The 54,639-nt window shown below is 73.9% G+C and carries 51 protein-coding genes, 3 pseudogenes and 1 riboswitch (1 of these 55 running past the window's edge); of the genes and pseudogenes, 26 read left to right on the forward strand and 28 right to left on the reverse strand.

The genetic code is table 11. The annotated features are described in order from the left end of the window. Positions 1–206: 206 nt before the first annotated feature. The 7 genes and pseudogenes from ACIPPS_RS20580 to ACIPPS_RS20610 all read right to left on the reverse strand — a co-directional run bounded on the left by ACIPPS_RS20580 (position 207) and on the right by ACIPPS_RS20610 (position 7,767). Positions 207–1,208, reverse strand: coding sequence for a hypothetical protein (locus ACIPPS_RS20580; protein WP_401433917.1), 1,002 nt, complete (start codon positions 1,206–1,208; stop codon positions 207–209). A gap of 30 nt (positions 1,209–1,238) precedes the next feature. Further along, on the reverse strand, positions 1,239–2,711 hold the full coding sequence (locus tag ACIPPS_RS20585) for an APC family permease (protein WP_401433919.1): 1,473 nt from the start codon (positions 2,709–2,711) through the stop codon (positions 1,239–1,241). Positions 2,712–2,938: 227 nt separating this feature from the next. Next, entirely contained in the window at positions 2,939–4,903 is a 1,965-nt protein-coding gene (locus ACIPPS_RS20590) for an FUSC family protein (protein ID WP_401433922.1), read from the reverse strand. 39 nt (positions 4,904–4,942) lie between these two features. Then, positions 4,943–5,191, reverse strand: a complete 249-nt coding sequence (locus ACIPPS_RS20595) for a DUF2630 family protein (protein WP_401433925.1) — start codon at positions 5,189–5,191, stop codon at positions 4,943–4,945. Positions 5,192–5,209: 18 nt separating this feature from the next. Then, complete coding sequence (locus tag ACIPPS_RS20600) at positions 5,210–6,229, reverse strand: endonuclease/exonuclease/phosphatase family protein (protein ID WP_401433928.1); 1,020 nt, start codon at positions 6,227–6,229, stop codon at positions 5,210–5,212. 285 nt (positions 6,230–6,514) lie between these two features. Continuing rightward, a pseudogene (locus tag ACIPPS_RS20605) lies at positions 6,515–6,919 on the reverse strand (hypothetical protein); the annotation flags it as partial. A 68-nt stretch (positions 6,920–6,987) separates the two neighbouring features. Beyond that, on the reverse strand, positions 6,988–7,767 hold the full coding sequence (locus tag ACIPPS_RS20610) for an alpha/beta fold hydrolase (RefSeq protein WP_401433931.1): 780 nt from the start codon (positions 7,765–7,767) through the stop codon (positions 6,988–6,990). A 158-nt stretch (positions 7,768–7,925) separates the two neighbouring features. Here ACIPPS_RS20610 and ACIPPS_RS20615 point away from each other — a divergent pair, with 158 nt between their 5' ends. The 7 genes from ACIPPS_RS20615 (at position 7,926) to ACIPPS_RS20645 (ending at position 14,298) form a co-directional block, all read left to right on the forward strand. Beyond that, positions 7,926–9,368 (forward strand): PLP-dependent aminotransferase family protein, encoded by a 1,443-nt coding sequence (locus tag ACIPPS_RS20615; protein ID WP_401433934.1) that lies wholly within the window; start codon positions 7,926–7,928, stop codon positions 9,366–9,368. Between the two features lie 30 nt (positions 9,369–9,398). Then, positions 9,399–9,872 carry an RrF2 family transcriptional regulator gene (locus ACIPPS_RS20620; protein ID WP_401434647.1) on the forward strand — a complete coding sequence of 158 codons (474 nt, stop codon included), beginning with the start codon at positions 9,399–9,401 and terminating at the stop codon, positions 9,870–9,872. Between the two features lie 94 nt (positions 9,873–9,966). Next, positions 9,967–11,175, forward strand: a complete 1,209-nt coding sequence (locus ACIPPS_RS20625) for an MFS transporter (RefSeq protein ID WP_401433936.1) — start codon at positions 9,967–9,969, stop codon at positions 11,173–11,175. Further along, positions 11,172–11,651 (forward strand): RidA family protein, encoded by a 480-nt coding sequence (locus tag ACIPPS_RS20630; RefSeq protein ID WP_401433938.1) that lies wholly within the window; start codon positions 11,172–11,174, stop codon positions 11,649–11,651. The genes ACIPPS_RS20625 and ACIPPS_RS20630 overlap by 4 nt, the downstream gene beginning before the upstream one ends. A 122-nt stretch (positions 11,652–11,773) precedes the next feature. Continuing rightward, positions 11,774–12,256 (forward strand): hypothetical protein, encoded by a 483-nt coding sequence (locus ACIPPS_RS20635; protein WP_401433941.1) that lies wholly within the window; start codon positions 11,774–11,776, stop codon positions 12,254–12,256. 210 nt (positions 12,257–12,466) lie between these two features. Then, complete coding sequence (locus tag ACIPPS_RS20640) at positions 12,467–13,435, forward strand: ATP-binding cassette domain-containing protein (protein WP_401433943.1); 969 nt, start codon at positions 12,467–12,469, stop codon at positions 13,433–13,435. After that, positions 13,432–14,298, forward strand: a complete 867-nt coding sequence (locus ACIPPS_RS20645; protein ID WP_401433946.1) for an ABC transporter permease — start codon at positions 13,432–13,434, stop codon at positions 14,296–14,298. Before ACIPPS_RS20640 ends, ACIPPS_RS20645 begins: the two co-directional genes overlap by 4 nt. An 84-nt stretch (positions 14,299–14,382) precedes the next feature. On the opposite strand, the gene ACIPPS_RS20650 is transcribed toward ACIPPS_RS20645, so the two are convergent. The 4 genes and pseudogenes from ACIPPS_RS20650 to ACIPPS_RS20665 all read right to left on the reverse strand — a co-directional run bounded on the left by ACIPPS_RS20650 (position 14,383) and on the right by ACIPPS_RS20665 (position 16,661). Further along, entirely contained in the window at positions 14,383–14,754 is a 372-nt protein-coding gene (locus tag ACIPPS_RS20650; RefSeq protein ID WP_401433948.1) for a VOC family protein, read from the reverse strand. A gap of 60 nt (positions 14,755–14,814) precedes the next feature. After that, a pseudogene (locus tag ACIPPS_RS20655) lies at positions 14,815–14,910 on the reverse strand (universal stress protein); the annotation flags it as partial. Positions 14,911–14,937: 27 nt separating this feature from the next. Next, on the reverse strand, positions 14,938–15,564 hold the full coding sequence (locus tag ACIPPS_RS20660; RefSeq protein WP_401433951.1) for an FMN reductase: 627 nt from the start codon (positions 15,562–15,564) through the stop codon (positions 14,938–14,940). 5 nt (positions 15,565–15,569) lie between these two features. Then, positions 15,570–16,661 (reverse strand): LLM class flavin-dependent oxidoreductase, encoded by a 1,092-nt coding sequence (locus ACIPPS_RS20665; RefSeq protein WP_401434649.1) that lies wholly within the window; start codon positions 16,659–16,661, stop codon positions 15,570–15,572. Between the two features lie 149 nt (positions 16,662–16,810). Here ACIPPS_RS20665 and cbiE point away from each other — a divergent pair, with 149 nt between their 5' ends. Next, a complete protein-coding gene (gene cbiE, locus ACIPPS_RS20670) occupies positions 16,811–18,076 on the forward strand; it encodes a precorrin-6y C5,15-methyltransferase (decarboxylating) subunit CbiE (protein ID WP_401433954.1) in 1,266 nt (421 codons plus the stop codon). Then, positions 18,073–18,822 carry a precorrin-4 C(11)-methyltransferase gene (gene cobM, locus ACIPPS_RS20675; protein ID WP_401433957.1) on the forward strand — a complete coding sequence of 250 codons (750 nt, stop codon included), beginning with the start codon at positions 18,073–18,075 and terminating at the stop codon, positions 18,820–18,822. Before cbiE ends, cobM begins: the two co-directional genes overlap by 4 nt. 137 nt (positions 18,823–18,959) lie before the next feature. On the opposite strand, the gene ACIPPS_RS20680 is transcribed toward cobM, so the two are convergent. Both ACIPPS_RS20680 and ACIPPS_RS20685 read right to left on the reverse strand, forming a co-directional pair. Next, positions 18,960–19,034, reverse strand: coding sequence for a 50S ribosomal protein bL37 (locus ACIPPS_RS20680; protein ID WP_099895366.1), 75 nt, complete (start codon positions 19,032–19,034; stop codon positions 18,960–18,962). A gap of 107 nt (positions 19,035–19,141) precedes the next feature. Further along, complete coding sequence (locus tag ACIPPS_RS20685) at positions 19,142–20,260, reverse strand: cobalt-precorrin-5B (C(1))-methyltransferase (RefSeq protein WP_401433960.1); 1,119 nt, start codon at positions 20,258–20,260, stop codon at positions 19,142–19,144. 21 nt (positions 20,261–20,281) lie between these two features. Here ACIPPS_RS20685 and ACIPPS_RS20690 point away from each other — a divergent pair, with 21 nt between their 5' ends. After that, positions 20,282–21,112, forward strand: coding sequence for a cobalt-precorrin-6A reductase (locus tag ACIPPS_RS20690; RefSeq protein ID WP_401433962.1), 831 nt, complete (start codon positions 20,282–20,284; stop codon positions 21,110–21,112). A gap of 109 nt (positions 21,113–21,221) precedes the next feature. Here the strand turns inward: ACIPPS_RS20690 and ACIPPS_RS20695 are convergent, their stop codons facing one another. Further along, a complete protein-coding gene (locus ACIPPS_RS20695; RefSeq protein ID WP_401433965.1) occupies positions 21,222–22,538 on the reverse strand; it encodes a helix-turn-helix domain-containing protein in 1,317 nt (438 codons plus the stop codon). Between the two features lie 205 nt (positions 22,539–22,743). On the opposite strand from ACIPPS_RS20695, the gene ACIPPS_RS20700 reads away from it, so the two are divergent. Then, on the forward strand, positions 22,744–23,784 hold the full coding sequence (locus ACIPPS_RS20700; RefSeq protein ID WP_401434651.1) for an NAD-dependent epimerase/dehydratase family protein: 1,041 nt from the start codon (positions 22,744–22,746) through the stop codon (positions 23,782–23,784). Positions 23,785–23,789: 5 nt separating this feature from the next. Here ACIPPS_RS20700 and ACIPPS_RS20705 read toward each other — a convergent pair whose 3' ends face one another. Next, on the reverse strand, positions 23,790–24,620 hold the full coding sequence (locus ACIPPS_RS20705) for a glycosyltransferase family 2 protein (protein ID WP_401434653.1): 831 nt from the start codon (positions 24,618–24,620) through the stop codon (positions 23,790–23,792). Between the two features lie 65 nt (positions 24,621–24,685). Between ACIPPS_RS20705 and ACIPPS_RS20710 the strand changes: the two genes are divergently transcribed. From ACIPPS_RS20710 to ACIPPS_RS20720, 3 genes are all read left to right on the forward strand, one after another. Beyond that, a complete protein-coding gene (locus ACIPPS_RS20710; RefSeq protein WP_401433968.1) occupies positions 24,686–25,444 on the forward strand; it encodes a hypothetical protein in 759 nt (252 codons plus the stop codon). Positions 25,445–25,454: 10 nt separating this feature from the next. Beyond that, a complete protein-coding gene (locus ACIPPS_RS20715; RefSeq protein ID WP_401433971.1) occupies positions 25,455–26,801 on the forward strand; it encodes a hypothetical protein in 1,347 nt (448 codons plus the stop codon). 266 nt (positions 26,802–27,067) lie between these two features. Further along, positions 27,068–27,508 carry an ATP-binding protein gene (locus ACIPPS_RS20720; protein WP_401433974.1) on the forward strand — a complete coding sequence of 147 codons (441 nt, stop codon included), beginning with the start codon at positions 27,068–27,070 and terminating at the stop codon, positions 27,506–27,508. A gap of 100 nt (positions 27,509–27,608) precedes the next feature. Here the strand turns inward: ACIPPS_RS20720 and ACIPPS_RS20725 are convergent, their stop codons facing one another. The 3 genes from ACIPPS_RS20725 to ACIPPS_RS20735 are packed head-to-tail and all read right to left on the reverse strand — an operon-like array spanning position 27,609 to position 31,185. After that, positions 27,609–29,114: a precorrin-2 C(20)-methyltransferase gene (locus tag ACIPPS_RS20725; protein WP_401433976.1), complete on the reverse strand. Its 1,506-nt coding sequence runs from the start codon at positions 29,112–29,114 to the stop codon at positions 27,609–27,611. Next, positions 29,111–29,764 carry a precorrin-8X methylmutase gene (locus tag ACIPPS_RS20730; protein WP_401433979.1) on the reverse strand — a complete coding sequence of 218 codons (654 nt, stop codon included), beginning with the start codon at positions 29,762–29,764 and terminating at the stop codon, positions 29,111–29,113. Before ACIPPS_RS20730 ends, ACIPPS_RS20725 begins: the two co-directional genes overlap by 4 nt. Continuing rightward, complete coding sequence (locus ACIPPS_RS20735) at positions 29,761–31,185, reverse strand: cobalamin biosynthesis protein CobG (protein WP_401433982.1); 1,425 nt, start codon at positions 31,183–31,185, stop codon at positions 29,761–29,763. Before ACIPPS_RS20735 ends, ACIPPS_RS20730 begins: the two co-directional genes overlap by 4 nt. A 43-nt stretch (positions 31,186–31,228) precedes the next feature. Next, positions 31,229–31,368: riboswitch (cobalamin riboswitch) on the forward strand. 36 nt (positions 31,369–31,404) lie between these two features. Between ACIPPS_RS20735 and cobN the strand changes: the two genes are divergently transcribed. After that, positions 31,405–35,007 (forward strand): cobaltochelatase subunit CobN, encoded by a 3,603-nt coding sequence (gene cobN, locus ACIPPS_RS20740; RefSeq protein WP_401433985.1) that lies wholly within the window; start codon positions 31,405–31,407, stop codon positions 35,005–35,007. Between the two features lie 70 nt (positions 35,008–35,077). Here cobN and abc-f read toward each other — a convergent pair whose 3' ends face one another. Then, positions 35,078–36,667: a ribosomal protection-like ABC-F family protein gene (abc-f, locus tag ACIPPS_RS20745; RefSeq protein ID WP_401433987.1), complete on the reverse strand. Its 1,590-nt coding sequence runs from the start codon at positions 36,665–36,667 to the stop codon at positions 35,078–35,080. A gap of 192 nt (positions 36,668–36,859) precedes the next feature. On the opposite strand from abc-f, the gene ACIPPS_RS20750 reads away from it, so the two are divergent. Beyond that, the gene (locus ACIPPS_RS20750; RefSeq protein WP_401433989.1) at positions 36,860–37,744 is read left to right on the forward strand and encodes an alpha/beta fold hydrolase; all 885 of its coding nucleotides are present in this window, start codon (positions 36,860–36,862) and stop codon (positions 37,742–37,744) included. Between the two features lie 155 nt (positions 37,745–37,899). On the opposite strand, the gene ACIPPS_RS20755 is transcribed toward ACIPPS_RS20750, so the two are convergent. Further along, positions 37,900–38,859: a nucleoside hydrolase gene (locus ACIPPS_RS20755; RefSeq protein WP_401433991.1), complete on the reverse strand. Its 960-nt coding sequence runs from the start codon at positions 38,857–38,859 to the stop codon at positions 37,900–37,902. A gap of 121 nt (positions 38,860–38,980) precedes the next feature. On the opposite strand from ACIPPS_RS20755, the gene ACIPPS_RS20760 reads away from it, so the two are divergent. Together ACIPPS_RS20760 and ACIPPS_RS20765 are read left to right on the forward strand one after the other, a co-directional pair. Continuing rightward, positions 38,981–39,919, forward strand: coding sequence for a DUF1648 domain-containing protein (locus ACIPPS_RS20760; RefSeq protein ID WP_401433994.1), 939 nt, complete (start codon positions 38,981–38,983; stop codon positions 39,917–39,919). A 2-nt stretch (positions 39,920–39,921) separates the two neighbouring features. Next, positions 39,922–40,278, forward strand: a complete 357-nt coding sequence (locus tag ACIPPS_RS20765; RefSeq protein WP_401433997.1) for a GntR family transcriptional regulator — start codon at positions 39,922–39,924, stop codon at positions 40,276–40,278. 141 nt (positions 40,279–40,419) lie between these two features. Here ACIPPS_RS20765 and ACIPPS_RS20770 read toward each other — a convergent pair whose 3' ends face one another. After that, positions 40,420–41,379, reverse strand: coding sequence for a D-2-hydroxyacid dehydrogenase family protein (locus ACIPPS_RS20770; RefSeq protein ID WP_401433999.1), 960 nt, complete (start codon positions 41,377–41,379; stop codon positions 40,420–40,422). A 242-nt stretch (positions 41,380–41,621) separates the two neighbouring features. Here ACIPPS_RS20770 and ACIPPS_RS20775 point away from each other — a divergent pair, with 242 nt between their 5' ends. Beyond that, the gene (locus ACIPPS_RS20775; protein ID WP_401434002.1) at positions 41,622–43,043 is read left to right on the forward strand and encodes a hypothetical protein; all 1,422 of its coding nucleotides are present in this window, start codon (positions 41,622–41,624) and stop codon (positions 43,041–43,043) included. 3 nt (positions 43,044–43,046) lie between these two features. Here ACIPPS_RS20775 and ACIPPS_RS20780 read toward each other — a convergent pair whose 3' ends face one another. Then, positions 43,047–43,763 carry a PP2C family protein-serine/threonine phosphatase gene (locus ACIPPS_RS20780; protein WP_401434655.1) on the reverse strand — a complete coding sequence of 239 codons (717 nt, stop codon included), beginning with the start codon at positions 43,761–43,763 and terminating at the stop codon, positions 43,047–43,049. A gap of 173 nt (positions 43,764–43,936) precedes the next feature. On the opposite strand from ACIPPS_RS20780, the gene ACIPPS_RS20785 reads away from it, so the two are divergent. The 3 genes and pseudogenes from ACIPPS_RS20785 to ACIPPS_RS20795 all read left to right on the forward strand — a co-directional run bounded on the left by ACIPPS_RS20785 (position 43,937) and on the right by ACIPPS_RS20795 (position 45,301). Further along, on the forward strand, positions 43,937–44,236 hold the full coding sequence (locus ACIPPS_RS20785; RefSeq protein WP_401434005.1) for a hypothetical protein: 300 nt from the start codon (positions 43,937–43,939) through the stop codon (positions 44,234–44,236). Positions 44,237–44,429: 193 nt separating this feature from the next. Further along, positions 44,430–44,672: pseudogene (locus tag ACIPPS_RS20790) on the forward strand (MBL fold metallo-hydrolase); the annotation flags it as partial. Further along, the gene (locus tag ACIPPS_RS20795) at positions 44,642–45,301 is read left to right on the forward strand and encodes an alkyl sulfatase C-terminal domain-containing protein (RefSeq protein WP_401434007.1); all 660 of its coding nucleotides are present in this window, start codon (positions 44,642–44,644) and stop codon (positions 45,299–45,301) included. The pseudogene ACIPPS_RS20790 and the gene ACIPPS_RS20795, both read left to right, overlap by 31 nt. 114 nt (positions 45,302–45,415) lie before the next feature. Here the strand turns inward: ACIPPS_RS20795 and ACIPPS_RS20800 are convergent, their stop codons facing one another. The 4 genes from ACIPPS_RS20800 to ACIPPS_RS20815 form a co-directional block, all read right to left on the reverse strand. After that, positions 45,416–46,051: an endonuclease gene (locus ACIPPS_RS20800; protein ID WP_401434009.1), complete on the reverse strand. Its 636-nt coding sequence runs from the start codon at positions 46,049–46,051 to the stop codon at positions 45,416–45,418. Between the two features lie 116 nt (positions 46,052–46,167). Continuing rightward, positions 46,168–46,812, reverse strand: a complete 645-nt coding sequence (locus tag ACIPPS_RS20805) for a DNA polymerase ligase N-terminal domain-containing protein (protein WP_401434011.1) — start codon at positions 46,810–46,812, stop codon at positions 46,168–46,170. Between the two features lie 41 nt (positions 46,813–46,853). Next, positions 46,854–47,783 (reverse strand): non-homologous end-joining DNA ligase, encoded by a 930-nt coding sequence (ligD, locus tag ACIPPS_RS20810; protein ID WP_401434014.1) that lies wholly within the window; start codon positions 47,781–47,783, stop codon positions 46,854–46,856. Between the two features lie 222 nt (positions 47,784–48,005). Continuing rightward, positions 48,006–49,190 carry a S8 family peptidase gene (locus tag ACIPPS_RS20815; protein ID WP_401434017.1) on the reverse strand — a complete coding sequence of 395 codons (1,185 nt, stop codon included), beginning with the start codon at positions 49,188–49,190 and terminating at the stop codon, positions 48,006–48,008. Positions 49,191–49,519: 329 nt separating this feature from the next. On the opposite strand from ACIPPS_RS20815, the gene ACIPPS_RS20820 reads away from it, so the two are divergent. Continuing rightward, a complete protein-coding gene (locus tag ACIPPS_RS20820) occupies positions 49,520–49,927 on the forward strand; it encodes a hypothetical protein (protein WP_401434019.1) in 408 nt (135 codons plus the stop codon). Positions 49,928–50,583: 656 nt separating this feature from the next. Continuing rightward, positions 50,584–51,252: a DUF998 domain-containing protein gene (locus ACIPPS_RS20825; RefSeq protein ID WP_401434021.1), complete on the forward strand. Its 669-nt coding sequence runs from the start codon at positions 50,584–50,586 to the stop codon at positions 51,250–51,252. Between the two features lie 155 nt (positions 51,253–51,407). Here ACIPPS_RS20825 and ACIPPS_RS20830 read toward each other — a convergent pair whose 3' ends face one another. Further along, on the reverse strand, positions 51,408–52,637 hold the full coding sequence (locus ACIPPS_RS20830) for a GDP-mannose 4,6-dehydratase (RefSeq protein ID WP_401434024.1): 1,230 nt from the start codon (positions 52,635–52,637) through the stop codon (positions 51,408–51,410). Next, positions 52,634–53,770, reverse strand: coding sequence for a UDP-N-acetylglucosamine--N-acetylmuramyl-(pentapeptide) pyrophosphoryl-undecaprenol N-acetylglucosamine transferase (locus ACIPPS_RS20835; RefSeq protein WP_401434026.1), 1,137 nt, complete (start codon positions 53,768–53,770; stop codon positions 52,634–52,636). Before ACIPPS_RS20835 ends, ACIPPS_RS20830 begins: the two co-directional genes overlap by 4 nt. A gap of 75 nt (positions 53,771–53,845) precedes the next feature. On the opposite strand from ACIPPS_RS20835, the gene ACIPPS_RS20840 reads away from it, so the two are divergent. Together ACIPPS_RS20840 and ACIPPS_RS20845 are read left to right on the forward strand one after the other, a co-directional pair. Then, complete coding sequence (locus ACIPPS_RS20840; RefSeq protein ID WP_401434028.1) at positions 53,846–54,568, forward strand: response regulator transcription factor; 723 nt, start codon at positions 53,846–53,848, stop codon at positions 54,566–54,568. Next, positions 54,565–54,639, forward strand: partial view of an ATP-binding protein gene (locus ACIPPS_RS20845; RefSeq protein ID WP_401434031.1) — the 5' end (the start) only. It continues 1,347 nt past the right edge of the window; the window shows 75 of its 1,422 coding nt (coding positions 1–75); it begins with the start codon at positions 54,565–54,567; its stop codon lies off the right edge, out of view. Before ACIPPS_RS20840 ends, ACIPPS_RS20845 begins: the two co-directional genes overlap by 4 nt.

The raw sequence follows: 54,639 nt of genomic DNA on the forward strand, positions 1-54,639 counted from the left end.
GCGGGCCCGGGATAGTTCGTCGGCCGGGGGGGGGTCTCGGTGGGGCGCCGGGCGGGGCGCCACTGGGGCGTCTCACCCGCGGGGTGCGCGGGGGGGGGGGGGGGGGGCCCCCCCCCCCCCCACCACCACCACCACGGCTCACCCGTCGCCACTGCCCCGGGGGGCCGCACGCCCCCGGCTCACCCCTTGCGCCGCCCGCGCCCGCCTCACCCGGGCGGGCCGCCCGCCCCCAAGCCCTCCCTGAACCGGGTGAACTGCTCCTCCGGGTCCCCCGTGTACGCCCACGGCACCCACGCCGCCCGCGTGCCGAGCATCCCGAGCACCTCGCGCGCCACCTCCACCTGGCCGGCGTAGCAGGCCGCGTGTGCCAGGTAGTTGAGGTCCGGCACCTCCTCCGGGGCGACCGCGGCGTCCGGCTCACGGCCGCCGATCCAGCGGTCGTGGGTACGGCGCAGCTCGTCCACCGCCAGTTCGTGCTTCCAGTGCTGGTCGAAACCGCGCACCGGGCCCCGCCCCAGCGCCCCGTCCGCGATGTAGCGGTACTCCTCCACCCGCGCCACCTGCACCAGGATCGGCAGGGGCGAGCCGGGCGGCGCCACGCCCGCCGCGTCCCGCGCGAAGTCGTACATCGCCCCGTGCGTGCCGTGCCAGCGCGCCGACAGGTACCGCATGACCTGCGCGTGGCCCTCGGTGTTGTACGGGTCGCGGTGCCGCAACTCGTCGAACCACTGCCGCAGTTGGCGGCGGGTCACGCCGCCCTCGTACAGCCGCGCCACCGAGAGCAGCGAGACCCAGGGCATCGGGTCCGTGGGCGCCGCCTCCGCCGCCCGCAGGCAGGCGTCGACCGTCGCGTCGACCCGCGCCCGGTCCACGACCGTGCCCCGGCCGGCCGCGATGGCCGTGTCGAAGATCCGTACGACCTCGGTCGCCGCCCGCAGCACCGCCGCGTCCGGACTGTGCGGCTCGGCAGCCCGCCACGCCTCCACCGCCGAACTGCCCGCCGCCGCGTGCGCGAGAAGCCGTATCCGGTGCGTCCGGCGCGCCCAGTCCCCGCCGGTCGCGCGCAGCAGATCCCGTACGCCCTGCCAGCGCCCGATGACGATGTCGTGCCGCGCCTCGGTGAGCGCGCGGTCGCCGAAGTCCGGGTCGAAGACGGGGGTGAAGCGCCCGGGACGCCCCGAGCGTGCCGATCGGCGGAAAGCGGCCATCCAGGTCCTCCCTCGGAAGTCAGCCCGGTGTCAGAAGTCCGTCGCCAGCGACTCGTCCGTCCGGCGCGCCCTCGACGTGCTCGGTGCGAAGGGTTCCGCCGCCGCCAGGGCGCGCGCCGCGTCGAGCCGCGCCGGGCGGTAGTACGCGCTGCCCCGGCGCCAGTACACGAGCATCGGGACCACGCCCACGAGCAGTCCGCCGAGACCCACGACGAGTGCGGTCGTGGAGAGTTCGCCGAGCGACTCGACGAACGCCCACAGCATGAACGCGGAGCCGAGGAGCGGCCAGGCGCCGCCGATGAGGAAGTTCCGTACGGACGTCAGCAGCATCCGCCGGTACGCGACGACGGCGGCGAGGCCCGCCAGGGCGTAGTAGAACGCGATCAGCAGGCCGATCGCGGAGACCGCGTCCCGCAGGATCCGGCTCATCGAACCGGCGGCCGCCGCCGCGCCGAACATCAGCAGCGCGGAGCCGCCGACGGTGGCGATGGCCACCCACGGGGTGTTCCAGCGCCGGTGCACGGTGCCGAGCGCCGCCGGCATCGTCCGGTCGCGACCCATCGCGAAGAGGGAGCGGGTCACCTGGATGAGGGTGGTCTCCAGGGTGGCGACCGTGGACAGCAGGACCGCCGCGACCAGCAGCTTTCCACCGACGCCTGGCCAGATCTCCTGGCCGAGCACGGCCAGTACGTTCGCGCCGCCGGAGGCGATCTGGTCCGAGGTCAGCAGCACGTTGACCGCGACCGTGAACGCCTCGAAGAGCAGGAAGACGACGCCGACGCCGACCAGCGCGGCGAGTCCGGCGGTGCGCCGGCTGTCTCGGGTCTCCTCGCTGAGGTTGCTGGTGACGTCCCAGCCCCAGTAGTAGAACGCGGCGATCAGCGCGCCGGAGGCGAAGCCGGCCGGGCCGTCGAAGTGGCCGAAGCCGAACCAGGACCAGTCGAAGGCGGTCGCGTGGCCCCGGTGCAGCAGGGCGGCCAGGATGAACGCGACGAGGATGAGCATCTCGACGCCCGACATGAGCAGTTGGGCCCGTACGGTGAGCCGCGCGCCGCCCAGGACGACGAGCAGCATCATCAGGAACCAGCCGGCTCCGACGGCGGCGGCGAGCGGGGTGTTGTCGGCGAGGCCGGGGTCGACGAGGGAGAGCGTGAGCGCGCCCGCGGGCAGCGATCCGGCGACCATGAACACGGTGGCGGAGACGACGAGTGCCCAGCCGGAGAGGAAGCCGAGGAAGGGGTGGAGGGTCCGGCCCACCCAGGAGTATCCGGCGCCCGCGTTGACGTCGATCCGGCCGAGGCGCGCGTAGGCGAGGACGATGCCGAGCATCGGTATCGCGCAGTAGAGCAGCGCCGCCGGACCCGCCAGGCCGACCGCGCCGAAGAGCACGGCCGTCGTCGCGGCCAGGGAGTAGGCGGGCGCACTGCCCGCGACTGCCATGACGACGGTGTCGAAGGTCCCGAGGACATTGGGCTGGAGCCCTCTGCCGGTGGTGGTGCGCATGGCGGATGTCCTTGGGTGGCACGGGAGCGGTGCAGGACGAATCGACCGTGCCGCCGAGTCAGTTGTTCGCCGGACCGCGCACGGATCAAGGTGAATCGAGCGCATCGTAGTCGCACCGGAGGATTCCGGTAACGGCGGCATGGAGGGTTCTGCTCGGTGACCGCCGGTAAGGGCATCCGTGCGCCCTCAGAGGGGTGTTTGGCCGGGTCGGGGGCGGGGAGAGGGGCTCACTCCACCGCCGTCGGGCGGGGTGTCGCGATCGCGCGGGCGGCGGTCACCTCCTGGCGCAGCGGGGCGAGCACCCCCTCCTCGTCGCCGGTCAGTTCGGCCCGTACCTCCACCAGCACGTCCGTGCCGCGCAGCCCGTCCGCGAGCTCGCGCAACTGGTGCTCCACGGCCGTGACTTCGGCTGGTTCGGGCGGTGGCGCGCCGTGGTTGACGCGGACCCGGGCGGCGGTCGTCGCGTCGACGATCCGTTCCACGGCGACGACCAGAGGCCACCAGGCGGAGGCGACGGTGCCGGTCGGCGGCGGTTCGGTCAGGGCGCGCTGGAACTCGGTGCGTACGGCCGACAGGTCGCGGTACAGCTTCCGTCGGGCCCGCAGTCGGGCGCCCGGGTCCTCCTCGGCGGGCGCGCAGAACGCCAGCGCCAGATAGGCGGCCGAGTCGGCGACGGAGTCCGCGAGCCGGTCGCCGATCCGGCTGTGCCAGGACTCCGGCCAGAGCAGATAGCCGGCGACCAGCGCGATCCCGCAGCCGATGAGGGAGTCGTAGAGCCGGGGCAGCACCAGGTCGAAGCCCTGCCGGTTGAGGAGGTCGGAGAGGAGCAGGATGACCGGGGTGATCGCCGCGGTCTGGAAGGCGTACCCCTTCGCGGAGAAGGCGGGGATCAGGGCGGCGAGCACGATCATCACCGGCACGTCCCACCAGCCGCGCGGCACCTCGGCGAGCACGAGCGCGGCCGTGACCAGGCCGACCGCCGTGCCGAAGGCGCGCAGTACCGCCCGGGAGAAGACGGAGCCGAAGTCGGGCTTCAGCACGAACGTGACGGTGAGGGCGACCCAGTACGAGCGGGGTACGTCGATCAGCGAGACCAGTGCCTGGGCGAGGCCGATGCAGAGGGCGAGCCGCAGCCCGTACCGCCAGGAGGCCTCGGAGAGCAGGACGCCGCGCACGACGCGCCGGGCCCGTACGCGCAGGGCGGCGGGGCGGCCGAGGCGGTCGTCGATGTTGAAGGGGTTGGGTTCCGCCTCGTGGACGACGGTCGCCGCGTGGCGCAGGGCGTGCTCGACGGCCTTCTCGGAGGGGCGCACGGCGGGCGGGAGGTCCAGGTCGGGGGTGTCGGTGCGGCCCTGCTCGATCGCGTCGGCGAGGGCGCGGACGGCGGCGGGGACCGCGGGCGCCAGGGGGCGGTGGAAGCGGAGGGCGGCGACGTGGGCGGCCGGGGCGGCCTCGACGAGCGGGATGACGGCGTTGAGCTGGGCGAGCAGGCGCACGAGGATCGGCGCCCGGCCGTGTTCGCGGGCGCGGCGGGCGAGGACGAGGTCGTACGACTGGTTGAGGGAGGTGGTGACGGCCTGGCGCCGTTCCTCGTACGCGGCGGTCGTGCCGGTGGCTTCGAGCACGTCGGCGACGGCCCGGTAGGTGCCGGCGACGGCGGTCCGCTCGGGGACGCCGCCGCGCAGCGGCCAGCCGAGCAGGGTCAGGACGAGGACGAAGGCGCCGCCGAGGGTCAGCAGCAGGGGTGGCTTCCACCAGGGGTCGGGCATCGGCAGCCCGACGCCGACGACCGCGTTGAGGAGCAGCAGCAGGCCGGACACGGAGGCGACGGCGCCGATCGAGGAGATCATCCCGGAGACCAGCGCGATCAGGGTGAGCACGACGACCGCGAGCCATCCGTCGCCGTACACGAGGCTGCCGAGGGTGACGCCGAGGGCGCCGAAGAGCTGGGGGACGGCGATGTTGTAGAACCGCATCCGGTACGCGTCGGCGGTGTCGCCGATGACCCCGGAGAGGGCGCCCATGGAGACCAGGGCTCCGTAGACGGGCTGGTCGACGGCCAGCCCGACGGCGAGCGGTGTGGACAGCGCGACGGAGGCACGGGCGACGGCGGCCCAGGGGATCGGCGCGGACGCGGGCCGTAGCCCGGCCGTGAGCCAGGCGGGCGGGGTGAGGCGGGTGGGGCGTGCCATGGGCCTACGGTACGTGGCGTGGGTGGGTTCGCCCCGGTTTCAGTTGCGGTAGCCCTCCACCTCTGCCGCCGGGCGGACGGCCGCCGTGTCCGGGTCCTCGCCGAACTCGGCCTTCGCGCGACGCTGGCGCAACAGGTCCCAGCACTGGTCCAGTTGCACCTCCAGCTCGGCGAGCCGGGTCAGCTCCTCCGGGAGGAGCCCGCCCATCCGCTGCCGGAGAGCCCGTTCCTCCTCGACGAGGCCGCCGATGTTCTCCAGGATCTGCTCGTCGTCGTGCATGTGGTCCATGTCTTCCAGCGTGGCCGATCAGCGGCCCGCGTGCAGGTCGAGGTCGGTCAGGACCGCCCGGTGGTCCGAGCCCGACAGGTCGAGGAAGCGGACCGCGCGCACCCGGAAGTCGTCGCTGACCAGCACATGGTCGATCTGGACGTACGGCGGCAGGGCTGGCTCGCGCGGCCAGGTCGGGATCCGGGCCGCGCCCGCGAGGCGGGCCGCGTCGTGCAGCCGGCCCGCGTCGAGGACGGCACGGAAGGCGGCGTGGTCCTGGGAGGCGTTGAAGTCGCCGGCCAGCAGCACCGGCCCGCCCGCGCGGTGCGCCGCGCCGGCGAACTCCGCCACCCGCCCCAGCTCGCGCCGCCACGCGTCGACCTGGCGCGGGATCGGCGGCAGCGGGTGCGCGAGGCGGACGTCGACGCTCCGGCCGCCGATCCGGGCGGCGGCGCCGGGCATCCCCATCGCGGCCGGGATCGGGGGCCGCGCGGTCAGCGGGTACGCGCTGAGGATCACCGAGCCCGTCGACCCCTCGCCGTCCACCGCCGCTCGGTGCGGGAGGCTCGTGCCCAGCGCGCCGGTGAGGGTGCGGACGCAGGCGCGGTCGCACTCGGAGACGTACACCAGCTGCGGCCGCTCCCGGCGCACCGCCCCGATCAGCGCGTCCGTCGCCTCGCCGAACTCCACGTTCGACGCGAGCACCCGGAGCCGCTCGACGACCGGGCCGCGCGCGGTCGTGGCGCCCGGCCCGTACGGCAGCGTGAACCAGGCCGTGGTCAGGGCGACGACCACCGCCCAGGCGGCCGGCAGGCGTCGCCCCGCGCGCAGGGCGAGCAGCACCGCGAGCGCGGCCGGGACCGTGAGCCAGGGGAGGAACGACAGCGCCTGCGGTACGGGGGTGAACGCGTCGGTGTCGAGGAGCCGACAGCCGGTGACCACGGTCGGGACGGCCATGAGCAGACCGGCGGCCCAGGCGGCGAGGAGCCGCCCGGGCCGGGGGGTCGTCGGGCCCGGTTCGGGCACGGACGACGGCTGAGCTGCCAGGAGTTGCTCCACTTCGTCAGTGTCGCAGCGCCCGGGCGCCCTCGGCCGTCCTCGTGCCCGACGGGGTGCGGGTGCGGGTCACACCGCGCCGGGACCGCGCGTTCCGGTACCGGGCGCGCCGGGTCCCTGGGTGCCCGTGCCGGGCGTACCCGTACCGGGCGTTCCCGTTCCCGTGCCGGGCGTTCCCGTGCCGGGCGTTCCCGTGCCGGGCGTTCCCGTACCCGTTCCGGGCGTGCCCGGCGTGCCCGGCCCGCGCGGGGCCTTGGGGTCGGGGTACGCGCCCTTGCCGAGGTCGTCGTCCGTGGCCAGGGCCCAGATCACGAAGATCGAGATGGCCATGGAGAACAGCGCCCACCACGGGTGGTACGGCAGGAAGAGGAACTGGGCGATCGTGTTCAGCGCGGCCAGCGTGATACCGGCGGCCCTGCCCCACTCGGAGCCCTTGAGGATTCCGTAGCCGGAGATGGCGACGACGATGCCGAGGATCAGGTGGATCCAGCCCCAGCTCGTCAGGTCGAACTTGAAGACATAGTCGCCGACGCGCGTGTAGACGTCGTCCTCGGCGATGGCGGCGATGCCCTGAAGGATGTCCATGATGCCGATGACCAGCATCAGCACACCGGCGAAGAGGGTGCCGCCGGACGACCAGGCTGCGCCCGAACCGGTGTTCTGCCTGCGGGGAGGTGCGGTGTTCTGGCTCATGGGCTCATCGTGCGGGGGTTGGTTCGCCACCGACCGCCCAGCTGGTCCGAACGAGTGACGCCCGCCCCTCAGAGCGCGCGCAGGAACGCGGCGAGCGCCGTGTCGAACTCCTCCGGACGCTCCAGGTTCGGCATGTGCGCGGCCCGCTCGACGACGACGAGCGTGGAGTCGGGCAGCGCCGCGTGCATCGCCTCCGCGTCCGCCACCGGCGTGTACGCGTCGTCGCGGCCGACCACGACCAGCGCCGGTACGGAGACGGTGGCGAGCAGCGCGCGGTAGTCGGGCCGCTCGGCGCGGCCGCGCAGCGCCGCCGCCGCGCCCTCCGGGTCGGTGGCGAGCATCATCCGGTGCACGTGCGGCGCGGCGTGCGTGTTGTACGGGGCGACCATCCGGTCCAGGACCTCGTCGGCGTAGCCCCGCATGCCCTCGCGCACCAGCCGCTCGGCCATCGCGTACCGCCCGGCCCTGCCCTCCTCCGTCTCGGCGGCGGGGAAGGTGTCGGCGAGCAGCAGACCGCGGATCCGGTGCGGGAAGAGGCGGTAGCACTCCATGACGATCTGGCCGCCCATGGAGAGGCCGCCGAGGACGAACTCCTCGATGCCGAGGTGGTCGAGGAGTGCGGCGAGGTCGCAGGCGAACGCGGCGAGCGGGGTGGTGCCGGGGACGACGGTGGTGGCGCCGTAGCCGCGCAGGTCGGGGGCGACGACCCGGTGCGTGGCGGCGAAGCGGTCGATCTGGTGGCGCCACATCGAACGGTCGAAGGGATGGCCGTGGACCAGGACGAGCGCGGGGCCCGCGCCCTTGTCCTCGTAGCCGATCGTGAGTCCGTCGATCTCTGCGGAAGGCATGGTCGGAGGCTAGGCAGCGGCTCCGGCTCGGTGCAATGGGATCCTATGCTCTCGGTGCAATGTCGCCGGAGTGCGTGGGGGCGTGCGGGGCGGCCGGATGGTCGTGCGGGTGGCGTGCCGGCGGGGCGCACGCCGAGGTGGCCGCGGGAGGGTGTCGCGTGGAGGAGTACCGGCGGATCGCCGATCTGATCGCGCGGCGGATCGCGGACGGGCGGCTGCGCCCCGGCGACCGGCTGCCCCCGCAGCGCGTGCTCGCGCGCCGCCACCGGATCGCCGACTCCACCGCGATCCGGGTGTACGGAGAGCTGGCGCGGCGCGGTCTCGTCGTCGGCGAGGTGGGACGCGGGACGTTCGTACGGGCGGCTCCGCCGCCACCGGGCGCCGCGCTCGCGCTCGCCGAGGCGACCGGGCAGGCGCCGGTCGACCTCCAGCTCAACTACCCGGTGTCGCGGGGCCAGTCGGAGCTGATGGGGCGGGCGCTCGCGGCGCTCGCCCGCGCCGACGTCCTGGGCGCGGAGACGAGCCGCCCCGCGGCGGCCACGGGCACCCCGCAGGCGCGGGCCGCCGCGGCGAAGGTGCTGGCACGGCCGGGCTGGGAGCCCGACGAGGACCTGGTGCTCTTCGCGGGCAACGCCCGCCAGGCCATCGCGGCGGCGCTCTCCGCGCTCGTCCCGCCGGGAGGCGCGATGGGCGTCGAGGCACTGACGTATCCGCTGGTCAAGACGGTGGCGGAGCGGCTCGGGGTGCGGCTCGTGCCGATCGGGCTCGACGGGGAGGGGATGCGCCCCGACGCGCTGGCGGCGGCCCGTCGCACGAGCCCGCTCGCGGCCGTGTACGTCCAGCCGACGCTGCACAACCCGCTCTCCCTGACGGCGAGTCCGGGGCGGCGGGCCGAACTGGCGGGCGTGCTGCGGGAGTCGGGTCTGACCGCGATCGAGGACACCACCTGGGCGTTCCTCGTCCCGGACGCCCCGGCGCCGCTCGCCGCGCACGCCCCGGAGCGGGTGGTGCTCGTGGACAGCCTCTCCAAGCGCCTCGCGCCCGGCCTCACCGTCGGCCATCTCGTCGCCCCGGACGCCCGGCTCGCGGACGACCTCGCGCGGGCGCTGCGCTCCGGCGCGTGGACGGCGGGCGGGCTCGCGCTGGCGGCGGCGACCCGGTGGGCGGCGGACGGCACGGTCGACGCGCTCGTGACGGCGAAGCGCGCGGACGCGGCGGCCCGGCAGGCGCTGGTGCTGCGCCACCTGGGCGCGTACCGGATCCGTACCGCCCCGCACGCGTACTCCTGCTGGTGGGAGCTGCCGGCGCCCTGGCGCGCGGAGACCTTCGTGGCCGCGGCGGCGGAACGCGGCATCGCGCTGACCCCGGGCCCGGCGTTCGCGGTGGACGGGCGCGGCGCGGGGGCCGGGGCGGGTCGCGGCGCCGGGCGTGGGGCGGCGGCCGGGGCGGGGCGTGGGGCGGGGCGCGGGCTCGCGCGGGGCGCGGCGGACGCGGTCCGCGTGGGGCTGGCGTCACCCCCGCTCCCGGTCCTGGCGGGCGCGCTGGCCCGGCTGGCCGAGCTGGCGGAACAGGGGCCGGACGGCGGGGGGTTGCCCCGATGATCCTGGACATCTAATATCCAGGATATGAGGATGAACGAGGGCGTCGAGTGGGCCTTGCACAGCTGCCTCAACCTGGCCTGGATCGGGTCGGAGCGGGCGGTGACGGCGGCGCGCCTCGCCGCCTACCACGAGCTGCCCGCGGCCTACCTCAACAAGCAGCTCCAGGCGCTCACCCGGGCCGGGATCCTCACCTCCGCCTCCGGCCCCAAGGGCGGCTTCCGGCTGGCGCGACCGCTGGACCGGATCACCCTGATGGACGTCGTCACGGCGATCGAGGGCCCGGAGGAGGCGTTCCGCTGCGGCGAGATCCGTCGGCAGGGGCCGGGCGCGGGCCCGGCCGACGGGTACGCGGCGGAGTGCGCGATCGCGGGCGCGATGGGCGCGGCGGAGCTGGCCTGGCGACGGGAGCTGGCGGCCCGGACGCTGGACGGCGTCCGAGAGCAGGCGGAGCGCCAGGCGCCGTCGGCCCCGGACCGTATCCGCCGCTGGTTCGCCAACGTCTGAGTCGACGACGTCCGGGCCGATGTCCGAGCCGGCGTCCGCATGCCGACCTCCGGGCCGAATTGGACACACACACGTCTTCAGGGGGTGATTCTGGATGTTAGATATCCAGGTAAGGGAGGGTGGCGGTCGCCGTACGCGTTCCGGCCGGTTGGGGGTCGGCGCGGTCACGCTCGGCATCTTCACCGTGATGACGGCGGAGCTGCTGCCCGTCGGCCTGCTCACGCCGGTCGCCGCCGACCTCGGGGTATCCACCGGTACGGCGGGCCTGACGGTCACCGTCCCCGGCCTCGTCGCCGCGGTCTCGGCCCCGCTGATCGCCACCCGGGCGGCCGGCGCCGACCGGCGGACCGTCCTGGTCCTGCTGATGGCCCTGGTCGCCGCCGCCAACCTCGGGACCGCCCTCGCGAACCACATGGCCGCCGTCCTGGGCGCCCGGGCCCTGCTCGGGGTCGCCATCGGCGGCTTCTGGGCGCTCGCGGGCGGCCTGGCGCCCCGGTTGGTCCCGGCCGCCGGTGTGGGCCGGGCCACCGCGGTGATCTTCGGCGGGGTCTCGGCCGCCGCCGTGCTCGGCGTACCGGCGGCCACGGTGGCGGCGGAACGGGCGGGCTGGAGAGGGGCGTTCGCCGCGGTGGGGGTGATGGCGGTGCTGGCGACGGGCGCCCTGGCGGCCCTGCTGCCCGCCCTGCCGGGCGCGGCGGGAGGGCCGGGACGGGGTGGCGGGGTCGCGACACTGCTGCGCCTGCCGCGTCGCGACGCACGCGTTCGCGTCGGCCTGCTCCTCACCCTCCTCCTCGTGACCGGGCACTTCCTCGCGTACTCCTTCGTGCGGCCCGTCCTCACCGAACACGCCCACGTGCCCGAGCGGTTCGTCGGCCTGCTCCTCCTCGGCCACGGGATCGCGGGCGTCGCCGGGAACTTCCTGGCGGGCCCCCGGGCCGCCCGCTCCCCGCTCCGTACCCTCGCCGCCCTCGGCGCCGGGCTCGCCGTCGCGCTCACCGCCCTCGCCCTCGCGGGCGGCGCGCCCCCGGCCGGCGCGGCCCTGCTGATCCTGTGGGGGCTCGCGTACGGCGGGGTCTCCGTCGGCCTCCAGTCCTTCTTCATGGCCGTCGCCGCGCCCGAGGACGTGGAGACCGCGACCGGCCTCTACGTCAGCGTCTTCTGCCTCTCCATCGCGCTCGGCGCTCTCCTCGGCGGGCTCGTCACCGACGCGACCACGTTCACCGTGGTGCTCGCCACGGGCGCCGCGCTCACCCTGGCCGCCTGCCTGACGGCCGCACTCTCCGGAAGGAACCCCACCTCATGACCACCGACCAGCCCACCACGGACCAGCCCACCGCCGGCCACCAGCCCACCACCGGCCACCAGCCCGCCGACCAGCGCACCCTCACCAACCCGGCCGCCCTCCACGACCCCGCGCCCTTCGGCTACAGCCACGCCGCCTCCGCGCCCGGCGAACTCGTCTTCATCGGCGGCCAGTACGCCTCCGACAGGACCGGCGCCCCCGTCCCCGGCGACTTCGCCGCCCAGGTCGAGCTGGCCTTCACGCATCTCCGGCTCGCCCTCGAAGGCGTCGGGCTCGGCTTCGAGCACGTCGTCCGCCTCGGCTCGTACATCGTCGACCACGACCTCGCCAAGCTGGAGGTGCTGGGCAAGGCGCTGCACGGCGCCTTCGGCGAGCGGCTGCCCGCGCAGACGCTCAGCGGCGTCGCCGCCCTGGCGCTGCCCGGGATGCTCTTCGAGATCGACGCGGTCGCCGTACGGCCCGCCCCGGCGAGCTGACCCGTCCGGTACGGGGGTCGGGGCCCGGCCCCCGTCCCGTCGGGTTGCGGGGGCGGGGGCTCCGGGTGTGCCCTTGAGGGTGAAGGTGGTGGTGAGGGGGCGAGAGCGAAGGAGCGCCTGCGATGGCCACACACGCAGCGACACCGACCCGACGGCACATCCACACCCACGGCTGGGGGCTGCCGGTGACCCTGGGCCTCGCCTACGGCATCTACGCGGCCGCCGTCCAGCGCTCCGGAGGCGTCATCACCTGGGGCCAGGTCGTCCTCGGCCTGGTCGCCGGCGTGGTCCTCGCCGGCGCGGTGTACGCGGTGCGGCAGTTCGGGCACGTCCTGCCGCGCGAGCTGCACGCGGCGGCCTGGGCGGCGCTCGCCGGCTGCGCGGTCGGCTTCCTGTTCAGCCTCTCCGACGCGAGCATCCTGTCCGGGGTGATCCTGGGCCTGGTGGTGGCGGCGGGCACGCTCGTCACCGCGTTCTACCTGCTGTACACGCACGAGCCGGCCCCGCCCGCGCGGGCCAGGCCCGCGGCGCCCGCCCGCCGCGCGTCCCAGCCGCCGGTGCCCCCGGCCTCACACCGCCCGTCCCCGCCCACGACCTCGCTGTAGACGCCCGCGGCGACCGTCGCCGCTGGAGACGTCTGCCCCGCCCGCACAGCCCGCCCCGCCCCGAGCGGGGTGGGCTGTGGCGTGGGCCCCCGCGCCTCCCGGTAGCTGCCGTCCCCCGCCCCTGCGTACAGGCGTTCCCCCTGGCATCCCGGCCGCCTTCGTCGGAGACTGGTGGGAAGCGCTCGCACCCGGCAGCCGGGAGGACCACGCATGACCGACCTCGCCATCGAGACCGAGGGCCTGGTCAAGGTCTTCGGCACGAACCGGGCCGTCGACGGCATCGACCTCCGGGTCCCCGCCGGGACGGTCTACGGCGTCCTCGGCCCCAACGGCGCCGGCAAGACCACGGCCGTCAAGATGCTCGCGACCCTGCTGCGCCCCGACAGCGGCCGGGCGCACGTCTTCGGCAAGGACGTCGTCAAGGACGCCGACGCCGTGCGCGGCCGGGTCAGCCTCACCGGGCAGTACGCCTCCGTGGACGAGGACCTCACCGGTACGGAGAACCTCGTCCTGCTCGCCCGCCTCCTCGGCCACAGCCGCGCCGACGCCCGCGGCCGCTCCGCGCAGCTGCTCGAGGCGTTCGGCCTCGCCGAGGCCGCCGACAAGCAGGTCAAGAACTACTCGGGCGGCATGCGGCGCCGTATCGACATCGCCGCGTCCATCCTCAACACGCCCGACCTGCTCTTCCTCGACGAACCGACGACCGGGCTCGACCCGCGCAGCCGCAACCAGGTCTGGGACATCGTCCGCGCGGTCGTCGCCCAGGGCACCACGGTCCTGCTCACCACCCAGTACCTGGACGAGGCGGACCAGCTGGCCTCCCGTATCGCCGTCATCGACCACGGCAAGGTGATCGCGGAGGGGACGAAGGGCGAGCTGAAGGCGTCCGTGGGCTCGGGCTCGGTGCACGTACGACTTCGGGAGGCCGAGCAGCGCCCGGAGGCCGAGCGGGTGCTCCGGGAGGCCCTGAAGGCCCCGGTCCAGCTCGACCCGGACCCGGTCGCGCTCACCGTCACCGTCGACGGCCACGGGTCGGACCTCGGCGCCGCCGAGCAGGCCGCCCGGGCGCTGGCGGAGCTGACGCGGGCCGGCATCACGGTCGACAACTTCGGGCTCGGCCAGCCCAGCCTCGACGAGGTGTTCCTGGCGCTGACGGACAGGAAAGGAACGGCGGCATGACCACCGTCACCACCGGCAAGGACACGCAGACCACCGACAGCCTCGACTTCGTCGCCCCGAAGGCGGACGAGCTCGCGGCGCTGCTCGTGGGGCAGTCCCGGCCGCCACGCCCGAGCGCGCTCTCCGCGTCGCTGACCTTCGGCTGGCGCGCCATGCTGAAGATCAAGCACGTGCCGGAGCAGCTGTTCGACGTGACGGCGTTCCCGATCATGCTGGTGCTGATGTACACGTACCTCTTCGGAGGCGCGCTGGCCGGGTCGATCTCGGCGTACATCCAGTTCCTGCTGCCGGGCATCCTCGTGATGAGCGTCGTGATGATCACGATGTACACGGGCGTCTCGGTCAACACCGACATCGAGAAGGGCGTCTTCGACCGCTTCCGTACGCTGCCGATCTGGCGGCCCGCGCCGATGGTCGGCTATCTCCTGGGCGACGTGGTGCGGTATGTGATCGCCTCGGTGGTCATGCTCACCGTCGGCATGCTGATCGGCTTCCGGCCGGACGGCGGGGTGGTCGGCGTCCTGCTCGGGGTCGCGCTGCTCGTGGTGTTCGCGTTCTCGTTCTCGTGGATCTGGACCATGTTCGGGCTGATGCTGCGCAGCGAGAAGTCCGTCATGGGCGTCAGCATGATGGTGATCTTCCCGCTGACGTTCCTGTCCAACGTGTTCGTCGACCCGAAGACCATGCCGGGTTGGCTGCAGGCCTTCGTGAACAACAGCCCGGTGACGCATCTGGCGACGGCGGTAAGGGAGTTGATGGCCGGGAACTGGCCGGCGGCGGACATCGCGTGGTCGCTGGCGTGGTCGGCGCTGTTCGTGGTGGTCTTCGGCGCGATCACGATGCGGCTCTACAACCGCAAGTGACGGGTGGTGCGGGCGGGGTTCTCCGACCGCACCCGCTCACTTCCCCCGTGGCTCACTTCCCCCGTGGCTCATTTCCCTTGTGGCTCACTTGCCCCGTGGCGTCGTCTGCTGGACCGCCCAGCGGTTGCCGTCCGGGTCGGCGAAGTAGACGAAGGAGCCCCACGGCTGGTCGTCGATCTCGCTGACCTCGACGCCCCGCCGGGTGAGGTCGGCGTGCGCCTCCTCGATGTCCGTGACGACGACCTGCATGTTGTCCAGGGAGCCCGGGGCCATCTCCGTGATGCCCTTGCCGAAGGCGATCGAGCAGGCCGAGCCCGGCGGGGTCATCTGGACGAAGCGGATGTCGTCGCTGACCGGGATGTCGTGGTCGGCGTGGAACCCCACCTGCTCGTAGAAGGCCTTGGCCCGGTCGATGTCGGTGACGGGCACGCCGATCAGTTCCAGCTTGATGTCCATGAGGGCATCATGCGCCCGCCGGGCTCCCCCCGCACGGCAAACGCGGGGGCGGCCCCGGCCTCACTCGCCCCGGACGACGACCACCGGACACGGCGCGTGCTGGGCCATGTTGGCGGAGACGGAGCCCAGGACCGCCGCCCTGAAACCCGCGTGCCCCACGGTCGCCGACGACCAGCGGGGACGCTAATCCAGGCGGAGGTCGGCGAGCTGCCGTTCGAAGGGCACGACCTCGTCCTCGTCCGTCGCGCCCGCGGGGCCCCTGGCCGCGACCAGGTCCGCGAACTCGTGCCCGGCCCGGGCTATGCGGGAGGGCAGTCCGTCGGTGTACTCGTCGCCGCCCGAACCCCAGTCCTCCGAGGCCGCGTAGACGGCCGTCGGGGCGACGAGCGCCCGCAGATAGGCGAAGAGCGGGCGCAGCGCGTGGTCGAGGACCAGGGAGTGCCGGGCGGTGCCGCCGGTCGCGCCGATGAGCACCGGCCTGCCGGTCAGCGCGGCCGGGTCGATCAGGTCGAAGAAGGACTTGAACAGACCGCTGTACGAGGCGGTGAAGACGGGCGTCACCGCGATCAGCCCGTCGGCGCCGGTCACCGCGTCGATCGCCTCCTGGAGCCGGCCGGAGGGGAAGCCCGTCACGAGGTTGTTCGCGATGTCGACGGCGAGGTCGCGCAGCTCGACCACCCGGACCTCGACGACGTACTCCTGCTCCGTCAGGCGCGACCGGGCCGCCGTGGCGAGGCGGTCGGCGAGCAGCCGGGTGGAGGAGGGCGCGCTGAGCCCGGCGGACACGGCGACCAGCTTCAGGGTCTGCATGACGCTCAGGCCTCCTGGTTCTCGGTGGTGGTGCGGGTGACGGCGGGGTGGAGCGGGGCGGTCTCCGGGACACCGGCGGGCCGCAGGTTGGCGAACTCCTTGCGCAGGACCGGCACGACCTCCTCGCCGAGGAGGTCGAGCTGCTCCAGGACGGTCTTCAGGGGCAGGCCGGCGTGGTCGACCAGGAAGAGCTGGCGCTGGTAGTCGCCGACGTAGTCCCGGAAGGACAGGGTGCGCTCGATGACCTCCTGCGGGGAGCCGACGGTCAGCGGGGTCTCGCGGCTGAACTCCTCCAGGGAGGGGCCGTGGCCGTAGACCGGCGCGTTGTCGAAGTACGGGCGGAACTCCCGTACGGCGTCCTGGGAGTTCTTGCGCATGAAGATCTGGCCGCCGAGACCGACGATGGCCTGCTCGGGCGTGCCGTGGCCGTAGTGCGCGTACCGCTGGCGGTAGAGGCGGACCATCTTCTCGGTGTGCTGCTTGGGCCAGAAGATGTGGTTCGCGAAGAAGCCGTCGCCGTAGTACGCGGCCTGCTCGGCGATCTCGGGGGAGCGGATGGAGCCGTGCCAGACGAACGGCGGGACGCCGTCCAGCGGGCGGGGCGTGGAGGTGAAGCCCTGGAGGGCGCTGCGGAACTTCCCCTCCCAGTCGACCACGTCCTCCCTCCACAGCCTGTGGAGGAGCGCGTAGTTCTCGATGGCGAGCGGGATGCCCTGGCGGATGTCCTGACCGAACCACGGGTAGACCGGGCCGGTGTTGCCGCGCCCCATCATCAGGTCCACGCGGCCGTCGGCGAGGTGCTGGAGGGTCGCGTAGTCCTCGGCGATCTTCACCGGGTCGTTGGTGGTGATCAGCGTCGTGGAGGTGGAGAGGGTCAGCTTCTCCGTCCGCGCGGCGATGTGCCCGAGGAGCGTGGTCGGGGAGGAGGGGACGAACGGCGGGTTGTGGTGCTCGCCGGTCGCGAAGACGTCGAGCCCGACCTCCTCCGCCTTGAGCGCGATGGCGACGGTGTTCTTGATCCGCTCGTGCTCGCTCTGGGCGCGGCCGGTCGTGGGGTCGGTCGTCACGTCACCGACGGTGAAGATCCCGAACTGCATCGTGCTCACCTCTCGCCTTCTCGCCGGGGGCGGCTGCCCCTCCTGCTGTTGGTTGAATCGTAAACTATCTTCGCCAACGGCGCGACCCCCTCTCCTATTCCACGGCCGTGCGGAAGGGGCCGGAAGGCGCTCCCGTAGAGTTCGGCGACGTGAGCTCCGTTCCCCCTGCCCCTCCCCTCGCACGGCCCGCACGCGGTGCGATATCGGTCGTCGGGATCGGCGCGGACGGCTGGGACGGCCTGCCCGCCCGCTCCCGTCGCGTCCTGCGCGCCGCCGACGTCCTGATCGGCGGCCCCCGCCAGCTCGACCTGCTGCCCGCCGCCGACTGCCCCGGTGAACGCGTCGCCTGGCCCTCGCCGCTGCGGCCCGCCGTCCCCGGCCTCCTCGCCGCCCACGAGGGCCGCGCCGTCGCCGTCCTCGCCAGCGGCGACCCGACGTTCTACGGGATCGGGCGCACGCTCGCCGAGACCGTGGGCGCGGAGCGCCTGCACGTCCTGCCGCACCCCTCCTCCGTCTCGTACGCCTGCGCCCGCCTGGGCTGGGCCCTGGAGGCCGTGGAGACGGTCTCGCTGGTGGGCCGGCCGCTCGCCTCGCTCACCGCCCGGCTACACGACGGGCGACGCCTGCTCGTCCTGAGCGCCGACGGCTCGACGCCGGCCGAGGTCGCCGGCCTGCTGCGGGCCAAGGGCTTCGCTGGGAGCCGGATGCGGGTCCTGGAGCAGCTCGGCTCGGACCGCGAGCGGATCGTGGACGGCTCGGCGGAGGCCTGGCCGACCGGGCCCGCCGACCCCCTGAACGTGATCGCCCTCGACCTCGTCCGCTCCCCCGACGCGCTGCGGCTCGGCGCCGTACCCGGCCTTCCGGACGAGGTGTACGCGCACGACGGCCAGCTCACCAAGCGGTACGTCCGCGCCGCGACGCTCGCCGCACTCGCGCCCGCGCCGGGCGAACTGCTCTGGGACATCGGCGGCGGCTCGGGCTCGATCGGCATCGAGTGGATGCGCACCGACCGCTCCTGCCGGGCCGTCGCCGTCGAGAAGGACCCCGAGCGGGCCGGGCGCATCGCGCGGAACGCCGACGCCCTCGGCGTCCCCGCGCTCCGGGTCGTCACCGCCGCCGCGCCCGCCGGCCTCGCCGGCCTCCCGACCCCCGACGCGGTCTTCATCGGCGGCGGGCTGACCGCCCCCGGCCTGCTCGACGCCTGCTGGGACGCGCTGCCGGCGGGCGGCCGTCTGGTCGCCAACACCGTGACCCTGGAGTCCGAGGCACTGCTCGCGCGCCGGTACGGCGAGCACGGCGGGGAGCTCGTGCGGCTCGCCGTCGCCCAGGCCGTCCCGGTGGGCGGCTTCACCGGCTGGCGGCAGGCGATGCCGGTGACCCAGTGGTCCGTAACGAAAGCGGGAGTTGGAGCATGACCGTCTACTTCATCGGCGCGGGCCCCGGCGCGGCCGACCTGATCACCCTGCGGGGTGCCCGCACCCTGGCCGCCTGCGGGGTCTGCCTGTACGCGGGCTCCCTGGTGCCGCGCGAGTTGCTCGCCGAGTGCCCGCCCGACGCGCGCCTGGTGGACACGGCCGACCTGGACCTGGACCGGATCGTCGCCGAGATCGTCCGCGCCCACGAGGCCGGGCAGGACGTGGCGCGGCTGCACTCCGGAGACCCGGCCGTCTTCAGCGCCGTCGCGGAGCAGATGCGCCGGCTCGACGCGCTGGACATCCCGTACGAGGTGGTGCCGGGCGTCCCGGCGTTCGCGGCGGCGGCCGCCGCGCTGAAGCGCGAGCTGACCGTGCCGACGGTCGGCCAGACCGTGATCCTCACCCGCGTCGCCCAGCAGGCCACCCCGATGCCGGAGGGCGAGGACCTGGCGACCCTGGGCCGCAGCGGCGCGCTGATCGTCCTGCACCTGGCGGCCCGGTACGTCGACCGGGTCGTCGCCGAGCTGGAGCCGCACTACGGCGCGGACTGCCCGGCGGCCGTGGTGGCGATGGCCAGCCGCCCGGACGAGGTCGTGCTGCGGGGCACCCTGGCGGACATCGCGGAGCAGACGAAGGCGGCGGGCATCACGAAGACGGCGGTGATCCTGGTCGGCCGGACCCTGGCGGCCTCACAGTTCCGCGACAGCCACCTGTACGACCCGGCGCGCGACCGCCACGTCTGCTGAGCGGGGGCGGGTTGCCGGCGTCGTCTGCTGAGCGGGGGCGGGTTGCGGCGTCGTCTGCTGAGCGGGACGGGACGCCGACCTCGGGGCACGGGCGGAGGCCGGGCCCCTCGGGACCCGGCCTCCGCCACTCGTCACGGTCAGGCGTTGGGACGCTTGCCGTGGTTCGCCTTCTTCTTCTTGCGGGCCCGCTTCTTGTTGCCGCGCTTGGCCATGGGACTCCCTCTCGACGGGGGTACTGACCCGACCCAGGCTAGGTTCGCGGGGTGCGGTCCGCACCCGGTACGGGGAAACGCCGGGGGTGGTGTTCCGGGCGCGGGGTTTACCGACGCGCCTGCGACGACCGTCCGACGACCGCCCCCGCCCGGTCGATGCAGACCACGTCGACGGTGACCGGGGCGCCGCGCAGTACCGTCAGGGCCTCGTCGCGGGCGCGGGCGGCGACCAGGTCGCCGAGCGGGACGCCGGCCGCCTCGCAGAGGCGGAGGGCGGCCAGGCCCGTGTTCGCCTCCGCGATCTCCACGGCCAGCGCCTCGGACGCGCCGCCCGTGCGGGCCAGCTCCGCGAGGAAGACCTTGTCGACCTGGGAGCGGGCCGAGTGGAGGTCCAAATGGCCCGCCGCGAGCTTGGACAGCTTGGCGAAGCCGCCGCAGACCGTGAGCCGGTCGACCGGGTGGCGGCGGACGTACTTGAGGACGGCGCCCGCGAAGTCGCCCATGTCGAGCAGGGCGATCTCGGGGAGGTCGTAGAGCGTCGTCACCGTCCGCTCCGAGGTGGAGCCGGTGCAGCCCGCGACGTGGCGGAGCCCGGCCGCGCGGGCCACGTCCACGCCCCGGCGGATCGAGTCGATCCACGCCGAGCAGGAGTACGGCACGACGACACCGGTCGTCCCCAGGATCGACAGGCCGCCCAGGATCCCGATGCGCGGGTTCCAGGTGGAGCGGGCGATCTCCTCGCCGTGGTCGACGGAGACCGTGATCTCCACGTCGCCGCTGCCGCCGTGCGCCGCCGCGACCTCCGCCACGTGCTCGCGCATCATCCGGCGCGGGACCGGGTTGATCGCCGGCTCGCCGACCTCCAGGGGCAGGCCGGGCAGCGTGACCGTACCGACGCCGGGACCGGCGCGGAAGACGACGCCGGAGCCGGCCGGGAGGATCCGTACCGTCGAGCGGATCAGCGCGCCGTGCGTGACGTCCGGGTCGTCGCCGGCGTCCTTGACGACGGCCGCCATCGCCGCGTCACCGGTCAGCCTCTCGGCCGCGAGCGCGAACGCGGGCCGGGCCCCCTTCGGCAGCGTGATCGACACGGGGTCCGGGAAGTCGCCGGTGAGCAGCGCGGTGTACGCGGCCGTGGTCGCCGCCGTCGCGCACGCACCGGTCGTCCAGCCGGGCCGCAGACCGGTGTGCTTGAGTTGGGCCTCGCGCCCGCCGCCCGCACTCATGAAGGGACTCCCATGGCTCCCGTGCACGTACTCATTCTCGGCGGGACCACGGAGGCCCGCGCGCTCGCCGAGATTCTCCACGGCTCCGTACGGGTCACCAGCTCGCTCGCCGGGCGGGTCGCCGCGCCCCGGCTGCCCGCCGGGGAGGTCCGGATCGGCGGGTTCGGCGGTGTCGAGGGGCTCGTGGAGTGGGTGCGCGCGCACTGCGTGGACGCGGTCATCGACGCCACCCACCCCTTCGCGGAGACGATCAGCTTCAACGCGGCCCGGGCGGCCGCCACCGCCCATGTTCCCCTGTTGGCGCTGCGCCGCCCCGGCTGGGTACCGGCGCCCGGCGACGACTGGCACCCGGTCGGCTCCCTGGCGGAGGCGGCGACCGCCCTGACCGGGCTCGGACGGGGGCACCGTGCCGGCGGAGGTCCTGGGGGGAGGGTGTTCCTGACGACCGGGCGGATGGGGCTCGCGGCCTTCGCGGACTGCCCGCAGTGGTTCCTCGTACGGTCCGTGGACGCGCCCGAGCCCCCGATGCCCGCCCGCACCGAAGTCCTCCTGGACCGGGGCCCGTTCACCCTGGCCGGAGAGCGGGAGCTGCTCGCGCGCCACCGCATCGACGTCCTCGTCACCAAGGACAGCGGCGGCGCCGCGACCGCCCCGAAACTCACGGCGGCCCGGGAGGCGGGCATCCCGGTCGTCGTGATCCGCCGCCCACCCGTCCCGGCCGGCGCCCCGGTCGCGACGACGGTCGAGGAGGCGGCGGCGTGGGTGGTGTCCGCCTGTCCCGACGGGGGAGCCGCACGGGTCGGTGGCAGCGGCCGACGCCCCGACGACGGATCCGGGGAAGCCTTCGCATAGGTCGATCGCGGACCTCGCGACCCGCGTGGGTCGGGTCCGACACGCACGAACATCTCGCGTCAGAATAAGGCCGCTGTCCAGGCCTGCCTCGGCACCTGGCGCGGCCGGGTCACCCGGCGAGGCTGTCGCGTGCGTACTCGCGAAGCTCTGCGATCGGGCGCTCGGATCTCCCGTCCAGGCGGCTGATGAATGCCGAGACGAGGTCGACGCAGCGGGCCGCTCCTGAACCGAGGGCGGTGTCGAGGGCGGCGCGGGCATCGGCGGCAGCAGCCGGGGCGTCGCACCTGCGGAGTGCGCCTTCGGCCCGGTACGTCAGGAAGACTGCCTTGGTGCGAGCGCGGCGTGGATCGAGCTCGCCCAGTCCGGCATCGATCGCGGCGCCGGCGAGCGCCGGATCACCGAGGTCCAGCCAGCACCGCCCCGCGTCGGCGTTGACGTCCGCCACCGACATCCAGGAGACCACGGAGGGTGTCGACTGTAGGCGCACCCGCTCCAGTTCGGCCTCCGCCGAGGCCAGCGCGCGCTGGGCGCTGGAACGGTCCTGGAGCACCGCGCAGGCGCGGGCGCGGCGCACATCAAGCAGGGACAGGGCGGCCGGTGCACGGGTCCGGGAGCGGGCGTGTTCCAGGATGCGGACCGCATCGGCGGGCCGGGAGAGCCAGGTGGCCTGATAGGCGAGGTCGGACAGCGCGACCGCGGCCAGATCCCGGTCACCGGCCTGGTGGGCGGCGTGGACAGCGGCCTGCCAGTGCCGTTGGGCATCGGCGTGCCGGTCGGCGTCGAAACGCAGCCAGCCCGCCACGTGCGCGAGGTCCGCGGCCACCGCGTGCAGACGCCGCCCCGCTTCCGGGGCATAACGGTCCTGGGCGATGAGATCGACCGTCGTGTGCAGGTGGGCGTCGATGAGGGAGCCGACGTGCGAGTGCGGCCCGGAGGACATCGCTCGCAGCTCGGCAGAGCGCCGCTCGAGCCATTCCAGCAGTTCGGTGTCGACGCCCTGTTTCCCGCCGAGCGCCTGGCCGAGGTGGCGCGGCTCAATACGGGCCCAGTCGGCGGCGAGATCGATGAGGCTGCTGCTGCTCATTACCAGAAAGGATCGTCGGTCCATACGGGTGACCTGCACCTCTCTCAGCGCGGCCCGACTTCCCGACGGGCTCAACACGGCGGGTTGTTCGAAGGCGGGCAACCAGTCAGGCCACCTGAGCCGCTCGGTCACGCCGTCGGGAACGTCGAGAAGGCATGCCAGCAGGGACTGGCTCTCCTCGTTGGGTGTGGTGCCGTTCTCCCAGCGCCAGACGCGGTTGCGATCGATGCCGCTGCGCAGGCCGCGCGCTTGGGCCTGGGCGCGCAGGAGACGGGCGAGGTCGGCCATGGACCAGTGACGCTGTCGGCGCAGATGCGCCAGCGGATGCCGGTCCAGCTCCATGCCGCCCCCCGGTGTCGGTGCCCATGCCTTCCCTTCCACCATGCCTCAACCGGTCGCTCTGCGTGCCCAGTTCGCCTGGGTCGGGCACACACCGGACACACAGCCGTCCCCTGGGACGCCTGCGCCGCCGGTGCTCTCCTGGGCAGTGCCATGCCGTGCAACTCCTGCACGGAGCTGTCGAGAAGGGCTGTCCTGCGTGAACACTATGAATCGCTTCGCTGATCTGTCCGGTGCCACCGTGACGGTGACTGGCGGGTTCGGGCTCGTCGGCAGCCGCATCGTGCACAAGCTCCGAGCCGTCGGGGCACATCCGCTCGCCGTGGGCCGGCTGGACGCCTACGGATCCTCCACCTGCTCGTCCGTGTTCAACGTCTCTCCCAGAGACCGAGATGTGATCGCGGGTGACATCACCGACGCCGCGCTGATGGACGACGTGATCTCGCACAGCGATTTCGTCATTCACGCCGCGGCCCTGGCCGATGTCGCCGAATGCACCCGCAACCCGGCATCGGCGCTTCGGGCCAACATCGACGGCACCCAGACCGTTCTGGATGCCGCGGTCCGGCACTCCAGCACCCTGAAGCGGCTTGTCTTCGTCTCCTCGGCCAGCGTCTACGGCCTTGGCACAGCTGCCGGGGGCGCCAGGGGCCGGTTCAGTGAGAGCGACCCGTCGAACCCCGGGTCGGTCTACGCCAACACCAAGGTGTGGGGTGAGCACCAGACCGCTCTGACCCTGGGCCGCGACATCGACTCGTACGCGATCGTGCGGTACTTCTCCGTCTATGGCGAGCCTCAGGTGGTCAAGGAGAACAGCCACAGCTGGGCGGTGGCGTGGTTCGCCATGCGGGCCGCGCTCGGTCTGCCGCTGCACCTCAACGGTGGTGGCCGTCAGATCCGCGACTTCATCCACGTCGACGATGTCGCGGATGCGACGCTACTGGCCGCCGTCACCGCGCACGCGCACCGCGCCACGGTCAACGTCGGCACCGGCCGAGCCACGTCCGTCCGCCAGGTCGCCGACCTGGTGCGCCGCCACTACCCCGGCGCCAGGATCACCGAAACACCACGGCCGCAGGGCGATCCGCTCGGCGGATGCGCCGACACGAGGATGATGCGGCAGCTGTTGGAATGGGAGCCGCAAGTGCGCGTCGAGGACGGCGTTCGGCGGTATACGGCCTGGCTGAGGAAGACCCCCGAGGCCATCCCGGCGTGGCTGTACGCCCAGGCCGGGGAGACAGCCGCGTGAGGCGTTCAGATCACCGGCGGGCGGCCCAGGCGGGCGAGGGTGAACACAGAGCGCCAGCGCATCGGACGACGGGGCCCACACGGCGTGCGCCAACCCTCGACGAACCCGCCGAACCATGCCCTGAGACCGGAGGGGCTGCGGGTGCGGACCACCGTGAGCGCCACCCACACCCCCAGATAGACCGGGACCAGTGCCATCGGCAGGTGCCGACGCGCCAGGTAGACCCGGTTGCGGGCGTTGACCTGATAGAAGAACGCGTGCCGGGCCGGGGATGTCGCAGGGTGTTGCAGCAACAACTGCGGCTCGTAGCGCACGTGCCAGTCGGCGTCGATCGCCCGCCATGCCATGTCGGTCTCCTCGTGCGCGAAGAAGAACGCCTCCGGCCAGTCGCCGATCTGAGCCAGCATCCTCGTGGACAGTACGTGCGCGCCCCCGAGGAACCCGGTCACCAGACCGCCGCGCATCGGGTCACCGGCCCGCAGCCTGGGCACGTGACGGCGCTGGGTCAGTCCGGTCTCGTCCGCGATGCGAAAGCCGACGACACCCAGCCTGTCGTCCGCCTCGAAGAGTGCCGCGATCGTGGCGAAGACGTCGTCGGCGACGAGGAGACCGTCGTCGTCCAGGTCCAGCACAAGGTCCATGTCCCGTAGGTGCTCCAAAGCCGCGTTGCGGCCGCCTGTCACCCCCAGGTTCTGCGCCAGCTGCACGGTCTGAACCCACGACGGCAGCTCCGGCAGTGCGCACCCGTTGGCGACCACGACGGTCCGCGCGGCCGGGGCCGTCTGCCGCTCGACGGACGCCAGCAGATCCGCCAGCTCCGTGGGCCGTGTGCCCATCGTCAGGATCGCCACGCCCAGCTTCACGCCCGCCCGCACCCCTCTGTCGTGTGTTGAAGGAAGCCATGCCCGAACTCACCCCGCAGCCACGTGCCAGCCTTCGAGAACTCGCCCAGGAGCGCCGACTGCCCGCCCACCAGCCGATGGACCACGTGACGCTGAGGTGGATCGAGAGCAACCGGCCGGCGAACTTCGACGCCGCGCCCAGCTTCCCACGGCCTGGTCAGATGCTCGTACCACCGGCATCCTGGTTCGCCCTTCCATCCCTGGCCGACACCAACCACGGCGTACGTCACAACGCCCGAGTCAGCCTGATCGCCGTGTTGCTCGCCGAGGAGTACGGCCTTGAAGGCGAGGACGTCGCGGCCGTGTGTGCCGCCGGGGCCGTCCACGACTGCCGGCGCCGCGATGACCGGGAGGACCCCGGACACGGGTGGCGCGCCGCTACCTGGTTCCTGCGTAACTCCGACGCCATCACCGGCGCACTCGACCGCCAGGTGTCGATGGCCGCGCTGTACCGGGCGGCGACGGCGATCGCTCTGCACGACGTGCCGTACGAGAGGTTCACCGGCCCGCAGCGGCGCGCCTACCGGGCTGCTCCGCACCTGGTGGACGTGCTCAAGGCAGCCGACTGCCTGGATCGCTACCGCCTGCCGCTCAGGCGGTGGTGGCCGGAGGTCTCCCGCCTGCGCCTCGCGCTGCCCGACTGGCTCCCAGCTGCCGCGTTCGCCCTCGTCGTGCGCAGCGAGCGGGCCCACCTCGAAGGCGCCACCCAAACCCTTGCACTCGTCACCGCCCGTCAGATGCTTACCCGCAGCCAGTAGAGGACCTGCCGTGGACACCGAACTCGACGACGCCCATACCGACTACACCAGAGCCACTACCCGACCGGTGCCCGTCTCTCTTGCCGAGAGCGAAGCCGACTGGCGCCACCGCCTGCGGTACGACACCCCCCAGGGCCGGCTGCTGACGGACAACGCCATGACGCAGACGCTGGTCGGCGGCGGAACCATCCATCTGATGCACACCACGACAGCACTGGACGCCATCCGGGCCAGCGGCCAGCTCTACGCCTCCTCCGGCTGTCTCCTGGCAGCCCTGTACTGCGTGCCGCTCACTCCCGAGGCCACCGGCCTGCGCCCGCACAACCTCGGTGCCTACTTGCTGGAGACCAAGCCGCACACTCGCAGCCTGGTCATCGAGCTCATCCCCGCCGCTCCGGTCCCGGCCATGGGTATCGACTATCTGCGCCTGGGCCGCATCCACCTGCGGACCTACCTGCACCACCGCAGTTTCCTCACCCATGCCGAGGACGCACGGTTGAGGCACACCGTGCTCCAGCAGATCCGAACGGTCGCACCGTTCCTGGACATTGCCTTGGCCAACGCCACGGGCATGCGGACGCCACCGGACGAGTTCGTCGATCGGCTCGCCGTCGCTGTGCGGGGGATGCCGTTCCTGGGCTACCTGTACTTCGAAGTCCTCTCGGAGTACCTGATGCTTCACTCCACAACGCTGGAGACCAGGACGTATGCCGAGACCGGCGAGATGAACAACCGCCTCTGCAAGAAGCTGGCGTTCTCGGCCGTCACCGGCATGGACAAGCTGTTCGACCTCTCCCGATTCCACCCCGGGCACGCCCGTCTGTGCGAGATCATCGCCGGCATCGACCCCAGATTGGCGCCCGGCGCAGCGATCTATGTGCGGGACCGTTTGGCGCACCTGTTCGCCGCCCTCGCTCTCGACCCTCGTCAGGACGCGATCGCCTTCAGCTTCCGCGGAGCGGACTTCGACGAGCTCACTGAGACCGCGCCGTCTCTCCTGGGCCAGGCGATCTTCCGTGAGATGCGGCTCCTCGACCGCTACCCCCATCTCTATCTCGCCTTCGAGCAGGCAAAGGCTCTGCGGACGTGGAGTTATTGGAACGAGAGGGGGATCGCGACGCCGTTCAACGGGTTCCTCCCCAAGGGCGAGATCGGGATCAATCCTGCCTATCCGGCAGCTGACTGCACGGTCTGGGTGGCGGAGTCCTGTGAGCGAGGCCTGCTGCACCCGGTCGAGCAGCTCGATGTCGCCTGCGTTCCTCGCCTGGCCGACCTCGGCATGACTGCCATGCGTAGGGACAACACCGGTAAAGCCGCCGGACATCCGACCGCCGTGCCCTTCACCGCCGGCCTGTAGTCAGCGGCGCCAACGGCATCTGCTCGCCGACCCTCGCCGCCGGTGTCCCCGGGCTGCCAGCCCACGACTACACCCCCGCGACCGTCAGACCGGTCGCTGCAAAGGAGCGTCAACACAATGGACCCCATCCATCGCGTCTGTGCACTACTGCGCGCACGAGCAAGGAGAGAAGGCCTGATGTCAGCGACAGCGGCGCCGGGCTCTGCGGCTCGCTCTGCAGGGAATCCCAGTACGGCCGCATCTGATTCCCGCGTGGTGGTCGCGTGATGGATCAGGACAAGCCGGTGATGGTGGTACGCCGCTGGCGGCAGACTGCCGGCTCTGTAGGGCGGGCACGCGCCGAGTTGCGTACAGCGTTGGCGAATTGGGGCATGGAAGGCATCGAGGATGACGCATTGCTGGTCCTCTCCGAGCTGCTGACCAACGCGGTACGGCACGGGCGCGTGCCGGGCCGAGAGGTCGAGACCCGGTACATTCCCTCGCCCGACGGCCTTCGGATCGAGGTGCACGATGCTTCGGGGGCACGCCCCTCGATGGCGCTGCACGGTGAGGATGCCACGAGGGGTCGGGGGCTTCCCGTGGTCGACGTCTTGGCGGCGCGGTGGGGCGTGACTCCCAGGATCGGCGCAGGCAAGCTCGTGTGGGCCGAGCTGGCAGCCGAGGCTCCGCAGGGCGACGCGAGGGAGTTCGCGGACTACCCGCGATGAGCATCGACGGACCCATGGCCGCCCCGGTCGTCTCCGCGTACGAGTGAGACGACCGGGGGTTCGGATCGGCGGTTTCGCAAGGGGCGAGGGGTGGGGCCTCTCACACCTCCGGGTAGCGGCGCGGTGTCCAGGTGAGCGTGCGGCCGTCCGGGCGTTCCACCGCGCGGGTCTGCGACGAGCCGATCAGCAGCAGCGTGCGCATGTCGACCTCGCTCGGTTCCAGGGTCTTCAGCGTCACCACCCGGACCGACTGCTCCGGGCCGCCGACGTCCCGCGCCACGACCACCGGGGTCTCGGGCGAGCGGAGTTCGAGCAGCAGGTCGCGGGCGGCCGCCACCTGGTGCGTGCGGGACTTCGAGCCCGGGTTGTAGAGGGCCAGGACCAGGTCCGCCTCCGTCGCCGCGCGCAGCCGGGCCGCGATGACCTCCCAGGGCTTCAGGCGGTCGGAGAGGGAGATCGTGGCGTAGTCGTGGCCGAGGGGGGCGCCCGCCGCGGCCGCCGCCGCGTTCGCGGCCGTCACGCCCGGCAGGACCCGTACGGGCACGTCCGCGTACCGCTCCTCCGACGCCACCTCCAGGACCGCCGTCGCCATCGCGAAGACGCCCGGGTCGCCACCCGACACGACCGCGACCCGGCGCCCGCGCCGCGCGAGGTCGAGGGCGAACTCGGCGCGCTCGGACTCGACCTTGTTGTCCGAGCCGTGCCGCCGCTGGTCGGGGCGGAGGGCCGGCACCCGGTCGAGGTACGTGGTGTAGCCGACGAGGTCGTCGGCGTTGACGAGCGCGCCGCGCGACTCCGGCGTCAGCCAGGGCGCCCCCGCCGGGCCGGTGCCGACGACGACGACCTCGCCCCGCTCGCGGGACTCCGGCGCCACGGCGTCGACCCGGGAGGGCAGCACGGCCACCGAGAAGTACGGGACCGTCTCCGGGTCCACGTCCGCCAGGAGCTCCGTCCGCTCGCCCGCCATGAACGCCCGCTCCACGTACCGCGCGTCCTCCAGGCGGCCCGCGCGCTCCAGGGCGCGGCGCACGGTCGGGAACGTACGGCCCAGCTTCATCACGACCGCCGAGTCCGTGCCCGCCAGCCGGGCCGTCAGCTCGTCCTCCGGCAGCGTGCCCGGGACGATCGTCAGAACCTCCTCCGCCTCGCACAGCGGCTCCCCGAGCCGGGCGGCCGCCGCGCTGACCGAGGTGACACCGGGGATGACGGTGGTGTCGTACCGGTGCGCGAGCCGCTTGTGCATGTGCTGGTACGAGCCGTAGAAGAGCGGGTCGCCCTCGGCGAGCACGGCGACGGTGCGGCCGGCGTCCAGGTGGGCGGCGAGGCGGGCGGCCGCCTCCTCGTAGAAGTCGTCGAGCGCGCCCCGGTAGCCGCCGGGGTGGTCCGTGGTCTCCACCGTGAGCGGGTACATCAGCCGCTCCTCGATGTGGTCGGCGCGCAGGTGCTCGGCCGCGATCGAGCGGGCGATGGAACGGCCGTGGCGTGCCGAGTGGTACGCGATCACGTCGGCGGCGGCGATGGCCTTCACGGCCGCGAGCGTCAGCAGCTCCGGGTCGCCGGGCCCGAGGCCGACGCCGTACAGCTTGCCGGTCGGGTGCGCGCTCATGCCTGGATCTCCGCTTCGTGGGCGAGGGCGTTGATCGCGGCGGCGGTCATGGCGCTGCCGCCGCGCCGGCCGCGGACGACGAGGTAGTCGAGGCCGAGCTGCTGGGCGGCCAGGGCGTCCTTGGACTCGGCGGCGCCGATGAAGCCGACCGGTATGCCGACGACGGCCGCCGGGCGCGGCGCCCCCTTGGCGATCATCTCCAGGAGGTGGAAGAGCGCGGTCGGCGCGTTGCCGATGGCGACGACGGAGCCTTCGAGGCGGTCGCGCCAGAGTTCGAGGGCGGCGGCGCTGCGGGTGGTGCCGAGCTCGGCGGCGAGCGCGGGCACGGCGGGGTCGGAGAGCGTGCAGACCACGTCGTTGTCGGCGGGCAGCCGCTTGCGGGTGACACCGCTGGCGACCATCTGCGCGTCGCACAGGATCGGCGCGCCGGCGCGCAGGGCCGCGCGGGCGCGGGAGACGACCTGCGGGGAGTGGGCGAGGTCGCGGACGAGGTCGGTCATGCCGCAGGCGTGGATCATGCGGACCGCGACCGTGGCGACGTCGGCGGGCAGGGCGGCGAGATCCGCCTCGGCGCGGATCGTGGCAAAGGACTGGCGGTAGATCTCCGCGCCGTCCTTCTCGTAGTCGAACATCCTGGTGCTCTCGCTCATCTCGTGGTTGCTGAGGGGGTGCGGGCCGCCGCGACGGCGTCGGGGAGGTCGGTACGGGGGGTGGGCCGCCCGTCGACGAGGTAGGTGCCCTCGCCGGTGGCGACGACGTCGACCCAGGTCTCGGCCTGCGGGTGGCCGCACCGGCGCTCGCAGCCGGAGAAGTGGACGGGGAGGGCGACGGGGAGACCGCCGGGGGCGTCGGCGTGGCCCGGGGTGGCGTCGGTGTGGCCCGGGGTGGCGTCGTGCTCCGGGGCGCCGCCGTGGCCCGGGGTGGCGTCGGCGCGGACGTCGGCGAGGGACTTCGCGCAGCCGGGACGGCCGGTGCAGGCGCCGACGCCCGCCCAGGGGGAGCGGGGGTCGGTGATCAGGCCGTACGTGTCGAGGACGGCGAGCCGCTCCCGTGCGGCCGCCCGGTCGGCGAAGCCGGTGACGACGACCCCACGCCAGGGGGTGAGCCGCAGCTCCCCGTGGGACGCCGCCGCGTTCGCCGGGTTGTCCACTCTCTTCGCGCTGTCCGCTTTCTCCGTGCCGTCCGCGTTCTCCCCGCCCGCCGCGCTCTCCGCCAGCGCGCGCAGGTGTGCGGCCGTGAGGCGGCCGAGGGGGGTCAGGACGTGGAGGGCGTGCTCGCCGAGCAGGCCGGGGGCCGGCGGGGGTGCCGCGGTCCGCGGAGGCGTGGGTGCCGGTACGGGCTCCGCCGGTACGCCGGCCGCCGCGAGCGCCTCGGCCAGGCCCGGTACGTGTTCCCCGGGCAGCTCCCGGACCCGCCAGGCGCCGTTTCCCGCGGCGTGGGCGGCGTCGAGGAAGGCACCGGCCGCGGCGAGCGCGGCCCGGGGCGCGTCCACCGGGGCGACCGCGAAGACCTGGTCGCCCACCCGGAGCCGTACGGACGTCTCTCCTGCGACCAACGTCACATCGCCGCCGAGCCCGGCGACGTCCCCGCGCCCGTCGTCCAGGACGAAGAGGAACCGACCGGACAGGGCCGCCGTCCACTCCCGCCCACAGAGCAGCGCGTCCAGTTCCCGGGCCCACAACTGCACGTCACCGCAGCCGAGTCCGTCCAGCCCGGCCGTCGGTGAGGCCACCACGTTCCGGATCCGCTCATGGGTCGCGGAGGGCAGCAGCCCGGCGTCCGCGAGCACCTCCGCCAGCTCCGCCCCGCACCCCTCGCCGAGGCCGCGCAGCTCCACGTTCCCGCGTGAGGTGACGCTGATCCGGCCGTCCCCCAGGCCCTCCGCGACGGAGGCCAGGACCTGTGCCTGACGTACCGTCAACAACCCTGCGGGCAGCCGCAGTCGAGCCAGGCGGCCGTCGTCCGCGGAGTGCAGCCGAAGCGCCCCGGGGCAGGCGTCGCCACGGTCCCGTACGGGCGGTTCGCCCGGCAGGGGTGAGGTGGGTGGGGTGGGCGGCATGGCGGCGAGCATACCGACGTCACCAGCGGTCCCCGCCAGGCCCGGAGGACGCACGATCTACTATTCGGATCGGCATGGGGTCCCAGGACCCCGGGGAGGAAGCCCGGTGAGATTCCGGCGCGGTCCCGCCACTGTGAGCCAGGTCCCGCGAGGGGCCGGGTGAGTCAGGAACTCCTGCCGTCCACACGACCACCCGGGGCGCGGACAACCCCGAGGAAGGCCTGCGCACGCATGCGAATTCTGTTGCTGTCGCACTCCGACACCGACCTGCTCAGCGCCCGCGCGGCCGGGGGTCCGGTCGACTACCGGTTCGCCAACCCCTCCCGCCTCGCCCTGGACGACCTGCCGGGGCTGCTCGACGGCGCCGACCTCGTCCTCGTCCGCCTCCTCGGCGGGCTGCGGGCCTGGGAGGACGGGCTCGACGCGCTGCGCGCCACCGGGAAGCCGCTCGTCGTGCTCTCCGGCGAGCAGGCGCCCGACGCCCAGCTCATGGAGACCTCCACCGTCCCCGTCGGCGTCGCCACCGAGGCCCACGCCTACCTGGCGCACGGCGGCCCGGCCAACCTGGAGCAGCTGGCCCGGTTCCTCTCCGACACCGTGCTGCTCACCGGCCACGGCTTCGAGGCCCCGGCCGCCGCGCCCACCTGGGGTCCCCTGGAGCGCACCGCGCGCACGGAGACCGGTCCGACGGTGGCCGTGCTCTACTACCGCGCCCACCACATGAGCGGGAACACCGCCTTCGTCGACTCCCTCTGCGAGGCGATCGAGGACGCCGGCGCCCGCGCCCTGCCGCTGTACGTCGCCTCCCTGCGGGCCCCCGAGCCCGAGCTGATCGAGACGCTCAAGGGCGCCGACTCCGTCGTCACCACCGTCCTCGCGGCCGGCGGCACCACGCCCGCCGACGCCCAGGCCGGCGGGGACGAGGAGGCCTGGGACGCGGGCGCGCTCGCCGCCCTCGACGTACCTATCCTGCAGGCACTCTGCCTCACCGGCTCCCGGGCGGCCTGGGAGGAGAACGACGAGGGGCTCTCCCCGCTGGACGCCGCCAGCCAGGTCGCCGTCCCCGAGTTCGACGGCCGGCTGATCACCGTCCCGTTCTCCTTCAAGGAGATCGACGAGGACGGCCTCCCGGCGTACGTCGCCGACACCGAGCGCGCCGCCCGGGTCGCCGGGATCGCCGTGCGTCACGCCCGGCTGCGGCACATCCCGAACGCCGAGAAGAAGCTCGCGCTCGTCCTCTCCGCGTACCCGACGAAGCACTCCCGGATCGGCAACGCGGTCGGCCTGGACACCCCCGCCTCCGCCGTCGCCCTGCTCAGGCGGCTGATCGTCGAGGGGTACGACTTCGGGCCCGAGGACGAGATCCCCGGCCTGGTCTCCGGCGACGGCGACGAGCTGATCTACGCCCTGATCGAGGCCGGCGGCCACGACCAGGACTGGCTGACCGAGGAGCAGCTCGCCCGCAATCCGGTCCGCATCCCGGCGGCCGACTACAAGCGCTGGTACGCGACCCTGCCGCAGGAGCTGCGCGAGGGCGTCGAGCGGCACTGGGGCCCGCCGCCCGGCGAGATGTTCCTCGACCGCTCCCGCAATCCGGAGGGCGACATCGTCCTCGCGGCCCTGCGGCGCGGGAACCTGCTGATCCTCATCCAGCCGCCGCGCGGCTTCGGCGAGAACCCGATCGCGATCTACCACGACCCCGATCTCCCGCCGTCCCACCACTACTTGGCCGCCTACCGTTGGATCGCGGCGCGCGCCGAGGACGGCGGCTTCGGCGCGGACGCGATGGTCCACCTGGGCAAGCACGGCAACCTGGAGTGGCTGCCGGGCAAGAACGCGGGCCTGTCGGCCGCGTGCGGCCCGGACGCGGCGCTCGGCGACCTGCCGCTGGTCTACCCGTTCCTCGTCAACGACCCGGGCGAGGGCACGCAGGCCAAGCGGCGCGTGCACGCGACCCTCGTCGACCACCTGGTGCCGCCGATGGCCCGCGCCGACTCCTACGGCGACATCGCGCGCCTGGAGCAACTGCTCGACGAGTACGCGCAGATCTCGTCCATGGACCCCGCCAAGCTGCCCGCGATCCGGGCGCAGATCTGGACCCTGATCCAGGCGGCGAAGCTCGACCACGACCTGGGGATGGCGGACCGCCCCGAGGACGACGGCTTCGACGACTTCCTGCTGCACGTCGACGGCTGGCTCTGCGAGGTCAAGGACGCGCAGATCAGGGACGGTCTGCACGTGCTCGGCGGGGCGCCGCAGGGCGAGGCGCGGGTCAACCTGGTCCTGTCGATCCTGCGCGCCCGGCAGATCTGGGGCGGTACGCAGGCCCTGCCGGGGCTGCGCGAGGCGCTGGGCCTGGACGAGTCGGCCGCGACCCGGACGACCGCCGACGAGGCGGAGGCCACGGCGCGCGAGCTGGTGGAGGCGATGGAGGCGGCCGGCTGGTCCGTGGACGCGGTCCCGGCGGTCGCCGCCGCGTACGGCCCGGACGTCCGGGCCGTCCTGCGGTTCGCCTGCGAACAGGTCGTCCCGCGCCTCGCCGCCACCACCGACGAACTCACCCACGCCGTCCACGCGTTGAACGGCGGCTTCGTCCCGGCGGGCCCGTCCGGATCGCCCCTTCGTGGCCTGGTCAACGTGCTGCCGACGGGCCGGAACTTCTACTCCGTCGACCCCAAGGCCGTCCCCTCCCGCCTCGCGTGGGAGACCGGGCAGGCGCTCGCCGACTCGCTCCTGGAGCGCTACCGCTCCGACAACGGCGCGTGGCCGACGTCCGTCGGGCTCTCCCTCTGGGGTACGAGCGCGATGCGCACGGCCGGCGACGACGTGGCCGAAGCCCTCGCCCTGCTGGGCATCCGCCCCACCTGGGACGACGCCTCGCGCCGCGTGAACGGCCTGGAGGCGGTCCCGCTCGCCGAGCTGGGGCGGCCGCGCGTCGACGTCACGCTGCGCATCTCGGGCTTCTTCCGGGACGCGTTTCCGCACGTCATCGGGCTCCTCGACGACGCCGTACGGCTGGCGGCCGGGCTCGACGAGCCGGCCGAGGACAACTACGTACGGGCGCACGCGCAGGCCGATCTGGCCGAGCACGGCGACGAGCGGCGGGCGACCACCCGGATCTTCGGCTCGCGGCCGGGCACGTACGGCGCGGGCATCCTCCAGCTGATCGACTCGCGCGACTGGCGGACGGACGCGGATCTCGCCGAGGTCTACACGGTCTGGGGCGGCTACGCCTACGGCCGCGGTCTCGAAGGCCGCCCGGCGCGCACCGAGATGGAGACCGCGTACAAGCGGATCGCGGTGGCCGCGAAGAACACGGACACCCGCGAGCACGACATCGCCGACTCGGACGACTACTTCCAGTACCACGGCGGCATGGTGGCGACCGTCCGCGCGCTCACGGGGACGGCGCCCGAGGCGTACATCGGCGACTCGACCCGCCCGGAGACGGTCCGCACCCGGACGCTGGTCGAGGAGACCTCGCGGGTCTTCCGGGCCCGGGTGGTCAACCCGAAGTGGATCGAGGCGATGCGCCGCCACGGCTACAAGGGCGCGTTCGAGCTGGCGGCGACGGTCGACTACCTCTTCGGCTACGACGCGACGACGGGCGTGGTCGCCGACTGGATGTACGACAAGCTCACCGAGACGTACGTCCTCGACCCGGAGAACCAGGCCTTCCTGAAGGAGGCCAACCCCTGGGCCCTGCACGGCATCGCGGAGCGCCTCCTGGAGGCCGAGTCGCGCGGCATGTGGGAGAAGCCGGACCCGCGGACCCTGGCCGCCCTGCGCCAGGTCTTCCTGGAGACCGAGGGCGACCTGGAGGGCGACGACTAGTCCTGTCGTTCGGATCTCGCCGGGCTCGCGGGCTGGTCCACGGAACTGGCCCTGGGGGGTCTCTTGTGGATCATGCCGGGCTCGCGGACGCGGCGATCGGGGCCAGTTCGAGGCGGCGGCCCCGGAAGCCGGCGCGGACGCGGCGGTCGTGGGTGACGATCACCAGCGTGCCGGGGTAGTGGGCGAGGGCGGCCTCCATCTCCTCCACCAGGCCGGGGGCGAGGTGGTTGGTCGGCTCGTCGAGGAGGAGCAGGTCCGCCGGGCGGGTGACCAGGCGGGCCAGTTCCAGCTTCCGGCGCCGGCCGGTCGACAACTCCCTGACAGGAACGGCCAGATCGGCCGCCGCGAAGAGGCCGAGGCGCAGGAGTTCCTCTTCGCGGCCCTCGCCGAAGGCCTTCGCCACCGTGCGGGGGTCGTCCGCCGGGCCGACGTCCTGGCGGAGCATGCCGACCCTGGGCGGCGCCGTCACCGTACCGTCGTCCGGGGCCAGTTCACCCGCCAGGACCTTCAGAAGCGTTGTCTTCCCGGCGCCGTTCGGGCCGGTCACCAGAAGGCGTTCGCCAGGTGCCAGGTGCAGGGAGTCGAGGCGCAGCCGCCCCTCCACCCGTACGTCGGTCAGGGCGACCGCCCCCGCCGCGCGGCCCTCGACGGCGGCCGTGAACCGGAGCGGTTCCGGGGGTGCGGGCACCGGGTGTTCGGTGAGTCGGCGGAGCCTCTCCCGGGCGGCCCTGATGCGACTCATCGCGCCGTGCGCCCGCGACCGGGCCCGGAAGGCGCCCGCCCCGCTGAAGGACGCCGGGGCCTTGCGCGGGATGGCGGTGAAGCGGTCGATGTTCGTGTCGGCGAGGGTCCTGCACCGGTCGAGCTCGGTGCGGTACTCCTCGTACTTCCGTTCCCGCCGGGCCCGTTCGGCGGCGCGGCCGGTGAGGTAGCCGGCGTAGCCGTCGCCGTACCTGCGGACGGTGTGCTGCGCGCCGTCGACCTCCAGGACGGTGGTGGTGACCCGGTCGAGGAACGTGCGGTCGTGGGTGACGGCGACGACTGTTCCCCGGTGGGCGCGCAGCCGCTCCTCCAGCCAGCCGACGGCCTCGTCGTCGAGGTCGTTGGTCGGCTCGTCGAGCAGGAGGAGTTCGGGGTCGCAGGCGAGGGTCGCGGCGAGCGCGAGGCGGGAGCGCCGGCCGCCGGAGAGGGTGGCGAGCGGCTGGTCGCGCCGCAGCGGTTCGCGGTCGCCGAGGTGCCGCAGGGTCGTCTCGACCCGTCGGTCGGCGTCCCGCCCGCCGCGTGCCTCGTACGCGGCGAGGAGCGCGGCGTACCCGTCGAGGTCCCCGGTGGTGGCGAGGGTCGCCTCGGCGTCGCGGATCGCCCGTTCCAGCCTCCGTACGTCGGCGAGCGCGAGGTCGACGGCGTCGCCGACGGTCGCCGTGCCGGGGAGGTCCAGGGTCTGGGCGAGGTGGCCGACGCCGCCGGGGGCGTCCACGGCGACGGTGCCGTTGTCGGGGCGCTCCAGGCCGGCGAGGAGGCGCAGGAGGGTGGACTTCCCGGCGCCGTTGTCGCCCACCACACCGACGCGCTCGCCGGACCGCACGGTGAGGGAGACGCGGTCGAGGACCAGCCGGTCGTCGTGGCGCCGTGTGACGTCGGTGAGTTGGACACGGAACAAGAGGGGGTCTCCATTCGTCGGGGACGGGGCAGCGGCTCACTTCGAACCCAACGAGACGTCTCGTCTCGTTGGGTTCGACTGTAGGGCGCCGGGAGTGCTGCCGCAAGACGTTTCGTCTCGCCAGGGGGTGCGATGAGTTTCGGCGGCGCCGGCCGTCTACCCCTTGACCGTGCGAGACCCGAGGAGAAGACCATGGCCGAGAACGACGCCCGCATCGCCACCCACACGCTGGACGGGACCGGCGCCACCCTGCGCTACGACGTCCGGGCCGCCGACGGGTCGGGCGAGGAGGCCACCCCGCTGTTCCTGATCGGTTCGCCCATGGACGCCTCCGGGTTCACGACGCTGGCCTCCCACTTCGCCGACCGGACCGTCCTCACCTACGACCCCCGGGGCGTCGCCCGCAGCGTCCGCACCGACGGCGCCGCCGAGACGACGCCCGAGGAGCACGCCGACGACCTGCGGCGGGTCGTCGAGGCGGTCGGCGCGGGCCCGGTCGACCTCTTCGCCAGCAGCGGCGGCGCGGTGAACGCGCTCGCGTTCGTCGCCCGCCACGGCGACCTCGTACGGACGCTCGTCGCGCACGAGCCGCCGACGGTGCAGGTGCTGCCGGACCGGGAGCCGGCCCTGGAGCTCTGCGCCGACATCCGCGACACCTACCTGCGCGACGGCATGGGCCCCGCGATGGCGAAGTTCATCGCCGTGACGATGCGCAAGGGCCCCATCCCCGCGAACTGGGCCGACGAGCCCGCCCCCTCGCCCGCCGCCTTCGGGCTGCCCACCGAGGACGACGGCACGCGTGACGACGCGCTGCTCGGCCAGAACCTGCGCACGTGCACCGGCTACCTCCCCGACTTCGAGGCGCTCAGGGCCGCGCCGACCCGCATCGTCGTCGCCGTGGGCGAGGAGTCGGAAGGCGAGCTGGCCCACCGCGCGGGCGTCGGGGTCGCCGCCGCGCTGGGCACCGAACCCGCCGTCTTCCCCAGCCACCACGGCGGCTTCCTGGGCGGCGAGTACGGCCAGCAGGGCGCCCCGACGGAGTTCGCGAAGGCGCTCCGGGACGCACTGGCGGTCTGAGCACGGGGACGGGGCCGTCGGCGCGGAGCTGTCGGCGCGGGGCCTGGCCGTTCAGGAGCGGTCGGGGCCTGGCCGGTCAGGTGTGCTCGGGCCCTTCCGCTCAGGCGCCTTCGGCCCCCGTCCCGTCCGGGCAAGCGCGCTCGGGCCGCACCCGTTCAGGCGCGCTCGCCCAGGACCCGGACCGCGTCGACGATCAGGTCCCAGAAGGCCGCGACGTCGACCTCCATCCCCACGTCCGCGTTGGGCGGCCGGCCCGTCACCCCGTTCAGGTCCACGACCGTCGCGCCCCGGGTGTGCGTCCCGGTCAGTTCGATCGTCACCGCCGCCCGTGCGAGGCTGATCAGCGACGGGTCGACCAGGTGTGCCACGGTGAGCGGGTCGTGCAGCGGGGGCGCGTCGAAGCCGTACACGTCGCGGTAGGTGCCGGCGAAATAGGTGAGCAGCTCGGTGCAGAGCCGGGAGAGCGGCGTGCCGAGCGCCGCGATCCGGGCGACGACGTCGGCGGTGGCCCGGGCCTGGTGGGTGGCGTTCAGGCCGAACATCGTGATCGGCAGCCCGCTGGAGAAGACGATGTCCGCCGCCTCCGGATCGCAGAGGATGTTGAACTCCGCCGCCGGAGTGGTGTTCCCGCGGTCGGTCGAGCCGCCCATCAGCACGATCCGCTCGATCCGGGGGATCAGCTCCGGGTGGGCGATCAGGAACGTGGCGATGTTGGTGAGCGGCCCGGTCGGGACGAGAGTGACGGGCGCGGGGTGCGCGAGCAGGGTCTCCCGGATCAGGGTGCGGGCGTCGCGCGGGTCCTGCGGGACGTCGGGTTCGCCCTCGCCGAAGCCGGGGCCGTCGAGCCCCGAGCCGCCGTGGATGTCCTCGGCGACGCGCTGCTCGCGGTCCGGCGCGCCGCGCAGCGGCCGGTCCCGGCCCGCCGCGATCGGCACCCCGCGGATGCCGGCGACGTCGCAGACGCGGCGCGCGTTGAGGGTGGTCTTCTCCACGGTCTGATTGCCCGCGACGGTGGTGATGCCGAGGAGCTCGACGGCCGGATGGGCGGCGGCCAGCAGGATGTTGAACGCGTCGTCGTGACCGGGATCGCAGTCGAGGATCACGGGTACGGGCATACCTCCACGGTCCCACACGGCCGCCCGCGCCGTCACGAGCCCGTCGCGACCGGCAGGCCCCTTGACCTCTGATTGCATTGTTCTAGTAGAGTACTAACAATCAATCATCCGGGAGGTCGCCATGAACCCTGTCCCGACCCGTCTGCGCGCCTTCGCGGCGCTGCCGTTCGCGCTCGCGCTCGCCCTGCATCTGACCCTCCTCGGCGTTCTCGCCGACCGGCTGCCCGAGCCGCTCGCCACCCACTTCGGTGTCGACGGTCGCGCCGACGGCTGGACCGGCCTGACCCCGTACGCCCTGCTCGGCTCCGCTCTCCTGCTGACCCTGGGCGCCGGCTGGACCGTGCTCGTGCGGCGCGGCGCGCTCTGGGGCGCGTGGTCGACCGCGGGTGCCACGGGGGCGCTGATGGCCCTGCTCGTACGGAACAACCTGGACATCGCCGACGCCACCCAGGTCGTCTCCCCACTGGTCGACCTCACGGTCGCGGCCGGTGCGGGTGGGATCGCCGCGCTCGTGGGGTGGGCGCTGACGCGCCTCGTCCCGGTGGACCCTGAGCTTCCGGGCTCCCAGGAGCGGACGGGCGAGACGCTGCCGCTCGGCCCGAGCGAGGTGGCCGGCTGGTCGCGCGGCGCGGGTTCGCACCCGATGACCGTCGCGGGCGCGGTCCTTGCGGCGGCGGCCCCGGTGGCCGTGCTCCTCGCGCCGTGGCCGGTCGCGCTCGTCCTCGCCGTCGCCGGGGCGCTCGTCCTCGGACTGTCCCGGATCCGGGTCACGGTCGACCGGCGCGGTCTGACCCTGCGCCCGGCGCTCGCTCCCTGGCCCCGGGTGCGGATCCCGCTCGCCGAGGTCGCGAGCGCGAGCGCCCGGGAGATCGACGCCCTGGCGGAGTTCGGCGGCTGGGGCTACCGCGTCCGCGCCCACCGCACGGGCATGGTGCTGCGCTCCGGGGAAGGCCTGGTCGTGCAGCGGGCGGGCGGCCGGGAGTTCGCCGTCACGGTGTCCGACGCGCGGACGGCCGCCGCCCTGTTGAACACCCTGGCCGAACGGCGTGGGAGGGTCTGACCATGCTCTTCCGGGTCGACCCCGCCTCCGCCGTACCGCTCGGCGACCAGATCGCCGCCTGCGTGCGCGGGGCCCTCGCCGACGGTTCGGCGAGCCCCGGCGAACGCCTCCCGACCGCCCGGGAGCTCGCCGACTCGCTGGGCGTCAACGTCCACACGGTCCTGCGCGGCTACCAGCGCCTGCGCGAGGAGGGCCTGATCGAACTCCGCCGGGGGCGGGGTGCGGCCATCGTCCCCGGCGCCCCGGTCGGTGCCCGCGCCCGTCTCGCCGAGCGGGCCCGGGAGCTGGTGACGGAGGCGAGGGAGCTGGGCCTGACGGACGACGAACTCCTGGCCCTGGTCCGCGGGGAGCTGGTGTGAACGACCCCCGCCCGTGAGCTCCCCCGCCTACCCCAGCACCCGTACCGGCGCCCCCGCCAGGTACGCCTCGATGTCCTCCCCCGCCTACCCCAGCACCCGTACCGGCGACCCCGCCGGGAACGCCTCGATGTCCTCCCCCGCCTACCCCAGCACCCGTACCGGCGACCCCGCCAGGTACGCCTCGATGTCCTCCACCGCCTGGCCGAAGTAGCGGCCGTAGTTGCCGCGCGTCACGTACCCCAGGTGCGGCAGGGCCAGGACGTTCGGGAGGGTGCGCAGGGGGTCGTCCGCCGGGAGGGGCTCGGTGGGGAAGACGTCGAGCCCGGCGCCCGCGATCCAGCCCTCCCGGAGCGCCCGCAGCAGCGCCCGCTCGTCGACCAGGCCCGCCCGTGCGGTGTTGACCAGGTACGCCGAGGGGCGCATCGCGCGCAGCTCGTCCTCCCCGATCAGGTTCCGCGTGCTCTCCGCCAGCACCATGTGCAGGGACACGAAGTCCGCGCGCTCCAGCAGCTCCCGCCTGCCGGCCGCGCGCACCACCCCGTGCTCCGCCGCCCGCTCGTCGTCGAGGTGCGGGCTCCAGGCGACGACCTCCATCCCGAAGGCGAGCCCCACCCGCGCCACTCGGCCGCCGATCTTGCCGAGGCCGACGAGTCCGAGCGTCCGCCCGGCGAGGTCCGTGCCGACCGTCGACTGCCAGGGCCCGCCCGCGCGGACCGCTCCCGCCTCGGCCGGTACGTGCCGGGCGAGCCCCAGGATCAGCGCCCAGGTCAGCTCGGCGGGCGGCTCGGAGCTGCTGGCCGTACCGCAGACGGTGATCCCGAGCGCGGCGGCGGCCGCCAGGTCGATCGAGGCGTTGCGCATCCCTGACGTGATCACGAGCCGCAGCCGGGGCAGCCGCTTCAGCAGCCCGGCGTCGAGCGGGGTCCGCTCCCGCATGACGACGAGGATCTCGCAGTCCTCGACGGCCGCGACGAGCGCGTCCTGGTCGGTCAGATGCTCGCGCAGCACGCGTACGTCGACGCGGTCGGCGAGCGGACTCCAGTCGGCGGAGGCGAGGGCGACGCCCTGGTAGTCGTCGAGTACGGCGCAGCGGGGCTTCATGCCCTCATGATCGCGCGGCCCGGTCCCGTACGACAGCCCGGAACGGGTACGACAGCCCGGATCGACAGCCCGGAACGGGTACGACAGCCCGGATCGACAGCCCGGATCGTACGGCAGGCGGTGCGGCCGTGCCCGCTGTGCTGCGGCACCCGGGTGACGGTCGGCGAACGGACCGGTCCGGAGCGACAAACCCGCCACCCGCCCCGACAATTGGCCTGATTTGCACCGTGGAGGGAGAACGCATGAGCTCCGGCGAACTGGACGCGCTACGGACGCGGGTCGCCGCCCTGGAGGCGGATGCCGCGGGAGGCGAGGCCCGGCCGCCGCGCCACCGGTCGCGCTCCTTCCTCGCCGCGCTCCTGATCGTCCTCGGCTGTGTCCTGGCCCCGCTGGGCGCCCTCGCCGCCTGGACGGCCGACGTCGTGGGCGACACCGACCGTTACGTCGCCACGGTCGCCCCGCTCGCCGCCGACCGGGACGTCCAGGCCGCCGTGGCGAACCGGGTCACGGGCGCGGTCATGGACCACATCGACCTCGACGACCTCCTGGAGGGCGTGGCCCCCGAGCAGCGCCCGCTCCTTGCCAAGGCCCTGGGACGGCTGGGGAGTTCCCTGGAGGACGCCGTCCGCAGCTTCGTCCACGACAAGGCGGAGGAGGTCGTCGCCTCGGACGCCTTCGAGACGATCTGGACCGACGCCAACCGGGCCGTCCACACCTCGGTCGTCCGCGCGCTGACCGGCAGCGGCGACGGCGCGGTGGAGATCAAGAACGACACGGTGACGCTGGACCTCGCGCCCGTCATCGACCGGGTCAAGCAGCGACTGGTGGACGCCGGTCTCACGGTCGCCGCGAAGATCCCCGAGGTCCACACCGACTTCACGCTGCTCAAGGCCGACGACGTCGGGAAGGTGAAGACCGGGTTCCGGCTGCTCCAACTCATGGGCGGCTGGCTGCCGGTGCTCGCGGTCCTGCTCGCGGCGGCCGGGGTGCTGCTCTCGGCGCACCGCCGGCGCTCCCTGATCGCGGCGGCCCTCGGCTTCGCGGCGGCGGCCCTGGTCCTGGCCGCCGGCCTGACCGTGTTCCGTACGATCTATCTCAACGCCCTGCCCGACACCGTCTCGCAGCCCGCGGCCGGCTCCGTCTACGACGCGATGGTCCGGCTGCTGCGCACGACGATCCGGATGGTGGTGGTCCTGGGGGTCGTGGTGGCGCTCGCGGCCTGGCTGTCCGGGCCGGGGTGCTCGGCCACGGTGGTCCGCCAGGTGTGGCACGCGGGCATCGCGGCGACCCGGGCGACGGCGGACCGCGTGGGGCTGCGCACGGGCCCCGTCGGCCCGTTCGTGCGGAGGCACCGCGGCTGGATCACCTGGATCCTGGTGGCCGCGGCCGTCCTGACGTACGTCCTCTGGGACCACCCGACGGGCTGGGTGGTGGTGGGCCTGGCGCTGACGCTGCTGCTGGCGCTCGCGGTGACGACGTTCCTCGCGGAGGGGGAGCGGGACGGGGACAGGGACGGCGACGGGAACGGGGAGCGGACGCGAGGGCTCGACGAAGGGCCGGAGGGGAAAACGGGTGGAGGGCCGGACGGGGGAACAGAGGAAGGGCCGGAAGAGGGGCCGAACGGGGGACCCGCAGGCGGGCCGGCAGCCCGCCTCAGGCCGTGACGCTCACTGCCCGGCTTCCCCGATCTCGCCGATCCGGATGAGGGCGAGGGTGATGTTGTCCGGTCCGCCGGCCTCGATGGCCGCCTTCCACAGCTCGTAGGCCGCCTTGCCGTCGTCGTGGACGCGCAGCAGCTCCTCGATGTCCTCCTCCGGCACGGGGTCCGTGAGTCCGTCGCTGCACACGAGGTACCGGTCGCCCCGGGTGAGCGGGAAGGCGGCGACGTGCGGGGTGACGGAGCTGAACGTGTGGCTGCCGCCGAGGGTCTGGGTGACGGCGGAGGTGGTGCGCTGCCCGGGCGTCGGCGGCGGGCTGTCGTCCACGCTGACCTGGCGGAGCCCGTAACCGGACGAGTGGAAGACCTTGCTGTCGCCGACGTTGAACGCCACCAGCGAGTCCGGCAGGACGAGGGCCCCGGCGACGGTCGTGCCCATGGTGGCCATCTCGGGCCGGCCCTCGGCGGCGGCGTACACGGCCCGGTTGCAGGCCTCCAGCGCCTCGCCGACGGCCTCCGGGCTGTCGAGGTCGTGCCCGAACGCGGCGAGCCGCCGGACCACCAGGGCACTGGCCACCTCGCCGGCCGGCTGCCCGCCGAGCCCGTCGGCCACGGCCACGAGCAGGGGTCTGTCCAGCGGGAAGAGCAGGGTCTGGGGGCTGTCGGTGACGGTCCCGCCCAAGGTCCAGGGACCGACCACCAGACTGTCCTCGTTGTGCTCGCGCATGAGCCCGGCATGGCTCAGCGCGGTCACGGCGATGTACTGCGCCACGGCTACCGCCTCCTCACCCCCATTGTCGCCCCGGCATGCGCGGTACGGCCCGTCGTCGCAGGCTGGTCGTGAGCCGCCCGTCCCCGGCCGCGGAAGGCCGGGGCGGGCCGAGGAAGGGACGTCCGTCGATGTTCGCGAGGCTGAGCACCTACCAGGGGTCACCGGTTCCGCCGGAGGGCGACCTGACCGCCAGGTCCGAGGCGGTCGTCAAGCTGGTCGAGCACCTGCCGGGCTTCCGGGGCGCGTACTACCTGGTGGACCGCGCGACGGGCCGGGCGCGGACGCTGACCCTGTGGGAGGACGAGGCCACGATGGTGGGGAGCGAGGAGGAGGCGGCCCAGGTCAGGGCCGAGTCGTCCCAGCGCGAGGGCCAGCGGGTGGTCTCGGTGGACCACTTCGAGGTGGCTTTCGTCCGCCTGGTGCCGTAAGCCCGGGCAGGCTCCCGAGCGCAGCCGCCCGCTCCCGCCCCGCTCCCGTACGGCTGCGCCCGCTCCCGTCCCGCTCCCGTACGGCTGCGCCTGCTCCCGCCCCGCTCCCGTACGGCTGCGCCCGCTCCCGCCCCGCTCCCGTACGGCTGCGCCCCCTCCCGCCCGCTCCCTCCGCGCACGCTCCCTGGCCGACATGACGCTCGTCGAGGGCGAGCGCGGGGTGATCGTCATCGACCCGCTGGTGTCCGTCGAGACGGCCGCCGAGGGCCTCGCGCTCTACCGCGCGCACCGCGGCGAACGTCTCGTCACCGGCCTGGTCTACACCCACTCCCACGGCGACCACTTCGGCGGTTCCCGCGGTGTCCTGCCGGAGGGTACGGAGTCCGGGGTAGGTTCGACGGCAACGTGGCCCATCTGTGGGAGCACCCGCCGGTCGACCTCGCCCGCCGGTACGTCGAGTCGATGGGCGGTCCCGCCGACACCCTCGCCAAGGCCCGTGCGTACGTGGAGGACGGCGACCTGCGCTTCGCGGCCACCCTCCTCAACCACCTCGTCTTCGCCGCCCCCGACGACACGGCCGCCAAGGAGGCCCTGGCGGGCGTGTACGACAGGCTCGGGCACGGCGCGGAGAACGGCACGTGGCGCAACTTCTACCTCAACTCCGCGATGGAGCTGCGCCACGGCGTCAACCCGGCCACCATCGACACCACGGGCCCCGAGGTGGCGTCGGCGCTGACCACGGACATGCTCCTGGACTCGATCGCCGTCCGGATCGACGGGCCGCGCGCCTGGGACGAGGACCTCGTCATCGACCTCGTCCTCACCGACGAGGGCCGCCGCCACCGCCTGACCCTGCACAACGGCGCCCTCACCCACCGGAGCGGCCTCGCCGAGCCGCGCACCCTCGCGGGGCTGACGCTCACCCTCACCAGGCCGCAGCTCTTCGGCCTCCTGACGGGCGAAGGCCTCGCCGGCATCGACACGACCGGCGACCCGGCGCTCCTGAACCGCCTCTTCTCGTACCGGACGAAGGCCGACCCGGGCTTCCCGATCGTGACGCCGTGACGCCTTGGCGCCGTGACGCCGTGACGCCGTGACGCCGTGACGCCGTGACGCCGTGACACCTTGGCGCCGTGACGCTCTGACGCTCTGACGCCCCGAGGACCGGGGCGCGCCCGGCTAGGCGGTCAGCTCGTCCACGGCGGTCCTGGACAGGCTGACGCGGACCAGGGCGGCGGCCAGGCGGGCGAGATCCCCCGGGGGGACGTGGCGGGCCAGGCCGGCGGGGGTGTGGGGGAGGCCGAGGTCGGCGGCGGTCGCGAGGGAGCGTTCGTCGAAGAACGGCCGCAGCTCGGGCCAGACGGCCTGGGCCTCCCGGCAGAAGATGTCGGCGCCCACGGGCCCGATCCGGGGGACCTCCTGCAACAGTTCGCGCAGCTTCGCCGGGTCGCCCTCGGCCTGGTCGCGCAGTTCGCGCAGGTCGCCGTGGAAGCGGTCGAGCAGCAGCGTCGCGCCGTCACCGAGCGCGGTCGCGGTGCTCTCGTCGTACCGGACGTAGTGTGCCCGCCCCAGCGCGTCCACGCGCTCCTGCCAGGTGGCGTCCACCATGGCCTGGGGCGTTCGCATCCCGGCCGCGAAGAGCTCCCGGGCCGCCGCGGTGGCGGTCTCGGCCTTGATGCGGATCGAGCACAGGACGGTGAGGACGAGGAGCCGGTAGAGCGGGGAGGGCTTGTCGTGGAGGGTGATGCCGGCTTCGTCGGCGTAGGTCCGCCCGTGCTCCCGCAGCAGCTCCTCGATCATCTGGGAGGTGTCCATCGGTCGTCTCTCCTTCCGGTGGGTGCCGGTCGCCTGCCCTCGTCATGACACGTCACCGGCTCCGTCGTCATCGCGCGTCGCCGTCACCGTCACCGTCACCGTCACCGGCGCCGTCGTCACGCCCCGGCTCCGTCGGACGCGGTGGCCTCCCGGGCGATCTGCCCGAGCGTGTGGCCGCTGCGCGCCGAACGGGCGCGCCAGGGGTCGGGAGTTCCGGCGCTGGAGGCGCGGGCGTCGGCACGCTTGACCAGCAGCCACGTCTCGCGTTCTCCGCCGTCACCGGAGCGGGTCCGGGTGAGCGCGTACCCTCCGTGCAGCTTCCGGCCGTCCAGCCAGAACGACGCGTGCCCGTGCTCCAGGGCCTCGGCGAACGGGATCGGCCGGTCGCGGCGGTCGGTGGAGAGGTTGCGGTAGGTGCCCTCGTCCCAGACGATCACGGTGCCCGCGCCGTACTCGCCCGCCCCGATCACGCCCTCGAACTCCCGGTACTCCAGCGGATGATCCTCGGTCGGCATGGCCAGCCGCTTGTCGTGCGGGTCGCTCGACGGCCCCTTCGGGACCGCCCAGGACTTCAGGACCCCGTCGACCTCCAGGCGGAAGTCGAAGTGCAGCGCGGTCGCGTCATGGATCTGGACGACGAAGGACGGCTGGTCCTCGGAGGTCCCGCCGTTCCGGCCGCCGCCGCCCTCGGGCTCGGCGGTCTTGGCGAAGTCACGCCGGCGGTGGTACTCGGCCAGCGGCTGCCGGGGCGATGCGGTCATGGCCTCCTCCTGGAGTGGGGCTGGGGTCGGGGGCACGGGCTTCACGTGCGGGTGGCGGCGCGGCGCAGCCGGTCCGCCGCCGGGCCGAGCGAGTGCGGCCGGGGCGCGGGGCTCCAGGGGTTCTCCGTGAGGAGCCGGTCCGCGTCGGTGAGGTGCCACCGGCGGGCGTCGAGTTCCGGGTCGTCGAGATCCGCCCAGGCGAGCGGGGCCGCGACGGGCGCGTCGGGGAGGGCGCGTACGGAGTAGGGCGCGACGGCGGTCTGGCCGTAGGCGTTGCGCTGGATGTCGAGGTAGAGCCGCCCCGCGCGGGCCTGCTTGCGCACCGCCGTGGTCAACCGGTCCGGGTGCCGGTCGGCGAGAACGGTGGCGACGTCGGCCGCGAAGGCGCGTACGTCGTCGAAGGGCGCGCTCCGGTCCAGCGGTACGACCACGTGCAGACCGCGCGAGCCGGTGGTCATCAGCAGCGCCGGGAGCCCCAGGTCGTCGAGGAGCTCGTGGAGCAGACGGGCGGCGTCCCGGGCGTGAGCGAAGCCGTCGCCGCTGCCGTCGTCGTCGGCCGGGTCCAGGTCGAAGACCATCCGGTCCGGGTGGTCGGGCCGGTCCGCCCGGGAGAGCCAGCGGTGCAGCGTGACGCATCCCTGGTCGGCGAGGAGGACCAGGGTGGCGGTGTCCTCACCCACCACGTACGTGACGGTGCCGCCCTCCTTGGGCAGCTCGGCGCGGTGGACCCAGTCCGGGAAGGACGCGGGGATGTCCTTCTGCATGAACCCCGAACCGTCGACGCCGTCCGGATGGCGCTCCAGCATCAGGGGCCTGCCGCGCAGGTGCGGCAGCATGCGCGGGGCGACGGTGCGGTAGTACGCGGCGAGGTCGGCCTTGGTGATGCCGGGGTCGGGGAAGAGCACCTTCTCCGGCTTGCCGACCTCGACGGTGCGCCTGCCCGCCCGGACTTTCTGTGCGCCGCTCATCATGTCCTCTCCGGATGCGAATCTCTTGGGGCGCTTGCCCCGGGGCGCGGACCGGTATGCGCGCGAGACGGGGATCAAGCGGGACAAGCAGGAGCAAACGTGAGGCGGGCGCCGCAGGGAGCGGACGGCTGCCGCCGGGATCGGGTGGTCGCCGTCGGCATCGGGTGGCCGCCGGGATCGGGTGGCCGCCGGCAGACGGGTCGGCGGCGACCACCCGCTTCCGCCTCAGGACCCGGCGGTGAACAGCAGCTGGTTGGGGCTGCCCTTGCTGATGTTGCTCAGGACGTCCTTGGTGGACTTGGCGTCGAGCCACCGCGCGATCTCGGCCGGGGCGGCGGTGGGGTGCTCCTGCTTGTAGAGCGCGACGGTGCCGGCGACGTGCGGGGCGGCCATGGAGGTGCCGTTCAGGTCGACGGTGCCGCCGCCGAGCCGGGCCGAGGTGATGGCCTGCCCCGGTGCGTAGAGGGAGAGGCAGGGGCCCCAGTTGGAGAAGGACGTCTCCCGGTCGTACCGGTCGCTCGCCCCGACGGTGACGACGCGCGTGGCGGACGCCGGTGAGACGTTGCAGGCGTCCTGCGCGTCGTTGCCGGCCGCGATGACCGGCAGGACTCCGGCGTCGGTGAGGGAATTGGCGGCGTTGTTGAGCGCGCCCGACGCCGGTCCGCCGAGGGAGCCGTTGAGGACGGCCGGCTGTTTGGCGTTCCGCGCGACCCAGTCGAAGCCGGCGATCATCCCGGAGTAGCTGCCCTTGCCCTCGCAGCCGAGGACGCGGACGCTGACCAGCTTCGCCTTGGTGGCCACGCCGTAGGTCTTGCCCGCGACCGTACCGGCGACGTGCGTGCCGTGGCCGTTGCAGTCCGCTCCGGCCCGCCCGTCGCCCATCGCGTCGAAGCCGAACGAGGCCCGGCCGCCGAACTCGTCGTGGCCGTAGTCGATGCCGGTGTCGAGGATGTACGCGGTGACTCCGGCGCCGTTTCCGCCGGTGGTGAAGGTGTTGTCGAGCGGCAGGAAGCGCTGGTCGATCCGGTCCAGGCCCCAGGACGACGCGGGCGCGCGGGTGGCGGCGGTGGCGGGCAGGGACGGGATGGCGGACACGGTCGCGTCCTGCTCCACGGCCTTCACGCCCGGGGTCGACCGGACGGCCTTGAGCTGGAGCGGGGTCATCGGGGCAGCGAACCCGTTCAGGGCCTTCTGGTAGACGAAGGTCGGCTTCAGCCCCCACTTCGCCGACGACACGGCCGCGTCGATCCGGTGGTCGAGGGTGACGATGTAAGTGCCGGGGATCGCGTTCGCCGAGGTCTGCAGCGGGACGGGGGCGGTCGGCTCCGGGACGGTGGCGGACGCGGCGGTGCCGAGGGCGGGGGAGACCGCGAGAAGGGCGGCGGTCGCCAGGCGCGCGAACATGCGCATCGAGGGAACTCCTGAGGGTCGAGTGAGGGGGTCGAGTGAGGGGACGCGTGCACCACCTGCCCGGGACGCCGACGTCGGGGACGTACCTCGCGTGCGAGCGAGCGGTGGCCGTCCCCTGCATCGATCGCATCCCGCGTGCGTCTTAGCCGGCCCGCCCCGGACGGTCGACCGCCATCCGCGACCGCCGAAGCCCGCCCGCGGCCCCCGGTCGGCATGTCGCACAACCTGCGGAAACGATTGATCGGCCCGGCACCGGAGCCGCAAGATCAACCCGTATGGCCCGCAGCCCATCAGGGCGTACGGTGGAGGGCGAGAGGTCGTGAATCCGTATGGCTGTCTTCGAGCTGATGGACGTGGCCCTGGTCTCCGACGAGTTCGGCCGGTTCCCGGTGCCCCTGGGCACGGAGAGACCGGAGGCCGTCGAGCTGCCGGAGGGCGCGGTGGTCGGCGTCGCGCTGACCTTCCGCACGGACGAGGGGGTCGACGGCCTGAGCTTCGAGGAGGAGCGGTCGCACGCGGGGAACCTGATCGCCACCGCCCACAACGTCCTCGGCGGCTTCCGCGCGGGTGGGCCGTACGAGATCCAGCTCCCGGCGGAGCGGCTGCCGGTCGGCAGAGGATGCGGGACGTACGAGGTGACGGGCCGCTTCCTGGACGCCGAGGGCCGGGAACTGGCACGCGAGAGCCACCGCTTCCGCATCGTCCACCGCACCCCGACGGACGTACGCGCGGCCTGAGAGCACGGCCCCGGACCGACGCCCGCGCCCGCACCGCCTCAATCTCCGCTCCGTGACCGTCACTCCCGCCTGAGACCACCGCCCGCACCGCCCCGGACGCCCGCGCCCGCACCGCCCCGGACGCCCGCGCCCGCACCGCCCCGGACGCCCGCGCCCGCAACGCCCCGGACGCCCGCGCCCGCACCGCCTGAGAGCACGGCCGGTGTCATCGCGCGGCGCCCGGGTAGCCGCCTTCCTGAGAACGCGAGAACGCGAGAACGCGAGCGAGCGAGCGACCCGAGCGAACGGAGGCAACCCGTGGGCACACCCCCCAACGACCCGGTCCCCCCGAGCCCCACCCCGCCCCCCGGCCCGGGACCGGCGCCCCAGCCCGGCCCCCTGCCGGGCCCGGTCCCCTCGCCAGGCACCCCGGATCCCACCCCACCGGCCCCGCCCCAGCCGGAACCCGACCCGGAGCCTCCGCCGGCCCCCAGCCCGCCGCCCCACCCGTCCCCCGGCCCCCTCCCGGGTCCGATCCCGCCGCCGTCGCCCGTCACCTGAGGCGCGGCGGGGCGGCCGCCGGTCGGCCGACCAGGACGAACCCGCGCCGGGAGCGATGAGTTCCCTCCTTGCCGTCGGTCATATGAGCGACACCACCGACGCAAGGAAGGCCCTCCATGACCGGCACCCTCACCGCGCCCCGCCCCGTCTCCCCCGCCGTGTCCCCGTCGAGCCCGCGAGCGTGGTGGGCCCTGGTCGGCGGGGCGGTGGCGGGGCCGCTGTTCCTGGTGGGCGGACTCGTCCAGGGGCTCCTGCGGGACGGCTTCGACTTCGGTCGGAACGCGATCAGTCAGCTCGCCCTCGGTGATCCGGGCTGGATCCAGACGGTGAACTTCCTGGTCACCGGCGCCCTGCTCGTCGTCGCCGCCACCGGGCTGCGGGGGGCGCTGCGCGGCGCGCCGGGCGGGACCTGGGGGCCCGTGCTGATCGGCCTCTTCGGTGCCTCGTTCTGGGCCGCCGCGCTCTTTCCCGCCGACGCCGGGGCGGGCTTCCCCGTCGGGGCGGCCGAGGCGACCGTGATGAGCGGCCACGGCGCCGCCCACATGGTCGCCGGGATGGTCGGCTACCTCGCCCTGTGCGCCGCGTTCGTCGTGCTGGCCCGACCGCTCGCCGCCCGGGGCCTGCGGGGCTGGGCCCTGGCGTCCCGCGCCGTGCCCGTGGCGGTCCTCGTCGGCTTCACGGCCTCGGCCGCCTCCGTCCTGGCGTTCACCGCGGGCGCGGCCCTGGGCCTGCTGTGGCTGACCGCCGTGACGACCCGGCTGGCCCGCACCCCGGCACACCACTGACGACGAACGGCACCGCCCGCGGCCGCCCCGCGCAGCCCACGCCCTGCGCAGCCCACGCCCTGCGCAGCCCACGCCCTGCGCAGCCCACGCCCTGCGCAGCCCACGCCCTGCGCAGCCCACGCCCCGCGCCCGCCTCGACCCGCCCCCCGTGCGGCTCAGACCTGGTAGCGGTCCGGTGCGAAGAGGTGGAGGTGGTCCGCCACCCAGTCCGACGTCTGCTTCAGCCCCTCCGTCAGGTCCACCTCGGGCCGCCAGCCCGACCAGTCGCGGGCGCGCGTGTTGTCGGACAGAAGCCGCTCGACCTCGCTGCCCGACGGCCGCAGCCGGGCCTTGTCGACCACCACCCGCGCGTCCCGTCCCGACGCCTCGATCAGCCGACGCGCCAGGTCGCCGATCGCGATCTCCTGACCGCTCCCCAGATTGACGACGTGGCCGAGCGCGCGGTCGCAGTCGGCCATCGCGAGGAAGCCGCGCGCGGTGTCCGTGACGTACGTGAAGTCGCGGGTCGGCGTGAGCGAGCCGAGCCTGATCTCCCGGGCGCCCGCGTGGAGTTGGGCGAGGATGGTGGGGATCACGGCGCGCGCGGACTGGCGGGGTCCGTAGGTGTTGAAGGGCCGTACGACCGTGACGGGCAGCTCGAAGGCGTGCCAGTGGGACAGGGCCATCATGTCCGCGCCGATCTTCGAGGCGGAGTACGGCGACTGGGGCTGGAGCGGGTGGTCCTCGCCGATCGGGGCCGTGCGGGCCGTCCCGTAGACCTCGCTGGTCGAGGTGTGGACGAGGCGCCGGACCTGGTGGCGCCGGCACGCCTCGGCGATGTTCTCCGTGCCGACGACGTTCGTCTGGACGTACGCCCCCGGCGAGTCGTAGCTGTACGGGATGCCGATGAGCGCGGCCAGGTGGAAGACGGTGTCGCAGCCGGCGACGGCGTCCATGACCCGCCCGGCGTCGCGCACGTCGCCCGCGATCATCTCGACGTCACCGCCACCGATGTGCCGGGCGAGGTGGCCCTTCTCGGCGTACGGCTTGTAGTGGACGAAGGCGCGGACCCGGGCGCCCCGCGCCACGAGGAGGTCGACCAGGGTGGACCCGATGAAACCCTCGGCGCCGGTGACGAGGACGGTACGGCCGTTCCAGTCGAGCGGCGCGGGGGCGGACGACGGGGCCCCGACCGTGAAGGCGCTGGAGGCGACGTCGGTGGGGACGGCAGGGTCGGTGGGGACGGCAGGGTCGGTGGGGACGGCAGGGTCGGTGGAGACGGCAGGGTCCGTGGGGACGGCAGGGTCCGTGGGGACGGCAGGGTCCGTGGGGACGGCGGGTTCGGTGGGCACGGGCGCGTTCGCGCCGGGTGTGGTGGCCGTGCTGGTGGGGATGCCGGTGGTCATGCTGCGGTCTGCCTTTCGTACGGGTGCGAGGCGAGGTCCACGACCCGCTCCGCGAGGAGTTCGGCGGCGCGGGCGTGCGGGCCCGGATCCGCGGCGCGCGCCATCACGGCGAGGCGCGCCGGGTCGGTGAGGAGCGGCTCGACGAGGGCCGCGAGCCGGTCGGCCGTGGTGTCGGCGTCGGCGAGCAGCAGGCCCGCGCCCGCGTCGGTGAGCACGCGCGCGTTGTGGGTCTGGTGGTCGCCGGGGGCGTGCGGATACGGGACGAGCACGGCGGGCACGCCGACCGTGGCCAGCTCCGCGACGGTGGCCGAGCCCGCGCGGCACACCACCAGGTCGGCGGCGGCGTAGGCGAGGTCCATCCGGTCGAGGTAGGCGACCGCCCGCGCGCCGGGGCCGAGGCGTCGGGCCGTCGTGTCGAGCGCGGAGGGGCCCGTCTTCACGAGGAGGTGCACGTCCGCGCGGTTCGCCCAGCGGTGCGAGAGCCCGACGGCGGCCTCGGTGAGCCGGGCCGCGCCCAGGCTGCCGCCGTTGAACAGGACGAGCCTGGCCCCCTCGGGCACGCCCAGGGCGCTCCGGGCCTCGGCGCGCAGCGCGGCGCGGCCCGGCCCGGGCAGCGAGCCGAGCGCGGCGAGCGCGGCGGCGATCGGCATGCCGGTGGTGGCCGCGCCCGCCAGGTGGCCGGTGTCGAAGGCGACGGCGACGTGCGGAGTGAGCCGGGCGGCGAACTGGTTGGCCCGGCCGGGGACGGCGTTGGACTCGTGGATCAGGCTCGGCAGTCCGGCGAGCCTGGCCCCGAGGATGACGGGCGCGCTCGGGTAGCCGCCCATACCGACGGCGACCTGCGCCCGCTGATCGCGCAGGATGGCGCGGCACTGGGCGCCGGACTTCAGGAGCGCGGCGGGCAGGAGGTAGCGCCTGGCGCCGAGCGCCGGGTCGAAGGGGATCATGTCGACGGTGTGGAGGCGGTACCCGGCGGCCGGTATCAGCTCGCCTTCGAGGCCTCTCGTCGTACCGACGAAGGAGATCACGGCGTCCGGGTCGGCCCGGCGCAGTGCCTCGGCGAGCGCGAGCCCCGGGTAGATGTGGCCGCCGGTGCCGCCCGCACCGATCACGACTGACAGTGGTGTGCGCATGGGTCGGAACACTCGCGGGGCGGGCTAAGAAGCTTCTAAGAGATTCCGGGGGGCGGGTTTGGCAGTCTTCGCCTCATGGACGCAGCGAGGGGCGTGGCAGGGAAGCCGACGAGGATCCTGGTGGTCGACGACGAGCCGGAGGTACGTGCCGCCGTGGCCGACGGCCTGGCCGTCGAGGGGTACGCGGTGCGGGAGGCGGCCGACGGCCTCGCCGCGCTCTCGGAGGTGGCGGCGTGGCAGCCGGACGCGCTCGTGCTGGACGTGATGATGCCGGTCCTGGACGGGCTCGCCGTGTGCCGCAGGCTGCGCGCGCTGGGCGACCGTACGCCGGTGATCGTGCTGACCGCGCTCGGCTCGGTCAGCGAGCGGGTCGACGGGCTCGACGCGGGGGCCGACGACTACCTGGTGAAGCCCTTCGCGCTGGACGAGCTGACGGCGCGGGTACGGGCGCTGCTGCGGCGGTTCGCGCCGGAACCGGGCCTGGCGGACGGGACCGACGAGCGGCTGGCCTTCGCGGACCTGGTGGTGGACCCGGCGACGCGGACAGGCAGCAGGGCGGGGCGGCCGCTGGAGTTCAGCCGTACCGAGTTCGCGCTGCTGGAGCTGCTGCTGCGCCACCCGGGCCAGGTGCTGCCGCGCGAGCTGATCCTGGAGCGGGTATGGGGCCAGGACTTCGGGCCCGAGTCCAACTCCCTCGCGGTGTACGTGGGGTATCTGCGCCGCAAGCTGGAGGCGGGTGGCGAGTCGCGTCTCGTGCAGACGGTGCACGGCATCGGCTACCGCCTGGACGAGGCGTGAGCGCCCGGCGGCGCCTCGGTGCCCGGTGGCGGCGGCGCCGCCCGCTGCGTACGCGCCTGGCGGTCGCGACG

Origin of the sequence: Streptomyces sp. NPDC090127, from assembly GCF_044746945.1 — a bacterium.
In the GTDB taxonomy this organism is placed as follows: domain Bacteria; phylum Actinomycetota; class Actinomycetes; order Streptomycetales; family Streptomycetaceae; genus Streptomyces.

Coding starts and splice junctions, on each gene's coding strand:
- ACIPPS_RS20775 (WP_401434002.1), top strand. CDS start 41,622: ATGAGCTCCGGCGAACTGGACGCGCTACGGACGCGGGTCGCCGCCCTG.
- ACIPPS_RS20585 (WP_401433919.1), bottom strand. CDS start 2,711: ATGCGCACCACCACCGGCAGAGGGCTCCAGCCCAATGTCCTCGGGACC.
- ACIPPS_RS20805 (WP_401434011.1), bottom strand. CDS start 46,812: ATGACCGCATCGCCCCGGCAGCCGCTGGCCGAGTACCACCGCCGGCGT.
- ACIPPS_RS20820 (WP_401434019.1), top strand. CDS start 49,520: ATGGCTGTCTTCGAGCTGATGGACGTGGCCCTGGTCTCCGACGAGTTC.
- ligD (WP_401434014.1), bottom strand. CDS start 47,783: ATGATGAGCGGCGCACAGAAAGTCCGGGCGGGCAGGCGCACCGTCGAG.
- ACIPPS_RS20665 (WP_401434649.1), bottom strand. CDS start 16,661: ATGCAGTTCGGGATCTTCACCGTCGGTGACGTGACGACCGACCCCACG.
- ACIPPS_RS20755 (WP_401433991.1), bottom strand. CDS start 38,859: ATGCCCGTACCCGTGATCCTCGACTGCGATCCCGGTCACGACGACGCG.
- ACIPPS_RS20835 (WP_401434026.1), bottom strand. CDS start 53,770: ATGCGCACACCACTGTCAGTCGTGATCGGTGCGGGCGGCACCGGCGGC.
- ACIPPS_RS20785 (WP_401434005.1), top strand. CDS start 43,937: ATGTTCGCGAGGCTGAGCACCTACCAGGGGTCACCGGTTCCGCCGGAG.
- ACIPPS_RS20705 (WP_401434653.1), bottom strand. CDS start 24,620: ATGGGCACACGGCCCACGGAGCTGGCGGATCTGCTGGCGTCCGTCGAG.
- ACIPPS_RS20765 (WP_401433997.1), top strand. CDS start 39,922: ATGCTCTTCCGGGTCGACCCCGCCTCCGCCGTACCGCTCGGCGACCAG.
- ACIPPS_RS20645 (WP_401433946.1), top strand. CDS start 13,432: ATGACCACCGTCACCACCGGCAAGGACACGCAGACCACCGACAGCCTC.
- ACIPPS_RS20830 (WP_401434024.1), bottom strand. CDS start 52,637: ATGACCACCGGCATCCCCACCAGCACGGCCACCACACCCGGCGCGAAC.
- ACIPPS_RS20595 (WP_401433925.1), bottom strand. CDS start 5,191: ATGGACCACATGCACGACGACGAGCAGATCCTGGAGAACATCGGCGGC.
- ACIPPS_RS20730 (WP_401433979.1), bottom strand. CDS start 29,764: ATGAGCGAGAGCACCAGGATGTTCGACTACGAGAAGGACGGCGCGGAG.
- ACIPPS_RS20780 (WP_401434655.1), bottom strand. CDS start 43,763: ATGCGCGAGCACAACGAGGACAGTCTGGTGGTCGGTCCCTGGACCTTG.
- ACIPPS_RS20580 (WP_401433917.1), bottom strand. CDS start 1,208: ATGGCCGCTTTCCGCCGATCGGCACGCTCGGGGCGTCCCGGGCGCTTC.
- ACIPPS_RS20640 (WP_401433943.1), top strand. CDS start 12,467: ATGACCGACCTCGCCATCGAGACCGAGGGCCTGGTCAAGGTCTTCGGC.
- ACIPPS_RS20800 (WP_401434009.1), bottom strand. CDS start 46,051: ATGGACACCTCCCAGATGATCGAGGAGCTGCTGCGGGAGCACGGGCGG.
- ACIPPS_RS20815 (WP_401434017.1), bottom strand. CDS start 49,190: ATGCGCATGTTCGCGCGCCTGGCGACCGCCGCCCTTCTCGCGGTCTCC.
- ACIPPS_RS20620 (WP_401434647.1), top strand. CDS start 9,399: ATGAACGAGGGCGTCGAGTGGGCCTTGCACAGCTGCCTCAACCTGGCC.
- ACIPPS_RS20590 (WP_401433922.1), bottom strand. CDS start 4,903: ATGGCACGCCCCACCCGCCTCACCCCGCCCGCCTGGCTCACGGCCGGG.
- ACIPPS_RS20625 (WP_401433936.1), top strand. CDS start 9,967: ATGTTAGATATCCAGGTAAGGGAGGGTGGCGGTCGCCGTACGCGTTCC.
- ACIPPS_RS20685 (WP_401433960.1), bottom strand. CDS start 20,260: ATGAGTGCGGGCGGCGGGCGCGAGGCCCAACTCAAGCACACCGGTCTG.
- ACIPPS_RS20735 (WP_401433982.1), bottom strand. CDS start 31,185: ATGCTCGCCGCCATGCCGCCCACCCCACCCACCTCACCCCTGCCGGGC.
- ACIPPS_RS20725 (WP_401433976.1), bottom strand. CDS start 29,114: ATGAGCGCGCACCCGACCGGCAAGCTGTACGGCGTCGGCCTCGGGCCC.
- ACIPPS_RS20650 (WP_401433948.1), bottom strand. CDS start 14,754: ATGGACATCAAGCTGGAACTGATCGGCGTGCCCGTCACCGACATCGAC.
- ACIPPS_RS20770 (WP_401433999.1), bottom strand. CDS start 41,379: ATGAAGCCCCGCTGCGCCGTACTCGACGACTACCAGGGCGTCGCCCTC.
- ACIPPS_RS20695 (WP_401433965.1), bottom strand. CDS start 22,538: ATGGAGCTGGACCGGCATCCGCTGGCGCATCTGCGCCGACAGCGTCAC.
- ACIPPS_RS20635 (WP_401433941.1), top strand. CDS start 11,774: ATGGCCACACACGCAGCGACACCGACCCGACGGCACATCCACACCCAC.
- ACIPPS_RS20630 (WP_401433938.1), top strand. CDS start 11,172: ATGACCACCGACCAGCCCACCACGGACCAGCCCACCGCCGGCCACCAG.
- ACIPPS_RS20840 (WP_401434028.1), top strand. CDS start 53,846: ATGGACGCAGCGAGGGGCGTGGCAGGGAAGCCGACGAGGATCCTGGTG.
- ACIPPS_RS20720 (WP_401433974.1), top strand. CDS start 27,068: ATGGATCAGGACAAGCCGGTGATGGTGGTACGCCGCTGGCGGCAGACT.
- cobN (WP_401433985.1), top strand. CDS start 31,405: ATGCGAATTCTGTTGCTGTCGCACTCCGACACCGACCTGCTCAGCGCC.
- cobM (WP_401433957.1), top strand. CDS start 18,073: ATGACCGTCTACTTCATCGGCGCGGGCCCCGGCGCGGCCGACCTGATC.
- ACIPPS_RS20825 (WP_401434021.1), top strand. CDS start 50,584: ATGACCGGCACCCTCACCGCGCCCCGCCCCGTCTCCCCCGCCGTGTCC.
- ACIPPS_RS20700 (WP_401434651.1), top strand. CDS start 22,744: ATGAATCGCTTCGCTGATCTGTCCGGTGCCACCGTGACGGTGACTGGC.
- ACIPPS_RS20760 (WP_401433994.1), top strand. CDS start 38,981: ATGAACCCTGTCCCGACCCGTCTGCGCGCCTTCGCGGCGCTGCCGTTC.
- ACIPPS_RS20750 (WP_401433989.1), top strand. CDS start 36,860: ATGGCCGAGAACGACGCCCGCATCGCCACCCACACGCTGGACGGGACC.
- ACIPPS_RS20660 (WP_401433951.1), bottom strand. CDS start 15,564: ATGCAGACCCTGAAGCTGGTCGCCGTGTCCGCCGGGCTCAGCGCGCCC.
- ACIPPS_RS20610 (WP_401433931.1), bottom strand. CDS start 7,767: ATGCCTTCCGCAGAGATCGACGGACTCACGATCGGCTACGAGGACAAG.
- ACIPPS_RS20710 (WP_401433968.1), top strand. CDS start 24,686: ATGCCCGAACTCACCCCGCAGCCACGTGCCAGCCTTCGAGAACTCGCC.